Annotated in this window: 48 protein-coding genes, 1 pseudogene and 1 riboswitch (1 of these 50 cut by a window edge); of the genes and pseudogenes, 16 read left to right on the top strand and 33 right to left on the bottom strand. The window is 68.3% G+C overall.

The window, feature by feature from the left end; all coding sequences use genetic code 11:
* Window positions 1-87: 87 nt before the first annotated feature.
* From ligM to ABD134_RS06745, 3 genes are all read right to left on the bottom strand, one after another.
* Window positions 88-1,500 (bottom strand): vanillate/3-O-methylgallate O-demethylase, encoded by a 1,413-nt coding sequence (gene ligM, locus ABD134_RS06735; RefSeq protein ID WP_344227999.1) that lies wholly within the window; start codon window positions 1,498-1,500, stop codon window positions 88-90.
* A gap of 116 nt (window positions 1,501-1,616) precedes the next feature.
* Window positions 1,617-2,828 carry an acyl-CoA dehydrogenase family protein gene (locus tag ABD134_RS06740; protein ID WP_344228000.1) on the bottom strand — a complete coding sequence of 404 codons (1,212 nt, stop codon included), beginning with the start codon at window positions 2,826-2,828 and terminating at the stop codon, window positions 1,617-1,619.
* The gene (locus tag ABD134_RS06745; protein WP_344228001.1) at window positions 2,825-4,516 is read right to left on the bottom strand and encodes an AMP-binding protein; all 1,692 of its coding nucleotides are present in this window, start codon (window positions 4,514-4,516) and stop codon (window positions 2,825-2,827) included. The genes ABD134_RS06740 and ABD134_RS06745 overlap by 4 nt, the downstream gene beginning before the upstream one ends.
* A 111-nt stretch (window positions 4,517-4,627) precedes the next feature.
* Here ABD134_RS06745 and ABD134_RS06750 point away from each other — a divergent pair, with 111 nt between their 5' ends.
* Window positions 4,628-5,101, top strand: coding sequence for a MarR family winged helix-turn-helix transcriptional regulator (locus tag ABD134_RS06750; RefSeq protein WP_344228003.1), 474 nt, complete (start codon window positions 4,628-4,630; stop codon window positions 5,099-5,101).
* Between the two features lie 6 nt (window positions 5,102-5,107).
* On the opposite strand, the gene ABD134_RS06755 is transcribed toward ABD134_RS06750, so the two are convergent.
* From ABD134_RS06755 to glyA, 6 genes are all read right to left on the bottom strand, one after another.
* Window positions 5,108-6,508 (bottom strand): L-serine ammonia-lyase, encoded by a 1,401-nt coding sequence (locus ABD134_RS06755; protein ID WP_344228005.1) that lies wholly within the window; start codon window positions 6,506-6,508, stop codon window positions 5,108-5,110.
* Window positions 6,505-7,137 (bottom strand): sarcosine oxidase subunit gamma, encoded by a 633-nt coding sequence (locus ABD134_RS06760; protein WP_344228007.1) that lies wholly within the window; start codon window positions 7,135-7,137, stop codon window positions 6,505-6,507. The genes ABD134_RS06755 and ABD134_RS06760 overlap by 4 nt, the downstream gene beginning before the upstream one ends.
* On the bottom strand, window positions 7,130-10,060 hold the full coding sequence (locus ABD134_RS06765) for a 2Fe-2S iron-sulfur cluster-binding protein (protein WP_344230765.1): 2,931 nt from the start codon (window positions 10,058-10,060) through the stop codon (window positions 7,130-7,132). Before ABD134_RS06765 ends, ABD134_RS06760 begins: the two co-directional genes overlap by 8 nt.
* A gap of 86 nt (window positions 10,061-10,146) precedes the next feature.
* Window positions 10,147-10,524, bottom strand: coding sequence for a sarcosine oxidase subunit delta (locus tag ABD134_RS06770; RefSeq protein WP_344228008.1), 378 nt, complete (start codon window positions 10,522-10,524; stop codon window positions 10,147-10,149).
* Window positions 10,525-10,559: 35 nt separating this feature from the next.
* Window positions 10,560-11,777 carry a sarcosine oxidase subunit beta family protein gene (locus ABD134_RS06775; RefSeq protein ID WP_344228010.1) on the bottom strand — a complete coding sequence of 406 codons (1,218 nt, stop codon included), beginning with the start codon at window positions 11,775-11,777 and terminating at the stop codon, window positions 10,560-10,562.
* A 1-nt stretch (window position 11,778) separates the two neighbouring features.
* Window positions 11,779-13,161: a serine hydroxymethyltransferase gene (gene glyA / locus ABD134_RS06780; protein ID WP_344230767.1), complete on the bottom strand. Its 1,383-nt coding sequence runs from the start codon at window positions 13,159-13,161 to the stop codon at window positions 11,779-11,781.
* Window positions 13,162-13,292: 131 nt separating this feature from the next.
* On the opposite strand from glyA, the gene ABD134_RS06785 reads away from it, so the two are divergent.
* Complete coding sequence (locus ABD134_RS06785) at window positions 13,293-13,952, top strand: GntR family transcriptional regulator (protein ID WP_344228012.1); 660 nt, start codon at window positions 13,293-13,295, stop codon at window positions 13,950-13,952.
* An 83-nt stretch (window positions 13,953-14,035) separates the two neighbouring features.
* Here ABD134_RS06785 and ABD134_RS06790 read toward each other — a convergent pair whose 3' ends face one another.
* A complete protein-coding gene (locus ABD134_RS06790; RefSeq protein WP_344228014.1) occupies window positions 14,036-14,701 on the bottom strand; it encodes a GntR family transcriptional regulator in 666 nt (221 codons plus the stop codon).
* Between the two features lie 98 nt (window positions 14,702-14,799).
* Between ABD134_RS06790 and ABD134_RS06795 the strand changes: the two genes are divergently transcribed.
* The 4 genes from ABD134_RS06795 to ABD134_RS06810 all read left to right on the top strand — a co-directional run bounded on the left by ABD134_RS06795 (window position 14,800) and on the right by ABD134_RS06810 (window position 18,179).
* Window positions 14,800-15,945: a 4-oxalomesaconate tautomerase gene (locus tag ABD134_RS06795; RefSeq protein WP_344228016.1), complete on the top strand. Its 1,146-nt coding sequence runs from the start codon at window positions 14,800-14,802 to the stop codon at window positions 15,943-15,945.
* 67 nt (window positions 15,946-16,012) lie between these two features.
* The gene (locus ABD134_RS06800; RefSeq protein ID WP_344228017.1) at window positions 16,013-16,486 is read left to right on the top strand and encodes a hypothetical protein; all 474 of its coding nucleotides are present in this window, start codon (window positions 16,013-16,015) and stop codon (window positions 16,484-16,486) included.
* A gap of 26 nt (window positions 16,487-16,512) precedes the next feature.
* Complete coding sequence (gene thiD / locus ABD134_RS06805) at window positions 16,513-17,358, top strand: bifunctional hydroxymethylpyrimidine kinase/phosphomethylpyrimidine kinase (protein WP_344228019.1); 846 nt, start codon at window positions 16,513-16,515, stop codon at window positions 17,356-17,358.
* 80 nt (window positions 17,359-17,438) lie between these two features.
* The gene (locus tag ABD134_RS06810) at window positions 17,439-18,179 is read left to right on the top strand and encodes a DsbA family oxidoreductase (RefSeq protein WP_344228021.1); all 741 of its coding nucleotides are present in this window, start codon (window positions 17,439-17,441) and stop codon (window positions 18,177-18,179) included.
* A gap of 33 nt (window positions 18,180-18,212) precedes the next feature.
* On the opposite strand, the gene ABD134_RS06815 is transcribed toward ABD134_RS06810, so the two are convergent.
* From ABD134_RS06815 to ABD134_RS06825, 3 genes are all read right to left on the bottom strand, one after another.
* On the bottom strand, window positions 18,213-19,457 hold the full coding sequence (locus ABD134_RS06815; protein WP_344228023.1) for an MFS transporter: 1,245 nt from the start codon (window positions 19,455-19,457) through the stop codon (window positions 18,213-18,215).
* A gap of 280 nt (window positions 19,458-19,737) precedes the next feature.
* Entirely contained in the window at window positions 19,738-20,868 is a 1,131-nt protein-coding gene (locus tag ABD134_RS06820; RefSeq protein ID WP_344228024.1) for a sensor histidine kinase, read from the bottom strand.
* 90 nt (window positions 20,869-20,958) lie between these two features.
* A complete protein-coding gene (locus ABD134_RS06825) occupies window positions 20,959-21,177 on the bottom strand; it encodes a hypothetical protein (protein ID WP_344228027.1) in 219 nt (72 codons plus the stop codon).
* A gap of 157 nt (window positions 21,178-21,334) precedes the next feature.
* Between ABD134_RS06825 and ABD134_RS06830 the strand changes: the two genes are divergently transcribed.
* Window positions 21,335-22,033 (top strand): response regulator, encoded by a 699-nt coding sequence (locus tag ABD134_RS06830; RefSeq protein ID WP_344228029.1) that lies wholly within the window; start codon window positions 21,335-21,337, stop codon window positions 22,031-22,033.
* Between the two features lie 7 nt (window positions 22,034-22,040).
* Here ABD134_RS06830 and ABD134_RS06835 read toward each other — a convergent pair whose 3' ends face one another.
* The 6 genes from ABD134_RS06835 to ABD134_RS06860 form a co-directional block, all read right to left on the bottom strand.
* Window positions 22,041-23,348: a Y-family DNA polymerase gene (locus ABD134_RS06835; RefSeq protein ID WP_344228031.1), complete on the bottom strand. Its 1,308-nt coding sequence runs from the start codon at window positions 23,346-23,348 to the stop codon at window positions 22,041-22,043.
* 43 nt (window positions 23,349-23,391) lie between these two features.
* On the bottom strand, window positions 23,392-23,820 hold the full coding sequence (locus ABD134_RS06840) for a LexA family protein (RefSeq protein ID WP_344228033.1): 429 nt from the start codon (window positions 23,818-23,820) through the stop codon (window positions 23,392-23,394).
* Window positions 23,821-23,838: 18 nt separating this feature from the next.
* Window positions 23,839-25,005, bottom strand: a complete 1,167-nt coding sequence (locus ABD134_RS06845; protein WP_344228035.1) for a thermonuclease family protein — start codon at window positions 25,003-25,005, stop codon at window positions 23,839-23,841.
* A gap of 175 nt (window positions 25,006-25,180) precedes the next feature.
* Window positions 25,181-26,398, bottom strand: coding sequence for a glycine cleavage system aminomethyltransferase GcvT (gene gcvT, locus ABD134_RS06850; RefSeq protein ID WP_344228037.1), 1,218 nt, complete (start codon window positions 26,396-26,398; stop codon window positions 25,181-25,183).
* Window positions 26,399-26,409: 11 nt separating this feature from the next.
* A complete protein-coding gene (gene gcvP / locus ABD134_RS06855) occupies window positions 26,410-29,421 on the bottom strand; it encodes an aminomethyl-transferring glycine dehydrogenase (RefSeq protein ID WP_344228039.1) in 3,012 nt (1,003 codons plus the stop codon).
* Between the two features lie 144 nt (window positions 29,422-29,565).
* A riboswitch (glycine riboswitch) is annotated at window positions 29,566-29,697 on the bottom strand.
* A gap of 97 nt (window positions 29,698-29,794) precedes the next feature.
* Window positions 29,795-31,024, bottom strand: coding sequence for an MFS transporter (locus tag ABD134_RS06860; RefSeq protein WP_344228041.1), 1,230 nt, complete (start codon window positions 31,022-31,024; stop codon window positions 29,795-29,797).
* A 231-nt stretch (window positions 31,025-31,255) separates the two neighbouring features.
* Between ABD134_RS06860 and ABD134_RS06865 the strand changes: the two genes are divergently transcribed.
* Both ABD134_RS06865 and ABD134_RS06870 read left to right on the top strand, forming a co-directional pair.
* The gene (locus ABD134_RS06865; protein ID WP_344228043.1) at window positions 31,256-33,745 is read left to right on the top strand and encodes an S-layer homology domain-containing protein; all 2,490 of its coding nucleotides are present in this window, start codon (window positions 31,256-31,258) and stop codon (window positions 33,743-33,745) included.
* A gap of 127 nt (window positions 33,746-33,872) precedes the next feature.
* The gene (locus tag ABD134_RS06870) at window positions 33,873-35,441 is read left to right on the top strand and encodes a TIGR01777 family oxidoreductase (protein ID WP_344228045.1); all 1,569 of its coding nucleotides are present in this window, start codon (window positions 33,873-33,875) and stop codon (window positions 35,439-35,441) included.
* 8 nt (window positions 35,442-35,449) lie between these two features.
* Here ABD134_RS06870 and ABD134_RS06875 read toward each other — a convergent pair whose 3' ends face one another.
* Window positions 35,450-36,361, bottom strand: a complete 912-nt coding sequence (locus ABD134_RS06875; RefSeq protein ID WP_344228047.1) for an SDR family oxidoreductase — start codon at window positions 36,359-36,361, stop codon at window positions 35,450-35,452.
* Window positions 36,362-36,441: 80 nt separating this feature from the next.
* Here ABD134_RS06875 and ABD134_RS06880 point away from each other — a divergent pair, with 80 nt between their 5' ends.
* The gene (locus ABD134_RS06880) at window positions 36,442-37,200 is read left to right on the top strand and encodes a PIG-L deacetylase family protein (protein ID WP_344228048.1); all 759 of its coding nucleotides are present in this window, start codon (window positions 36,442-36,444) and stop codon (window positions 37,198-37,200) included.
* A gap of 121 nt (window positions 37,201-37,321) precedes the next feature.
* On the opposite strand, the gene ABD134_RS06885 is transcribed toward ABD134_RS06880, so the two are convergent.
* From ABD134_RS06885 to ABD134_RS06905, 5 genes are all read right to left on the bottom strand, one after another.
* Window positions 37,322-37,864 (bottom strand): CarD family transcriptional regulator, encoded by a 543-nt coding sequence (locus ABD134_RS06885; RefSeq protein WP_344228050.1) that lies wholly within the window; start codon window positions 37,862-37,864, stop codon window positions 37,322-37,324.
* 162 nt (window positions 37,865-38,026) lie between these two features.
* A complete protein-coding gene (locus tag ABD134_RS06890) occupies window positions 38,027-39,493 on the bottom strand; it encodes a helix-turn-helix domain-containing protein (RefSeq protein WP_344228052.1) in 1,467 nt (488 codons plus the stop codon).
* Window positions 39,494-39,885: 392 nt separating this feature from the next.
* Window positions 39,886-41,319: a dihydrolipoamide acetyltransferase family protein gene (locus ABD134_RS06895; RefSeq protein WP_344228054.1), complete on the bottom strand. Its 1,434-nt coding sequence runs from the start codon at window positions 41,317-41,319 to the stop codon at window positions 39,886-39,888.
* A gap of 1 nt (window position 41,320) precedes the next feature.
* Complete coding sequence (locus ABD134_RS06900) at window positions 41,321-42,481, bottom strand: alpha-ketoacid dehydrogenase subunit beta (protein WP_378108269.1); 1,161 nt, start codon at window positions 42,479-42,481, stop codon at window positions 41,321-41,323.
* Window positions 42,478-43,638: a thiamine pyrophosphate-dependent dehydrogenase E1 component subunit alpha gene (locus ABD134_RS06905; RefSeq protein ID WP_344228056.1), complete on the bottom strand. Its 1,161-nt coding sequence runs from the start codon at window positions 43,636-43,638 to the stop codon at window positions 42,478-42,480. Before ABD134_RS06905 ends, ABD134_RS06900 begins: the two co-directional genes overlap by 4 nt.
* A 189-nt stretch (window positions 43,639-43,827) precedes the next feature.
* Between ABD134_RS06905 and ABD134_RS06910 the strand changes: the two genes are divergently transcribed.
* Window positions 43,828-44,277 (top strand): Lrp/AsnC family transcriptional regulator, encoded by a 450-nt coding sequence (locus ABD134_RS06910; RefSeq protein WP_344228058.1) that lies wholly within the window; start codon window positions 43,828-43,830, stop codon window positions 44,275-44,277.
* Window positions 44,278-44,345: 68 nt separating this feature from the next.
* Here ABD134_RS06910 and ABD134_RS06915 read toward each other — a convergent pair whose 3' ends face one another.
* Genes ABD134_RS06915 through paaA form a run of 6 tightly spaced genes read right to left on the bottom strand, consistent with a single transcriptional unit; the run spans window position 44,346 to window position 49,151 of the window.
* Window positions 44,346-45,149, bottom strand: coding sequence for an enoyl-CoA hydratase/isomerase family protein (locus ABD134_RS06915; protein WP_344228060.1), 804 nt, complete (start codon window positions 45,147-45,149; stop codon window positions 44,346-44,348).
* A gap of 10 nt (window positions 45,150-45,159) precedes the next feature.
* Window positions 45,160-46,335 carry a 1,2-phenylacetyl-CoA epoxidase subunit PaaE gene (gene paaE / locus ABD134_RS06920; RefSeq protein WP_344228062.1) on the bottom strand — a complete coding sequence of 392 codons (1,176 nt, stop codon included), beginning with the start codon at window positions 46,333-46,335 and terminating at the stop codon, window positions 45,160-45,162.
* A complete protein-coding gene (gene paaD, locus ABD134_RS06925) occupies window positions 46,332-46,862 on the bottom strand; it encodes a 1,2-phenylacetyl-CoA epoxidase subunit PaaD (RefSeq protein WP_344228063.1) in 531 nt (176 codons plus the stop codon). The genes paaE and paaD overlap by 4 nt, the downstream gene beginning before the upstream one ends.
* Before the next feature lie 17 nt (window positions 46,863-46,879).
* A complete protein-coding gene (gene paaC, locus ABD134_RS06930) occupies window positions 46,880-47,731 on the bottom strand; it encodes a 1,2-phenylacetyl-CoA epoxidase subunit PaaC (RefSeq protein WP_344230770.1) in 852 nt (283 codons plus the stop codon).
* 44 nt (window positions 47,732-47,775) lie between these two features.
* Window positions 47,776-48,138 carry a 1,2-phenylacetyl-CoA epoxidase subunit PaaB gene (gene paaB, locus ABD134_RS06935; RefSeq protein ID WP_344228065.1) on the bottom strand — a complete coding sequence of 121 codons (363 nt, stop codon included), beginning with the start codon at window positions 48,136-48,138 and terminating at the stop codon, window positions 47,776-47,778.
* Window positions 48,139-48,140: 2 nt separating this feature from the next.
* Complete coding sequence (paaA, locus tag ABD134_RS06940; RefSeq protein WP_344228067.1) at window positions 48,141-49,151, bottom strand: 1,2-phenylacetyl-CoA epoxidase subunit PaaA; 1,011 nt, start codon at window positions 49,149-49,151, stop codon at window positions 48,141-48,143.
* Between the two features lie 229 nt (window positions 49,152-49,380).
* On the opposite strand from paaA, the gene paaI reads away from it, so the two are divergent.
* The 3 genes and pseudogenes from paaI (at window position 49,381) to ABD134_RS06955 (ending at window position 51,890) form a co-directional block, all read left to right on the top strand.
* Complete coding sequence (gene paaI, locus ABD134_RS06945; RefSeq protein ID WP_344228069.1) at window positions 49,381-49,836, top strand: hydroxyphenylacetyl-CoA thioesterase PaaI; 456 nt, start codon at window positions 49,381-49,383, stop codon at window positions 49,834-49,836.
* A gap of 46 nt (window positions 49,837-49,882) precedes the next feature.
* Window positions 49,883-51,226: pseudogene (locus ABD134_RS06950) on the top strand (AMP-binding protein); the annotation flags it as partial.
* A 49-nt stretch (window positions 51,227-51,275) separates the two neighbouring features.
* The gene (locus ABD134_RS06955; RefSeq protein WP_344228073.1) at window positions 51,276-51,890 is read left to right on the top strand and encodes a TetR/AcrR family transcriptional regulator; all 615 of its coding nucleotides are present in this window, start codon (window positions 51,276-51,278) and stop codon (window positions 51,888-51,890) included.
* Window positions 51,891-51,903: 13 nt separating this feature from the next.
* Here the strand turns inward: ABD134_RS06955 and paaZ are convergent, their stop codons facing one another.
* Entirely contained in the window at window positions 51,904-54,033 is a 2,130-nt protein-coding gene (gene paaZ / locus ABD134_RS06960) for a phenylacetic acid degradation bifunctional protein PaaZ (RefSeq protein ID WP_344228075.1), read from the bottom strand.
* 566 nt (window positions 54,034-54,599) lie between these two features.
* Between paaZ and ABD134_RS06965 the strand changes: the two genes are divergently transcribed.
* Both ABD134_RS06965 and ABD134_RS06970 read left to right on the top strand, forming a co-directional pair.
* Window positions 54,600-55,817 (top strand): M24 family metallopeptidase, encoded by a 1,218-nt coding sequence (locus ABD134_RS06965; protein ID WP_378108321.1) that lies wholly within the window; start codon window positions 54,600-54,602, stop codon window positions 55,815-55,817.
* 4 nt (window positions 55,818-55,821) lie between these two features.
* Window positions 55,822-57,042 carry a M20 family metallopeptidase gene (locus ABD134_RS06970; RefSeq protein WP_344228076.1) on the top strand — a complete coding sequence of 407 codons (1,221 nt, stop codon included), beginning with the start codon at window positions 55,822-55,824 and terminating at the stop codon, window positions 57,040-57,042.
* 116 nt (window positions 57,043-57,158) lie between these two features.
* On the opposite strand, the gene ABD134_RS06975 is transcribed toward ABD134_RS06970, so the two are convergent.
* On the bottom strand, window positions 57,159-57,195 hold the 3' end of the coding sequence (locus ABD134_RS06975) for a 3-hydroxyacyl-CoA dehydrogenase family protein (RefSeq protein ID WP_344228078.1). It continues 830 nt past the right edge of the window; 37 of the gene's 867 nt are visible here — the last part of the coding sequence; the start codon falls outside the window, past its right edge — the gene reads right to left on this strand; its stop codon occupies window positions 57,159-57,161.

Genomic DNA, 57,195 nt, shown 5'->3' on the forward strand with positions numbered 1-57,195 from the left:
GAGGCACGGCCTCGGTGCTGGTGGTGCACGCTGGGCACCTACGGGTCAGGCCCGCACCGGCCCGAACCTGCTCAGCGGCGATTCAGCTCAGACCTGGCCGGCCTTGCGCCAGGAGCCCTCGTAGTTGTCGCGCACCTCGGAGGAGTACGGCACCGGGGAGACGGTCACGTTCACCTCGATCTGGCGGTGACGCTCCACCGTGGTCTTGCCGGAGCCGCCGTCGGGCTCGCCCCAGACGACCTTCAGCCGGTCTCCCACCTGCACAGATGGGTCGACGACGGCCAGGGAGAGCGCGGTGCGCTCGTTCGCCGAGTATCCGGTGAACATGGACAGGCCCACGACAGTGCCGGACTCGTCCACCACGGAGTCGAAATTCGAGGAACCGTAGTTGGCGTTGGGCAGGTCGAAGAACTTGTATCCGATCTCTCCCTTGCCGTACATCGAGGCGTGGATGGTGGCCATGTCCTGGTCGTCCCAGGCGAGGGTGACCTTGTGGCGCTGGGTGGAGGCGTCGACCTTCTCGAGAGCCTCTCGGCCGATGAAGTCGTGATCGAACTTGATGAAGTTGCCGTATCCCAGCTCCCATGGGGTCGTGTAGTAGTCCTCGATGTTCTCCGAGACGAAGGAGCCGGCAATGGCATTGTTCGCCTCATAGGAATCCGCCCCGAGCCAGGCCCGGTAGTCGGCGAGCATGCCGTCACCGGAATAGATGGCCGGCAGCGGGGACGGGATCCAGCCGGATTCCAGGGTGTTCGAGGAGTAGGCACGGGCACCGACGGCGGCGAGGCCGAACTCGGCACCGGCCTCCATGATGGCCTCCCGGATCCTGTCGTAGTCCTTGTAGTCGCCCCACAGTTCCAGGCCCGGCGCGCCGGCCATGCCGTGGCGCAGGGTCCGCACCCGGGTGCCGGCCACATTCATGGTGTCCATATGGAAGAACTTCAGCTGCTCCACGGGACCGCCGTTAACCTTCTCGATGACGTCCCAGGCCTTGGGGCCCTGGATCTGCAGGCGCCAATACTCGCGGGACACCGCCTTGCCCATAGGCCGCGACGGCGAGCGCCGGTCCTCGACCAGCTCGACGTCGTAGCCACCGGTCTCGGCGTGGAACTTCAGCCAGTTGGTGGCGGGGGCGCGACCCACGTAGGTGAACTGATCCTGGTCCTCGTGAAACAGGATGCCGTCACCGATGACGTGGCCGGCCGGGGTGACGGGGACGTACTGCTTGGCGCGGTTGACGGGGAAATTCTCCAGCGAGTTGATCGCGGTGTAGGAGACGAGCTTCTTAGCATCCGGGCCCTTGATGATCAGGTTGTCCATGTGGTGCGTCTGGTCGAACATGACGGCGGACTCGCGCCAGGCGATGACCTCGTCCCGCCAGTTCGTGAACTCGGGGGCCACCACCGGGTAGACGTAGGCACCCACCTTCGAGTTCCGCATCATCTCCACGGGGTTGCCCGCAGCATCCATGGCCTGCTGCAGCGACTTCTGGTCTGACATGACTGATCTCCTGAACGAGGGGTGACAACTGTCGAATACCTATGAGCATAGGTATCAGACTGTGATCTAGGCAACACCTTGCGGCGATTTTTCTGGAGACTCTTCGGCGACAGCTCCTACAGGAAGGCGCTGTGGCCGGTGATGGCCCGGCCCACGATGAGGGTGTTGATCTGGTCGGTGCCCTCGAAGGTGTAGAGGGATTCCGCATCGGCATGGAACCGCGCGGCTTTGTGCTCCAGCAGGATGCCGTTGCCACCTAGCAGTTCCCGGCCCAGGGCCGCGCTCTGGCGCATGTGGCGGCAGACCCATGTCTTGGCCAGGGCAGCCTGCTCCCCGCTGACTCCGCCGGCGTCCGCGAGCTGGGACAGCCGGACTGCGAGGGCCAGGGACGCGTTCGCGTTGCCCAGCATGGTCACGAGGTGATCCTGGACGAGTTGGAAGGAGGCGATCGGCCGGCCGAATTGCTCCCGTTGCTTCGCGTAGGCCAGCACGGTCTCGTAGAGACCGATCTGGAGTCCGGTGGCGTTCCAGACCACGTCCGGCCGAAGGGTCTCGAAGGCGCGGTTCAGGTCCGCGAAGGAGTTGATCCGCTGCAGCCGGTGGGTCTCCGGAACGCGTACATCCCGCAGTCCGATGTCGGCGTTGTGCACCATGCGCAGGGAGGTCTTGCCCTCGATCTTGGCGATCTCCAGGCCCGGGTCGTCAGTGCGGGCCAGGAAGACCTTGACCTGCCCGTCGTCGGTGTCCTTGGCCGCCACCGCCACGTACTCGGAGAAGGCCGCGTTACCGATCCAGCGCTTGGCGCCGTTCAGCACCCAGCCTTCACCCGCGCGTCGGGCCTCGGTCTGGACCCCGCGCGCGATGTCCGAGCCGTGGTCCGGCTCGGTCAGGGCGAAGCAACCGGTCATCCTGAATCCGGCGATGGCGTCGTCCCATGCTTCCAGCTGTTCGTCGCTGCCCCCGGTCCGGACGATGGTGCGAAACATTCCGGCCTGGCCGCCGAACAGGATCGCCAACGACCCGTCAACGCGAGAGAATTCCAGGTTCCGGAAGCCGATGAACAGCGACCGGACCGCCTCCCCGGCGTCGCGCAGCTCCGCGGGCTCCACCAGGTCGAGACCGGTCAGTCCGTCGCGGAGGAACAACGGCGTCTCACCTCGCTCCCAATACCCGGCCAGGACCGGCTCGGCCTCTTCCGCCAGATAGTGGCGCAGGCGGGCCAGGACGTCCCGCTCGGCGCTCGTGAGTAGATCCGAGTAGCCGTAGAAGTCGGCACTGCCGATGAAGGGCGTGGGCCCACCGGAGTTCGTGTTCCCTGCGTCGCTCACTGAGACTCCTCCCGGATCGAGGCCTTCAGACGGTTCAGGTTCAGCTTTCCCGTGGGCCCGCGGTCGAGCGAGTCGCGCAGAACCAGGGCGCGGGGCTTCTTGTATCCGGCCACCCGCCCTGCCAGGTGCTCCAGCAGGTCCCGCTGCGTCACGTCCAGGCCGGGCTCCAGAGCCACGACGGCCGCCACTGCCTCGCCCCAGCGGGGGTCGGGGACACCGAACACCACGGCATCGGCCACGGCCGGATGCTCCAGCAGCGCCTCCTCGACCTCCCCGGGGAAGACTTTCTCTCCGCCGGTGTTCACCACGGAGCTTCCCCGTCCGAGGAGGTCGATGAACCCGCCCTCCCCCACCCGGACGTAGTCACCGGGAGAACAGTGACGAACACCGTTGATGATGGGGTAGGCCTTCGCGGAGGTGTCCGGGTCATGGAGGTAGCCCACGGGCAGCGCACCGCGGTAGGCCAGGACGCCGATCGCGCCGGGCTGGTCCTGGACCTCTTCGTGCGCATCGTCCAGGACCACGGCGTCCTCGCTCAGTTGGAAGCGCGCCGGCAGGTCCTCAGCCCGGGTGGTGGTGGCCACCGCATAGGGGCCACCCTCCGTCGAGGCGAGGATGTCCACGATCGCCACCCGGCCCAGGGCGTGGATGCGGCGCTTGGTGTCATCGCTGAACCGCATCCCCGAGCTGATCACCGAGGTCAGGCTGGACTCCCGGTCGCCGAGTTCCGCCTCCAACGCGTCGAGCAATGGCAGGGCCACCGCGTCACCGGCGACGATCAGCCTGGTCACTCCCCCTCCTACGATCAGCCTGGCCACGTCTCCGGCGCGAAAGCTGGGGTCCGGATTGATCACCACGGTGCCTCCGAGGGCGAGCGTGTTCATGGCGCTGAACAGTGCAGTCGCATGGATGAAGGGTGCCAGCGGCAGAGTGCGGACGGACGGCAGGTCGTCATCCACTGCGATCCCTACGGCAGCGTCAAGGTCGGCCGGGGCCTCCCGGCCGACAGGACCGTAGATGGAGGACTGCTGGATGTGCAGCAGGTCGCCGATCCTCCACACCACGGCCTTCGGCGTGCCGGTGGTGCCCCCCGTGAAGATGTACAACTCCGCATTACGGCCTGGCTCGAACCGCCGCGGGCGTGCAGCCCCCACCGGCCCCGGTCCTGTCAGCTCCTCGAAGCGGACGCGGACGACGCCGGCCCGCTCCCGACCGCCTGGCCCATCCGCTCCGGCGGATTCGCCGGGGCCCGACAGCCCTGGCCCTTCTGGTTTCCGGTCACCGCTGACCTCGATGAGCAGTTCCGGTCGGCCTGTAGTCCCAGCCAGTCGGTCCAAGGCATCCTTCACTGTTGCCCGTGTACCGCTGGCATGGACGAGGGCGACCGGCTCGGCGACCGCGAGGAGTCCGGCAAGCTCTACCCCGAGGTAGCGGTAATTGACCGAGACCGGGATCGCCTCCAACTTGAGGCAGGCATAGAACAACACCAGATACTCAGCGGTGTTATGCAAGAAGAACGCCACCCGGGAGCCGGAACCCACACCTCGCTCCGCCAGCCCCTCGGCCACCGCCGCCGCGGCGGCATCGAACTCACCGTAGGTATAGTTCCCGCCGGCGGACTGGACCGCCGGCCGGTCCGGGACACGCCGTGCGATCTCGCGCCACAGGACCGCATAGTTCTCGTACATGGACAGGCCTCCGTCTGATGTGGATCCTCAACAGTTTCAGGTAACCTGAAACGAACGTCAAGGGTCGCATCGACCTTCCATACCCGTTCCCGCACACCTCTGGGAGGCACCATGACGAGCCGGGACCCCGAGACCGCACCGGACCTCGTCATCGACGGCTGGTTCATCTACATGATCAAACTCCTCGACACCGGGCTCCGCCCTGAGGTCGAGAGGATCGCCGGCAGCCACGGCTTCACCGCAGCGCAGTACACAGCGCTCACGGTGCTGCTCTCCAGGCCGGGCATCACGTCCTCGGAACTCGCCCGACGCTCATTCGTCCGGGCACAGTCCATGGCGGGAACGGTCGGACCACTCATCCAACAGGGCCTGATCAGTCGCGCCCCGGACCCGGACAACGCGCGGCGGCTGTTGCTCCATGCCACGCCCCGGGGCCGCGCGGCAGTCACGGGCCTGCAATGTGAGGTGGCCGCCCTCCAGGACCGCCTGGTGACGGGTCTGGACGAACAGCAACTCGATGCCCTGTCAGCGACTCTGCGCATCTTGCGCCACAACGTCCAGGACCTCAGCAGTCCTCGGACATAGTGGCGATCAGCACTCCGGCAGGTTCACCGCTACATTCACGGCCAGGCCGCCGCGCGAGGTCTCCTTGTACTTGGACATCATGTCCCGGCCGGTGTCCCGCATGGTGGTGATGGCATCGTCCAGGCTCACCCGGTGGGTGCCGTCGCCGGCCAGGGACAGCCGGGCGGCGTTGATGGCCTTCACGGAGGCGATCGCGTTGCGCTCGATGCAGGGAATCTGCACGAGCCCGGCAATGGGATCACACGTCAATCCGAGGTTGTGCTCCAACCCGATCTCGGCGGCGTTCTCCACCTGTTCCGGGGTGCCACCCAGCACGGCGCACAAGGCCCCGGCGGCCATGGAGCAGGCCGAGCCCACCTCGCCCTGACAGCCCACCTCGGCACCGGAAATCGACGCGTTTCGCTTGAACAGGGTGCCGATCGCGCCAGCGGTGAGCAGGAACTCCTCCACCCTGTCGTCATTGCACTCACGGAACATGTCGAAGTAGTGCAGCACCGCGGGGATGATCCCGGCGGCACCGTTGGTCGGTGCAGTGACCACACGCCCGCCCGAGGCGTTCTCCTCGTTCACGGCCAGGGCGAAGAGGTTGACCCATTCCATGGCCCACAGCGTGTCCAGGGTGTCGCCCTTCGCCTGCTGCTCGCGCAACCGGCGGCGCAGCCCGGGGGCGCGCCGCTTGGCCAGCAGCACGCCGGGCAGCACTTCCTCGGTGCGGCTGCAGCCGTTCTCCACGCATTCCTGCATCACGGCCCAGACGTCCAGCAGGGCTGTGCGGATCTCCTCAGCCGAGTGCCGGGTCAGCTCGTTGGCGTGCATGACGCCGGCTATGGTCAGCCCGGATTCGCGGCAGCGCTGCAGCAGTTCGGCCCCACTGGCGAACGGGTAGGGCTCGGGCACCTCGGGCTCGTCCGTGCCGGTCCCGGCGTCGGCCAGGTCCGCGGCCGTGACCACGAATCCACCCCCCACGGAGTAGTACTCCTGAGCGGTGAGCTCGGAACCGTCCGCGGCATAGGCGGTGATGCGCATCCCGTTCGGGTGTGCAGGCAGAGATTCCCAGCCGTTGAGCACTACGTCCTCGTCCTTGCTGAACGCGACCTCGTGGGTGCCGTCCAGTGCGAGCCGCCCGCTCTGGACAGCCTCGGCCACCACGGCCGGTGCCTCGTCCGCCCCCACCGTCTCCGGATCACGGCCGGACAGTCCCAGGATCACGGCGTCGTCCGAGCCATGGCCGATACCGGTGGCACCGAGGGAGCCGAACAGCTCCGCCTTCACCCGCGCCACCTCTGGCAGGAGCTTGCCCTCGGCCAGGGTGCGGGTGAACGTCCGTGCGGCGCGCATCGGCCCCACGGTGTGGGACGACGACGGCCCCAGGCCGATCGAGAACAGGTCCAGCACGCTGAGAGTCACAGCACTTCCTCCTGCCTGAACTCCACCATGGAATCCACCAACCAGCGTACGAGGAAGTCGGCGAAGGATGCACGGGGATATAGCCGGAATTCGGTCTCGGCGGAACGGTGCAGGATGACCGGGACGGGACCGAGCTGCGTGACGATCGCGGTCCCGACGGCGAAGGCCCGGGGATGCAGGTCCGCCGGGCACCCCTTCTCCAGCACCCAGCGGGCCGAGGGGCCGGACAGTTCGAGGAGGGCGCGGTTCGCGGAGAGGTCCACCGCCTGGCCGGGCAGTCCGTCCAGGGCCTGGGCGAGAGCGTCTGCATCCCCGGGCACCTGTTGGCGGGAGACGTCCACGGCCAGGAACTCGTCCGGTGCCAGCCACAGCACGTGCTGTCCCTGCGCATCCCCGGTGCTCTGTCCGTGCCCGGTGGGCAGGGGCACTCCCATGATGGCCTCGAGTGCCGCGGCCGAGGCGGTGCCGGGCTCGGCCCGGAGACCGATCTGGACGGCGAAGGCGATCTCGCGCAGTGACACCCCGCGCTCGCCGTCCACGGTGACAGAAACGGTGGCGGCCTCCATGAGGTCGGTCAGGTGGGCAGCCGGCGTGGTTCTCAGTGTGCGGATCATCAGGTTCTCAGCCATCTCGGCGGTTCCCTTCGGGGTCATAGAGGACGGGGGAGGCGATCTCGACGTCGACGAACTGGCCGGCCGTGGCAGCCGAACCGATCAGCGGGGAGCGGACGATCTCACCGATCCGGTTGCGGCCGTTCTCCACGAGGGCGAGGCCGAAGGTTCGGCCGAGTGCGGCCGAACGGTAGGAGGAGGTGACGTGGCCGATCATGGGGACCGGGCCGGCGTCGGGCGTCAGCGGGGTGTCAGCCGTGATCAGCTGGGCGCCCTCGGCGAGCCGGGTGGTGCGGTCCACGGGCAGGACACCCACCAGGTGCTTGCGGTCCGGCCGAGAGGTGTCCGGGCGGGAGAAGGACCGGTTGCCCACGAAGTCCTTGTGCTTCGAGACGGCCCAGTCCATGCCGGCGTCCTGCGGGGTGACCGTCCCGTCCGTGTCCTGGCCGATGATGATGAAGCCCTTCTCGGCGCGGAGCACGTGCATGGTCTCGGTGCCGTAGGGGGTGATGCCGAACTCGGCACCTGCCTCCGCCACGGCCTCCCACGTGGAGAGCCCGAAGAAGGCCTCCACGTTGATCTCGAAGGCCAGTTCACCCGAGAAGGAGATCCGGCAGATCCGCGCCGGCGTCCCATTGGCCAGCGTGGTCTCACGGAAGGCCATGAAGGGGAATGCTTCCTGGGAGACATCCAGGTCCGGAGCCACCGCGGCGATGACCTCCCGGGACTTCGGCCCCACGACGGCGATCGTGTTCCACTGTTCGGTCACCGAGGTGCACACCACGTCCAGCTCCGGCCATTCGGTCTGATGCCACTCCTCCAGCCAGTCCAGGACCTTGGCGGCCCCGCCCGTGGTGGTGGTCATGAAGAACCGGTCCTCGGCCAGGCGCAGGGTCACGCCGTCGTCGAAGAGCATCCCGTCCGCCGAGCACATCAGCCCGTAGCGGCCCATCCCGACCTTCAACTTGAGGAAGCCGTTGGTGTAGACGCGGTTGAGGAACTCGGCGGCGTCAGTGCCGCGGATCTCAATCTTGCCGAGGGTGGAGCCGTCCATGAAGGCCACGGATTCCCGGGCCGCGGCGCATTCGCGCAGCACTGCGGCGTCCATGTCCTCCCCGGCCTGCGGGTAGTACCAGGGCCGCTTCCACTGGCCGACGTCCTCGAACAGTGCGCCGTGGGCCTCGTGCCAGGGGTGGATGGAGGTGACGCGGGCGGGGTCGAAGAGGTCCCCGCGCCGGCGACCGGCGACGGCGGCGAAGGCCACCGGGGCGAACGGTGCCCGGAAAGTGGTGGTCCCCACCTGTCCCAGGTCAGTTTCGTTCAGAGCCGCCGCGATCACGCCGATCGCATTGACCCCGCTGGTCTTGCCCTGGTCGTTGGCCGTGGAGATGGAGGTGTACCGCTTGATGTGCTCCACGGAGCGCATTCCCGCGCCGGTCGCCCGAATCACGTCCGCCACGGTCTGGTCCCGCTGCAGGTCCACGAAGTGGGTCCGCCAGTCCGCGGGCTCCCCCTCGAGGGCCGGCACCAGCCAGAGCGGGCGAATAGCGCCGGGAGCCCCGTTCGGAACAGGGGCGGAGGGGATGATCAGCGGCGCCGAGTAGCCGGCGGACCGAGCGGCACTGTGCCCGGCCCGGGCCCCCTGTTCCAGGACCTCGTGCAGGGTCTCCGTACCGGTGATGGATCCGGCGGTCTGCTGGTTCTTGACCGCGGCCGCTGGCACGAACGCGGCGATTCGCTCATTCCAGCGCAGACGGCCCTGCCGCTGGCTGTGCAGGTGGACCACCGGGGAGAATCCCCCGGAGACAGCGAGCAGGTCCGCGGCGATGACCTCCGGCGCGCCGGCGATCGCACCGGATTCATCCAGGGCTGCCACGGTGATGCCGCTGAGGCGGCCGCCAGGGCCGTCGCCGGCCGTGTCCACCACGGCGGCACCGAAGATTCCGCGCACTCCCGTGGCCTCGAGGACCTCCAGCGCAGTGGCCGAGGCCTCCGGCCGGGAGTCGACGACGGCGGCCACGGACACCCCGACTGCGTGCAGGTCCGCGACGAGCCGGTAGGAGGAGTCGTTGGTGGTCGCCACCGCGATCTGCTCCCCCGCGAGCGCGGCGTACCGGTTCAGGTAGGTGCGGACGGCTCCGGCGAGCATGATGCCGGGACGGTCGTTGTTGGCGAAGACGATCGGCCGCTCGTGCGCGCCGGTGGCCAGCACCACCTGGCCGGCGCGCACGTGCCAGATCCGCTGCCGCGAGACCCCGGGCCGCTCGCGGGCGGGCAGGTGGTCCGTGCGGTGCTCGACGGCGACCACGAAGTTCTCGTCATAGCTGCCGAAGGCCGTGGTGCGCGGCAGGTAGGTGAAGTCCTCGGCAGCGTGCAGCCGCTGCACGGTGGCCCGCGCCCAGTCGCGCGCGTCCATCTCATCGATCACTTCGTCTGTGCCGGCAGTACCGACAGAAGAATCACCGGCAGTGCTGCCGCGCCCGGAGAGTAGGGAACCGCCTGGCAGCGGCTGGTCGTCCATCAGGATGGTCCGGGCACCGGTCTTGGCGGCCTCTCGGGCGGCGGACAGTCCCGCCGGCCCCGCGCCGACGACGAGCACGTCCGCGTGAACGTACTTGTGGTCATAGACAGCCTCATCCTTGACCGGGTCCAGGACGCCGAGGCCGGAGAGGTAGGTGGCCTCGAGCTCCTCGGTCAGGCCGACGGTGGTGGCCGGCAGCATGGACTCGTCCGCGTGCCCGGGGAACCGTGCGGAGACGGTGACCAGGGCATTGGACTCCTCCACGCCCGCCGAGAGGATGCCGCGCGGCCGGCCCAGGTACAGGGACGGCCCGCAGACCACGCGGCCGGCGGCTACCAGAGCGCTGGCCAGGGTGTCCCCGGGGTGGCCCGTGTAGGCGGTGCCGTCCACGGTGAACGGGATCTCCCGGCCGCGGTCGATTCCGTGGCCGGGGGCTCGGCCGGCGTCGAGGCGAGCGGTGTTCCCGCGCCGTCCGGTGTTCCCGCGCTGTTCAGTGTTCTCGGTGCTCACGGGGTTCCTCCGTCAGTGCGTTCAGGGGTGGTGTCGGAGCCGGAGGCGCCGGAGTTCCCAGCGGCGCTGGAAGCCGCGCTGCGAGCGCCCGGCATGGGGCCGGCGTCGGGACGGGGCTGGCCGGCCGGATAGGTGGCGGCAAACTCGTAGGTGGCGGTGTCCCGCAGAGCGTTGAACCACTTGCGGCAGCCACCGCCGTGCTGCCAGCGCTCGGCGAACAGTCCCTTCGTGTTCTCCCGGTAGAAGAGGTACTCGGCCCAGGCCCGGTCGTCCAGGGCGTGGGGGTCGGCGGGATAGGCCACGTGGGCCTGGCCGCCGTAGTGGAACTCGGTCTCGTTGCGTGGCCCGCAGTGGGGGCAGTCGATCAGCAGCATGGTGGGTGCCTGGGTGCCTTTCTTCAGTGCGCCGGTCAGTGGGCCACGGCGGCGGCGCCGTGCTCGTCGATCAGATGACCGGTCTCGAAACGGTCCAGGGCGAACGGCGCGTTCAGCGGATGGGCCTGTCCGGTCGCGATGGTGTGGGCGAAGGTGTAGCCGGATGCCGGCGTGCCCTTGAAGCCGCCGGTGCCCCAACCGCAGTTGACGTAGAGCTCGTCCACCTCGGTCGGAGAGATGATGGGCGAGGCGTCCAGCGTGGTGTCCACAATTCCACCCCAGGTGCGCAGCAGGTGCGCCCGGGAGAAGATCGGGAACAACTCGCAGGCGGCGGCCAGTTGCTCCTCCACCACGTGGAAGGCGCCGCGCTGGCCGTAGCCGTTGTAGGAGTCGATCCCGGCCCCCATGACCAGCTCGCCCTTGTGGGCTTGTGAGACGTAGACGTGGACGTGGTTGGACATCACCACGGTGGGGTGGACCGGTTCGAACAGCTCCGAGACCAGCGCCTGCAGCGGGTGGGACTGGATGGGCAGTCGCACCCCGGCCAGCTCCGCCAGCACGGAGGAGTGCCCGGCGGCGGCCAGGGCGACCTTCCCGGCGTTGATGCGGCCGCGTGACGTCTCCACGCCGACCACCCGGTTGCCGTCCTTGACGAACCCGGTGACCTCGCAGTTCTGGATGATGTCCACGCCCATCTCATCGCACTTGCGGGCGAAGGCCCAGGCCACATGGTCGTGCTTGGCGATTCCGGCGCGCGGCTGGTACGTGGCCCCCATGACCGGATAGCGGATGTCGTCCCCGATGTTGATGATCGGGCACAGCTCCTTGACCTGCTGCGGGTCCAGCCACTCGGCGTCCACCCCGTTGAGGGCGTTGGCGTTGACTCGCCGCTGTGACTCACGCACGTCCTGCAGGGTGTGGGCGAGGTTCATGACGCCGCGCTGGGAGAACAGGAAGTCGTAGTCCAGCTCCTCGGGCAGCCCCTCCCACAGCTTGAGGGAATGCTCGTAGATCGCCGCGGACTCATCCCACAGGTAGTTCGAGCGGATGATCGTGGTGTTGCGGGCCATGTTTCCGCCCGCCAGCCAGCCGCGTTCCAGAATGGCGATGTTGGTCATGCCGTGCCTGGACGCCAGGTAGTAGGCGGTCGCCAGGCCGTGGCCGCCGCCTCCGACGATCACGGCGTCATAGCTGGGCTTGGGGTCGGGGTTGTGCCACAGGAAGTCCGGGTGCTCGGGAAGCTTCTCGGCCATGTCAGGCCCCCTTCGGAGCGAGGAGTTCGGTCATGTTCGGGTACAGGGGATGGGCGGCCGCCAGGGTGCGGACCCGCTCGCGCAGACCGGTCACCACCTCGTCGGCCACCCCGACGCCGGCCCCGGCATCCGCCGCGCCAGCGGTCCCGGCCGCGGCAGCGGCAGCGCCAGCCTTCAGGGTCTCGGCGATGACGTCCGCGACCTCGCGGAAGGCCTCCTCACCGAAGCCGCGAGTGGCCAGGGCGGGGGTGCCGATGCGCAGCCCGGAGGTCACCATCGGCGGACGCGGGTCGAAAGGCACGGAGTTGCGGTTGATGGTGATGTCCACGGCGGCCAGCAGGTCCTCGCCCTGCTGGCCGTCCAAGGACGAGTCCCGCAGGTCCACGAGGACCAGGTGCACGTCCGTGCCGCCGGTGAGGACGGTGATCCCGTGCTCGGCAACGTCCGGGCGGGTGAGCCGCTCGGCGAGGATGCGCGCGCCGGCCAGGGTCCGCTCCTGCCGGTCCCGGAAACCCTCGGAGGCGGCGATCTTGAACGCCACGGCCTTACCGGCGATCACATGCTCGAGCGGCCCGCCCTGCTGGCCCGGGAACACCGCGGAGTTGACCTTCTTGGCGATGTCCGCGTCATTGGTCAGGATGATGCCGCCGCGAGGACCGGCCAGGGTCTTGTGGGTGGTGGAGGTGACCACGTGGGCGTGCGGGACGGGCGAGGGGTGCAGGCCCGTGGCGACGAGCCCGGCGAAGTGGGCCATGTCCACCATCAGGTAGGCCCCGACCTCGTCCGCGATCTCGCGGAAGCGGGCGAAGTCCAGTTGGCGCGGGTAGGCGGACCAGCCGGCAACGATCAGCTTCGGGGAGCTCTCGCGGGCCAGGCGGGCCACCTCATCCATGTCCACCTCCAGGGTGGATTCGTCCACGCCGTACGCCACGATGTTGTAGAGGCGGCCGGAGAAGTTGATCTTCATCCCGTGGGTCAGGTGACCACCGTGGGCGAGGTTGAGCCCGAGCACCGTGTCCCCGGGCCGGATGAGTGCGTGCATCACGGAGGCGTTGGCCTGCGCGCCGGAGTGGGGCTGGACATTGGCGAACCCGGCTCCGAAGAGGGCCTTGACCCGCTCGAGGGCCAGGCTCTCCACCGCGTCCACATGCTCACACCCGCCGTAGTAGCGCTTGCCGGGGTACCCCTCGGCGTACTTGTTCGTGAGCACCGAGCCCTGGGCCTGCATGACGGCCGCGGCGGTGTGGTTCTCCGAGGCGATCATCTCCAGCCCTTCGCGCTGCCGCCCCAACTCGGCGTCGATGTGTGCCGCGATCTCGGGGTCGAGCTCGGCCAGGCCAGTAGTCAGTTCGGTGGGGACGGCCTCGGCCATCTCGCGGGTCATAGTCACGATGTTCTCCTGGTAAGCCTCTTGAAGACAACTGATATATCAAGCTGCGGTCTACAGTATGATGGGGATCACACCCCGTCAAGGGCTTGCAGAAACACGGGCCACCCGACGAGCAGAAGGACCTCATGACCACCGCAACGGACCTCGCCCCCACTGGCCTCTCGCTCGCCGAGCAGGCCTACCGTGTCCTCCGAGACCGGCTGATCATGCTGGACATCGCCCCCGGCGAGCCACTCCAGGAACTCCAGCTCGCCAGCGAGCTCGGATTCGGCCGCACGCCGCTGCGCGAGGCCTTGAAGCGGCTCGAGACCGACCACCTGGTGGTGTCCTATTCACGCCGGGGCACCTTCGCCACCCGAGTGGACATCACGGAGCTCGCCGCTGTCTCCGAGGTGCGGCGCCTCCTGGAGCCACTGGCCGCCCGCAAGGCCGCGGCCACCACAGATCCCACCATTCGAGCCGCCCTCGCAGAGGCGCGCGAGGGCATTGACCACCTCTCCGGAGCGACTCCCTGGCGCGAAGTCATGGCCCAGGATCTGGCGGTGCACCGATTGGTATACCGCGCCGCCGGCAACCACCATCTAGAGGAATCACTCATCCGGCTGGACAACCTGGCCACCCGGATCTGGTGCGTGGTGGTAGACCGACTCCCGGATGTGGCCGGTCACATCCGAGAGCATCTTGACCTCCTGGACGCGATCCTGGACGGGGACGCCGACCGGGCGGAGGAGTTGACCTCCGCGCACATCCGACACTTCGACGCTGCCATCCGCCAGGTCATCTGACGACGTCGGCCCTCACCAGGCCTTTCCGTCGGATTGACCTCCAGCTGAGCACCGGTAGGTCAATCAACGGACGTCCCCGTCCCTCAGGCTCCGGACCGCACCGACTCCTCGATGGCCGCACCCACGGACATCAGGTGCTCGCGCATGGCCCGGGCCGCCTCCTCCGGCTCCCGCGCACAGACGGCGTCAATGATGGCCAGATGTTCCGGCAGAGACTGCTGCGAGCGCCCGGGCTTGGCGAACAGGCGGTACTGGAAGCGCACGGCCTGGGCACGGAGCCGGTCGATGGTCGCAGCGGCCGTCTTCTGCCCGGACAGGCGGATCAGGGTGGAGTGCAGGTCCGTGTTGCCCTGGGCGTAGGCGGCCTGGTCCCCGGCCTCGACGGCGGATTCCATGCCCCGGCCGATCTGCCGGAGCTCCTCGGCCTCGGCATCGGAGATGCGCGTTGCCGCCCGTGCGGCACACAGTGCCTCCAGGGCAGAACGGACCTCCACGATCTCGATCGCCTCCTCCACGGGGACGGAGCGGACGCGGGCACCACGGTTCTGGATCCGTTCGACGAGGCCCTCGACCGTCAGCTCGGACAGGGCGGTGCGCACGTGGCCGCGGCTGGCCCCGTACATCTCGGCCAGGTCAGCTTCGACGAGCCGCTGGTTCGGCACGAGTTCGCCGGCGAAGATGGCTGCTCGAATCTGGTCGGCCACCTCGGTCGCGTTCACCGCAGCGTTGGCCCGCGTTGCTGTTGCCACTGGAATCTCCCCCGCTCGTCAGCCATGATGGAACTGATTGTAAACAATTTTGTCACAGATAATGCAGGCCGCAGCCGATTTTGGTGAAGGAATACACCGTGAGCCCAGACCCCGCCTCGTCCACCGCACCCTCTCATCACGGCCGTGAGGCCCTCCAGGGCACCGCCGCCGAAGTCCGGTGCATGGTCATGCGCGGCGGAACCTCCAAGGGACTGTACTTCCTGGCCGAGGACCTGCCCGCCGATCCGTCCGCCAGGGACGCCCTGCTGCTCCGGCTGATGGGGTCCCCGGACGCACGGCAGATCGATGGACTGGGTGGAGCGCACCCGCTGACCAGCAAGGTCGCGGTGGTCTCCCCGCGCTCAGAGGGCGGAGTCGACTACCTGTTCCTCCAGGTCTCCGTGGACGAGGCGACCGTCTCAGACCGGCAGAACTGCGGCAACATCCTCGCCGGCATCGGCCCCTTCGCGGTCGAACGCGGCCTCGTCCCTGCCCGGGACGGCACCACAGAGGTGGTCATCCACATGGTGAACACCGGGTCGGTGGCCCGCGCCCGGGTCACGACGCCGGCCGGTCGCGTTCAGTATGAGGGCGACGCGGAGATCGCGGGGGTGCCGGGAACCGCCGCCCCGGTGGTCCTGGACTATCAGGGCACCGCCGGGTCCAGCTGTGGGGCCCTGTTCCCCACGGGGAGCCGCATCGACACCTTCGCCGGGATCGAGGTGACGTGCGTGGACAACGGGATGCCCGTCGTCGTGATCGATGCGGCGGCTCTGGGCGTGGAGGGGACCGAGGAGCCCGCCGCATTGGAGGCCGATGCCGAGTTGTGTGCCGCGGTCGAGGCCGTGCGGCTCGAAGCCGGCGTCGCGATGGGACTGGGGGACGTCAGCGAGACCACGGTGCCCAAGGTCTGCCTGGTGTCCCCCGCCCGGAGCGGGGGGACATTCAACACGCGGTGTTTCATCCCGAAACGTGTTCATGAGGCCATCGGGGTGTTCGCCGGGGCCTCGGTGGCGGTGGCGTGGCAGGTGCCCGGAACGGTGGTGGCTGGCCTGAGCGGTGACCACAATGCGGTTGAGACCCGGGTGGAGCATCCCACGGGCCACACGGACCTGGTGGTCGAGGTCGATTCTGGGGACTCCGCGGAGGCGGGCCGGTCGTCAGCATCCGGCCAACCCACCGTCCTCGTCACGGGCAGCGTGCGCACGGCGCGCAAATTGATGGACGGCATCGCCTTCGCCTGAGCGACCGGACGCCCCCGCCGGTAGACTGGCACGGCCCCTCCGCCACCGCCACTACTGGAGCACGCCCATGACCACCCCCATTCCGGTCAAGCCGAGCCGCCGCAAGCGGCCCGCCACCGGGCCCCGCCCCCGCCTGAAGATGTCGCTCTACGGCTTCCTTGTGGCCTGGCTGGCGCCGAACCTGCTCATGGCCATCACCGTGCTGGTGCTGAACTTCATCCCGGCGCTGCAGGCCTACGGTTCCCTGACTCCACTGCTGGCCACCGTCGGCCTGGCCGGCCTGGTCATCGGCCTGCCCCTGTGCCTGCTGGTGAACTGGCTCTTCCGACACAAGACCAACCAGTGGATCCATGTGATCGGCTACGCGCTGGTCGGCATGCTCTACGGCCTGGCGGTGCTGTTCTCCGGCGTCGGCGGCCTTTTGCCCATGCTCATTCCCATCATTGGCTTCCCGGCCGCCATCCTGATGGCCCTGGGCCGCGCCGTGGCCCAGCCGCTGGTGAGCGTCGTCCGTCCCGAAGCAACCTCTGCCGCCGTCTGACCCGCCGCCGGTTGAAGGGGATTAACATGGGACGCATGCCTTCCACTGATCAGTACGACGTGCACACCCCCGCTCTTGCCTTGACCATCGCCGGTTCCGAAGCGACCGGCGGTGCCGGCGCCCAGGCCGATCTGAAGACCTTCCAGGAACTGGGCGCCTTCGGCATCGTGGCGTTGACCTGCATTGTCGCCTTCAACCCGAAGGACCATTGGAACCACCGATTCGTCCCGGTCCAGGCTGACGTGATCGCCAACCAGCTGGAGGCCATCCAGGCCGACTATGCCGGGCCCCTGAAGACCACCAAGCTCGGCATGATGGGCTCCCCGGAGACCATCTCCACCGTGGCCACCGCCCTGAAGAATCAGGAGTGGGACCACGTGGTCCTCGATCCCGTGCTGATCTGCAAGGGCCAGGAGCCCGGCCACGCACTGGACACGGACCGCGCCCTCAAGGCTGAGCTGTTGCCGTTGGCCACCTTCACCACCCCGAACCACTTCGAGACCGAGCAGCTGTCCGGGATCACCGTCACCACCCTGGAGGACCTGAAGGAAGCGGCGAAGCGCATCCACGAGGTCTCCGGCGCGGCCGTCCTCGCCAAGGGCGGCATGAAGCTCGACGGCCCGGACGCCCTGGACGTGTTCTACGACGGGCAGACCCTCGAGGTCCTCTCAGCGCCCAAGATCGGCGACCATGGGGTCTCCGGCGCCGGCTGCTCCCTGGCCGCCGCCGTCACCGCGGAACTCGCCAAGGGTGCCACGCCGTTGGAGGCGGCCCGCCGCGCCAAGGAGTTCGTCACCGAGGGCATCGGCCAGCGCGTCACCGGCAACACCCCGTTCGACGCCCTGTGGCAGGGCGGTCTGCGCCGCGCCTGAGGCGCCCGGCCGGCGTCGTCCCCGAATCCCGACGTCGGCCGTTCAGGAATACCCCCACCTCACCCCGGGTTGTGCCTGAGGTGAAGATCGAGATTTTTTCCGACGTCGGCTGTCCGTGGTGCTTCATCGGCAAACGCCGGTTCGAGAGGGCCCTGGAATCGTTCGAGCACCGTGATCGGGTCGAGGTGGAGTGGAAGAGCTTCCAGCTCGATCCGACGCTGCCTGAGCACGATCACCGCCGGGAACTCGACTACCTCGCCGAGGCCAAGGGCATGCCCCGCGAGCAGGTGACCGCGATGCTGGCGCACGTGACCGAGCAAGCCGCCGCCGAGGGGTTGGACTATGACTTCGACCGCCTCGTGGTCGCGAACTCGTGGAAGGCCCACCGGGTCATCCAACGCGCCAAAGCGAACTCACTGCAGACAGCCGAGCGCCTCGAGGAACAGCTGTTCCGCGCTCACTTCGAGGACGGCAGGAACATCGGCGACGAGGAGGTGCTGGTGGAACTCGGCACCTCCGCCGGACTCACCGCGGAGCAGGTCCACGAGGCACTGTCCGATGACCGCTGGGAGACCGCTGTCAAACAGGACCTCGCCACCGCTCAGGCCCTGGGCGTCACCGGGGTGCCGTTCTTCGTGCTTGGGCGCAAGTACGGCATCTCCGGCGCCCAGCCCACCGAGGTCTTCACCCAGGCCCTCGAACAGTCCTGGGCCGAGTTCCAGCCGCTACAGATGGTGCAGCCGGCGGCCGGAAGGCCGGAGGGTGCTGGTGGGTCGGATGGCCTCCACGGACAGGCCTGCGGCCCCCAAGGGTGCGACTGATACCTCGGCCGCCCCGGCCTCCCCGGTGCCGTGTCAGCCTCGATGCCGGAAATCGATGCCCAGTCGGCGCGCGGAGAGGAACCGCCAGGCCAAGAGGCCGCCCAGCAGAGTCGCCGAGACGGTCATGACCCAGGAGAAGTGCCAGCTTCCCGCCGCGGTGGCGATAGTGGCCAGGATGATGGGTCCGACGAAGTTGGCCCCGTTGTAGATTTGGACCATCAAGCCCATCGCCGCTGCGCCGGAGCCATTGGGCGGGGCGATGTCCACGGCGATCCGGTTCAGACTGGCGGGAACCAGGGCGCCGACACCGGAGAACACCGTGACGGCGAGGATCTGCACGGCCAGCCCACCCGGCACCCCAGACCAGTCCGGCGCGAAGGTGATGATTGAGGCGACACCCATGGTACCCAGGCCGATCAGCACCAACCGCCGCATGGGGATGCCCCGTTGGTGCAGCCGACCGGTGAGGATGTTACCGACCCCGTTCACCCCACCGACGATCGCAGTGATGATGCCCGGCCAGAGCCCGCCGACGCCGGCCTCGTCGAAGATCGTTGGCAGGAACCCGATGACCGAACCCCACTGCAGGGTGTAGCAAGCGAAGACGATGCCCGCCATCCATGGGGTCACTGTCTTCACGGTGGCGCCCACGCGCCGGGCCGCCAGCCTCACGTTGGAGTCGCGATCCGACGGCGGAGGGGGCACGAACACCACGATCAGCGGGATGGCTGTTGCGGTGACCACCGCCATCACGACCCACCACGCCTGCCAACTGACGCTTGTGAGCAGCAGGGTGGAGGCCAGGACCGCCACGAAGGTCGCCAGCCCCTGGAAGGATCCCCACCACCCCATGGCGATGTTCGTCCTGGCGGGCGGCGTGATCAGGCGGATCAGGGGCGGCGCCACCACGGTGGCCATCAGGAAGCCGACGCCCTCCACGGCACGAGTGGCCATCAGGAAGCCGGTGGTCTCCGCGAACGCTCCCGCCAGCGAGCCTACGGTCAACAAGGTCAGTCCGATGAGCAGCGTGCGCCGCAATCCGAGGACTTCCGAGAAGAGGGAGACCGCGAGACCGAGGGCCATCGATCCGACCTGGACGATGCCCAGCAGGACTCCGGACTCGATGAGGGTCATGCCGAGGTCATCCTGGACGAACGACAAAGCCTCAGGCAGTTTCCAGATATGCATGGCGGCAGCCACACCGGCAATGACGATGGGGATCCAGGAAAAGCGCGTGCGTGCTGGCTGTGCAGCGTCCACGCCAGACGGGGCGTTCATTCTTGACACCCTAATGCGGGGGCCAGATTGCACCGCGTGTGAGACGTGCCTCACGGAGAACGTGTCCCTTAAACACCTGAGAGGCGGTGGCTAGGCCACCGCCTCTCAGCGGATATTGGATTGGTGGGCCCGTATCCCCCCGGGCTTATTCCACCGTCCGATCCGTGTGCACCGTCTCATGGGGCCCTTTCAGGTTAACCCGTGTTGCGACCTGGTTGCTATTGGACCTTTGGCTAGTCTTGGGACCATATATGTGACGCAAATCACATCGATAGCCTAGCTAGGCGTTGGCGCCGTGCAGCGGGACCTCAGCGCGGACCCTCCACCACTGGCCATCTCGCGCCGAGGACATGGTCCCGCCAAAGGCGTCCACGCGGTCCCGCATCCCGATGAGGCCGCTGCCGGAGGAGTTCCAACCGACGCGCATGGCGGATCCGTTCGAGGGCATGGTGTTGTCCACGGCAAGTTCCAACTGGCCAGCGCGGGTATGCACATCGATGCGGCATTCGCCGCCCTCACCGGAGTGCTTGGCCACGTTCGTGACAGCTTCCTGGAGGACACGGTAGAGGGCGGTCTCCACACTCTGGGGGATATCCTGCTCCAGACCGCCGGTGTCAACAGTCGTGTAGATCCCCAGACTCTCCAGCATCCGTCCGAACTTTACGGCGCCGTACTCGAGATCCAGGGCGGAGGCGCCCTCGCCGAGCTCACGCTGGGCCGCTTCCTGGTCGCCGGCCACGATTCCCTCTGCTTGGAGGAGGGACAGCATGCGGCGCAGGTCGATGAGGGCCTCTCCAGCCGAACTGCCGATGACATCCACCGCCGTCTTGGCGGCTTCGTCCGTTCCGGCATACTTTGCAGCAAGGGCCTGCATCGAGATGATCGTCAGATTGTGCGCCACGATGTCATGCAGATCCCGCGCCAGAGAGCGCCGTTCCTCCTCGCCGGCGTGCGCCGCCCGACGGGTAGCCTCCGCGATCCGGAGCCGGTCTTGCTGGCGACGCTCAAGGTTGTAGCCCACGAACATTCCGGTGCCCCAAGCTAAGGAAATGAAAGGCACAATAATCCATGTCACACCGCCGAAATCTGCTGACGTGAAGGGGATCAACAATGCCCAGGCAACCGCGACTGCTAGAGCAAGATAGCTGAACAATCGATGCGCGGTGGCCGCGACGGCTCCCAGTACCAGCGGCATAGTCAGCCCCGTAAGCATGAAGAAATCCAGCAGGTGGCTGGCCACCATGGCCGGAATAAGCGCGGCAAAAGCGAAGGTCGTTCGCGTCCACAAGACATATACCGCCAGGCTCGTCAACAGAACGACCAGCGATTCCGCCGCATTCAAATTGCCGGTACCGGTCACCGCGATAACGAAGTCCGAGATCAGCGACAAGGTGACAAACAGTGAAGTCAAGACCAGCAGGGGCCTGTTCAATGGTCGGGCAGACCAGAAACCGGCCAACCCCGACGTGGAGCTGACCGGCCTACGGCGACTCATGAAGCCTTAACCGCAGAAACCGAACCAGCAGAAGAAGATCTTGGACCCGGAGCCCATGCCCATGGTGGACATGCCACCGGAGGAGTCCTTGGAGATGGGCTGGGTCTGGAGCGTAGGGGGAAGCACTGAACCGGAGGTAGGGGCTTCCGCGGCCGCAGCCGGGGAAACGAGGAGGGCAGATGAGACAAGGACAGCCGCAGCTGAGGCCATGAGGGTGCGTTTCATGACTTCATTATGACCCTGACGCGGCCCGTTCTCCAGATTAAGAGACGTTTTACAGCCTTTTCCTAGGTTCGGCAACGGCGTGGCTCCGTGGAAGCCGAAATACTGAACTCACGCACGTCAAGCTCTTTTGGCGCTTCCCACCGACTACCCTGGGTCCATGCCGGATTCCAATTCCTCCCCCCTGTCGGTGCTCATCGTGGATGACCAACCTCTCATGAGCGGCGCACTGAAGGTGCTGGTCGAGAATTCTGCCGACATGAACTGCGTGGGCATCGCCGCCAATGGCGCAGAAGCGTTGGAAACGTGCAGGGCCGTCCACCCGGACGTTGTGCTCATGGACATGCAGATGCCTGTCATGGGCGGCGTCGAGGCCACGGAGCGCATCACCGCGGATTTCCCGGACACCAGCGTCCTGGCCATCACCACCTTCACCTCGGAGCCCTACCTGGTGCCGGCGTTGAGGGCGGGCGCGGCCGGTTACCTCCTCAAGGACGCCGACCCGGAGACGATCATCAGCGCCATCTGGAGCGTGCATCGCGGAGAGTCCGTCCTCTCCCCCGCCGTGACCCGCAAGCTGCTCTCCTCCATCGAGGAGGACGACCGTCCCGGGGTCGGGGCGGCCGCAGTGGCCCCCGGCGACCCGGATGGCTCGGACCTGACGCCTCGCGAACTCGATGTCCTGCGCCTGCTGGCCCGGGGCCGGTCCAACCCAGAGATCGCCGAGGAACTGCACCTCTCGGAATCCACGGTCAAGGCGAACCTCTCCAAGATCATGGAAAAGCTCGAGGTCCGGGACCGCGTCCAGGTGATCATCCGCGCTGCGCAGCTGGGGCTCGTCACCCTCTCCCTGGGCTGACTCCGCCTCAGGCCCGGACCACGGGCAGCTCCGAGAACCTCGTGGTGTACTGCGGTGAAGCGAACTCACGGCGCATGGTCCACGTCCCCTGCTCGGTCAAGCCGCCAGGGCCTAGGCCGATCGAGGTTCCCCCGAACCGTCCGCGGACACGCTCCAGAACGTCCTCCAGGTGCCGGTCAGGGCCGTCACCGGCACCCTGTGCCCCCTCGAAGTCCTCGAATCCGGTCAGCATCTCCTGCCCGGTTGCCGCCGCTCCCAACCCAGACAGCATGACGCCGGCACGGGTATAGGGCACCCCCTCCCGCAGCACTGACCGCATCGCGCCCACGGCCGCCCGAGTGATGGCGATCGGGTCGGCGGTGGCACGCGGGAGGGCCACCGACCTGGAGACCGATCCATCGGGCCCGGAGAACCGGGAGGTCCCGGCCGTGACCAGGACGGTCCTGGCGTGCTGACCCTGCACAGCCAAGCGGGCTGCGGCGCGCTGCGCGTAGAGATTCATGACATCGTCCATGTCCGCACCGGTCGTCACCGGCCTGGAGAAGGAACGCGAGAAGATGACCTGGCCCGGGCCCGCCTGCTCGTCCACGTCCGGAACGCATGGCACTCCGCCCAGTTCCAGGACGGTCCGTTCCAGCACCACGGAGAACCGGGAGCGGATCCACGCCGGGTCCGCGGACCGCAGTTCGGCGATGCTCCGGATCCCCAGCCGTTCCAGTTTCTCCCCTGACTTGCGGCCCACGCCCCAGACCTCGGTGACCGGGAGCCGCTCCATCAACCCGTCCACGAAGGCGGGCCGGGCCGCATCCATGGAGAAGACGCCTCCGATCCTGGCGTCGTCCGGGTTGTTCTTGGCCACGTGGTTGGCGAACTTCGCCAGCGTCTTGGTCGAGGCGATCCCCACGCACACCGGGAGCCCGAGATGACGGGCCACCGCCGCCCGGACGTCTCGCCCGGACTGAAGGGCCTGCTGCGGGGTACCGGTCAACCCGATGAAGCACTCATCAATCGAGTACACCTGTTGCCAGGTGCCCCAGCGCCCCAGCAACTCCATCACACGGGCGGACATGTCCCCGTAGAGCTCGTAGTTGGAGGAACGCGCCACGAGCCCCCAGGTGGCTGCCTGCGGGGCGATCTTGAACCACGGCATCCCGGTGGTGATCCCCAGTGCCTTCGCCTCCGGTGATCGCGCCACCACGCAGCCGTCGTTGTTGGACAGCACCACCACCGGCCGGTTCTCCAGCCGGGGATCGAAGGCTCGCTCACAGGAGACGTAGAAGTTGTTGACGTCCACCAGGGCCAGGTGATCAGTCACCCCACGTCCCTCCCGGTTGGAAACCGTCGACTTCACCGTTCACTCACAGTCGGTGCAGGCAGTAGGTGGCCACGCCCCAGATCTCCAGGGCATCCGCATCCTCCACACTCAGGGGAGCTGCCCCGTCGTCGGTCTGCAGTGCTACGGTACGCCGGCCCCCTGCAGTCCCGAGTGCGAGCCGGCGCACCAGGAGCTCTCCGTTGACCACGGCCACCACCACCGAGCCGTCCTGCGGGGTGGCCGCCCGGTCCACCACTAGCTCGTCGCCGTCGTCGATGCCGGAACCAACCATGGCCTGTCCGGACACCCGCATCAGGAACGTCGAGGTACGGTCGCGGACAAGTTCACGATTCAGATCGATCCCACCGTCCAGGTAGTCCCGGGCAGGAGAGGGGAAGCCGTGGGCGCGCGGCACCGGCCCAGCGGCCGAGGTCGGCTCCGGACCGTCCCCGGGCGGCGGCGTGATGGTCATGCGGCCGACGCCCGGACCCTAGTCGTCTCCACCAGCGTCGGTTTCCGCGGAGGACGGAGAGGCCGAACTGGGAGAGGGTGTCGGCGACGGTGTCGGCGGCGGTGTCGACGATGGGGACGGGGACGCAGTAGCCGAGGCTGAGGCAGAAGCGGATGCTGCCTCTGCTTCTGCCTCGGCCTCGGCCTCGGCCTGGCGCTGTTCTGCCTGGGCCTGGCGTTCGGCCTCCGCACGCTGGGCCTTCTCGCGCTGGGCCTTCTCGCGCTGTGCCTCCGCCTGGCGTTCCGCCGCCTCGCGCTGGCGCTTCGCCTCAGCCTGCCGCTTCTCTTCGGCCTGACGTTCGAGTTCCTCCCGCTCACGGGTCTGCAGCACGTTGCGCGTGCTGTTCATAGCTTTCAGGTCCGCTTGCGCGGCGGACAGAGCGCCCGTCAGCTTCTCCTGCAGCCGGGGCACGTCCGCAGCCCAGGCGAGTGAGGCCAGGGAGGTCCCCTCGGGATCGATGGTGGCGAAGGCCTTCTCCGCGGCCACGCCCTGCTCGACGGCGGCCGAGATCGTCTCGATCTGGGTTTCGGCCTCCTCGGAGGTGGTGGGGTGCTCCTCCGGCAGGTCCTCCAAGGCGGCCAGCGCGGGAACGATCCGGCCGGCCAGGGTGCACGGCGCGGCCGAGGAGTACAGTCCGGACTCCTCAGTGCGCGCGGTCGATTGGGCCTCGCCCAGTTCGCTGCCGAAACCTTTCCTCGGCTGCTCGGGCAGCGGCACGGCGAACCCCGCTTCGGCCTGCTGGAGATTGACGACCTCTCCCCCGTGGTGGACCAGGGCCAGCCGGGTGCCCTCGGGGCCGTCCGACTCCTCCGGAAACTCCAGCTGGACCAATTCCCCGGGCTCGAGGAGTGTCGCCAGGTTGGCCATGGCCTCGTCCGCGAGGCAGTTCTCCACGGTGGGTTCCTCCCCCTCGGCTGCGGGTCGGGGAACCATCACACCGGCCAGCGTCACGGTCTCCTCGGTACCGTCCATGTTCACCACGAGGGTCTGGCCGTCCTCCACGCGCACCACATGGCCGCTGGATTCGGCCGTACGCACGCCCTTGATGGCGCTCAACACGGCCAGGGTCAGCAGGAGTGCCGCGAGGAGGACGAACGCGATGATGCCCAGTACGGGGACCCGTCGGGCGGTTCGCTGTTCTGTCATATTCTTCCTGCAGTGGGGTGATCGCGGTGGCACTGAAGCTCGGGCAAAAGAGGAGAGCCACGGTGGCGCGGAGGGCCCGCAAGCTCAGAGAAGTCTACCAAGCGGGCCCTCCCCTCCCGGAACCCGAAGGCTGGGCGACGCCGGCCCCTCGGCTGGCGCAGAGGCCCTGGCCTCACTATTGGGCGCGGCGGTAGAACGGCGGTTCCACCACGGTGAACGGCTCGGCTTTGCCGCGCAGGTCCACGGAGAGCTCCGTGCCGGCATCCTTGAACGCGACGTCGATCCGGGCCAGGGCGATCGGGTGGCCCAACGTGGGGCTGGGGACCCCGGAGGTGACCTCGCCGATCTGCTGGCCGCCGCCGTCGAGCACGGGATACCCGGCCCGTGCCGCCCGGCGGCCGGCGCCCTTCAACGCGACGATCGTCTGGCCGGTGGTGACGCCGGTGCCGGCTGCACGGGCGGCCAGTAGGGCGTCTCGACCGACGAAGTCGGTCTCCTTCGTCTTGAGCGGCACCGCGTTGCCGGCCCCCGACTCGCTCGGCAGATGGCCGAGGTCGAGCTCCTGGCCGTAGAGCGGCATGCCGGCCTCCAGGCGCAGGGAATCCCGGCTGGCCAGCCCGCACGGGAGCAGGTCGACGCCGAGTCCCTCCGCCGCCCCGAGGAGCGCGCGCCAGACTGCGGAGGCTGCGGTGGCCAACACCCCACGGTCAGCCACGGGGCCGATGATCAGCTCGAAGCCGTCCTCGCCGGTATACCCGGTGCGGGCGGCCAAGACGGGCACGTCGCCGGTCTCCCCACCGGTCCGGATAGTGGCCGGGCGGGCGGAGTAGTACCCCATTCCGCCTAGCTCGGCGGCTTCTTCCTCGGGAAGGACAGTGGCAAGGATCCGGGCGGCCTCCGGGCCCTGCACGGCGACCAGGGCCGTCTGCGAGGACTCGTTGCGGACCGTGGCGTCGAATCCGGCGGAGCGCTCGTTCAGCGCAGCCGCCACGGCCGCGGCATTGCCGGCATTGGGGACCACGAGGAACTCACGCGCGTCCGGTTCGGCCGCGTCCTCACCACCGCCGTCCACCCGGTAGACGATCAGATCGTCCAAGATGGTCCCGGAATCCGTGCAGATCAGCGAGTACTTGGCTCGGCCCGGGGCGACGGCGGACACCCGGGCCGTCAGTGCGTAGTCCAGCGCCTCGGCCGCCTGCGGGCCGCTGATCCGCACCTCGCCCATGTGGGACAGGTCGAACAGGCCGGCGGAGGTGCGGACGGCCTGATGCTCGGCCAGCTCGGAACCGTACTTCAGGGGCATCTGCCAGCCGCCGAAGTCGGTGAAGGAGGCCCCCGCCTCCACGTGGACGCCGTGCAGCGGCGTGGTGCTGTTGCTGGTGCTCTCGCTCATGGTGGGTCCTGTCAGTGGGAGACGGAGGATGAGGACTCGATGCTGTCTGCGACCGCGGTGGCCGACGCCGCGGCATCGGCGGGATCGGACTCCTCGAAGGACTCGATCGGCGGGCAGGAGCAGAACAGGTTGCGGTCCCCCCAGGCACCGTCGATGCGGCCCACCGGTGGGAAGTACTTGTCCCGGCGCAACGAGTCCACCGGGTAGGCGGCCTGCGAGCGCGGGTAGCTGCGGTCCCATTCGTCCGCGGTGAGCACCTCGGCCGGGTGCGGGGCGTTGCGCAGCACGGAGTCGGCCAGCGTCTGCGGGGTAGTCGCCTCCATCTCGGCGTGGATGGCCAGCATGGCGTCGATGAACCGGTCGATCTCGGCCAGGTCCTCGGACTCGGTCGGCTCCACCATGAGGGTGCCGGTCACCGGGAACGCCAGGGTGGGGGCGTGGAAGCCGTAGTCGATCAGGCGCTTGCAGACATCTTCGGCGGTGACGCCGGACTTCGCGGTGAGTTCCCGCAGGTCCAGGATGCACTCGTGCGCCACCAGCCCGGTCTCGCCGGTGTAGAGAATCGGGAAGGCATCCCCGAGCTTCTTCGCCACGTAGTTGGCGTTGAGCAGGGCATACCGGGTGGCCTCGGTGAGGCCCTCGCCGCCCATCAGGTACAGGTAGGCCCAGGAGATCGGCATGACACCGGCCGAACCGTACGGTGCGGCGGTGATCGGCTGCTCGGCGGTGGGCAGGTACGGCTTGAGGTGCTCGGCCACGGCCACCGGGCCGACTCCGGGGCCGCCGCCGCCGTGCGGAATGCAGAAGGTCTTGTGAAGATTCAGGTGGGAGACGTCCCCGCCGAACTGACCCGGCTGGGCGAGACCGACGAGCGCGTTGAGGTTCGCTCCATCGATGTAGACCTGCCCGCCGGCCTCGTGCACCTTGCGGCAGACCTCCCGGACATCGGCGTCATAGACGCCGTGCGTGGAGGGGTAGGTGATCATGATGGCTGCGATCCGGCCGGCGTTGGCCTCGATCTTGGCCTCCAGGTCGGCCGAGTCGATGGTGCCGTCCGGGGCGGTGGCGACCACCACCACCTTGAGTCCGGCGAGCACCGCCGAGGCCGCGTTGGTGCCGTGGGCGGAGGCGGGGATGAGGCAGATGTCCCGCTCGCCCTCACCGTTGTCCAGGTGGTAGCGGCGGATGGCCAGCAGGCCAGCGTACTCGCCCTGGGACCCGGCGTTGGGCTGGATGGACACCCCGGCGTATCCGGTGATCTCCGCCAGCTTGTCCTCCAGGTCCCCCAGCAGGAAGCGCCACCCCTCGGTCTGGTGGTCCGGGGCGAACGGGTGGATGGAGCAGAACTCCGGCCAAGAGATGGACTCCATCTCGGCCGTGGCGTTCAGTTTCATGGTGCAGGAGCCCAACGGGATCATGGTCCGGTCCAGGGCCAGGTCGTAGCCGGAGAGGCGCTTGAGGTAGCGCAGCATCTGGGTCTCGGACTTGTAGGTGTTGAACACCGGGTGGGTCATGAACCGACTGGTGCGCCGCTGGGCGGCGGGGATGCGCGCGGAAGCCAGGGAGCCGGCGTCGTGGGTGGAGCTGTTGGTAGTGCTGGCGGCGTTGCTGTCCTGCCGTGCCGGGAGGGACTCGCGCGGGGCGCCGAAGGCCGAGAGCACGGCGACGAGGTCCTCATCCGTGGTGGTCTCGTCACAGGAGATGCCGACCGTGCCGGCGTCCACGAGGCGCAGGTTGACCCCGGCGGCCTCGGCGGCGGTGACCACGGTGCGGGCCAGGCCAGGCACCGAGACCTGGATCGTGTCGAAGAAGGCGTCCTGGATGAGCTGGAAGCCCTCGGTCTCCAGGGCGGCGGCCAGGCGGGTGGCCTGGCGGTGGGCATGCTGGGCGATCGCGGTGACGCCCTCCGGGCCGTGGTAGACCGCGAACATGGAGGCCACGATGGCCAGCAGCGCCTGGGCGGTGCAGATGTTGGAGGTGGCCTTCTCTCGGCGGATGTGCTGCTCACGGGTCTGCAGGGCCAGGCGGTACGCGGGCCGGCCTGCGGCATCCTGGGAGACGCCGACGAGGCGGCCGGGCAGCTGGCGTTCGAGTCCCTTGGGGACGGCCATGTAGGCAGCGTGGGGGCCGCCGAAGAACAGCGGGACGCCGAAGCGCTGGGTGTTGCCGACGGCGATGTCCGCTCCCTGCTCTCCCGGAGGCGTGATCAGGGCCAGGGACAGCAGGTCGGCGGCGATCGCGACCATGGCGCCCCGGTCCTTGGCCTGGGAGATCGCGGCGGAGTGGTCATGGACCCGTCCGGAGTCGCCGGGCTGCTGGAGGACGATGCCGCACAGGCCCTTCTCGTCCAGGTCGGCACCGAGCTCGGAGGGCAGGCCGGCGGCGAGGTCGGCGGTGCGGACGTCCAGGCCGAGCGCCTGGGCGCGGCCCTCGATCACGGCCCGGGTCTGCGGGTAGAGATCGGCGTCCAGCAGGGTGATGCCGTCTTTGGCCTTCTTGTTGGCACGGTGCATCAGCAGGACGGCCTCGGCGGCGGCCGAGGACTCGTCCAGCATCGAGGCGTTGGCGATCTCGAGGCCGGTGAGGTCGGAGACCATGGTCTGGAAGTTCAGCAGGGCCTCGAGGCGTCCCTGGGAGATCTCCGGCTGATACGGCGTGTACGCGGTGTACCAGGCCGGGTTCTCGAGCACCTTGCGCAGCACCACAGGTGGGGTGACAGTGTCGAAGAAGCCGCGGCCGATCATCTGGGTCTTGACGATGTTGCGGTTCGCGATGGTGCGCAGGTCCTCCAGCACGGCTGCCTCGGTGAGGGCCGGCGGCAGGTTCAACGGCATCTGCTGGCGGATATCGGCGGGGACGGCCGCGTCCACGAGGTCGTCCAGGGAGTCGAATCCCAGTTCGGCCAGCATCTGCTCGGCATCTGAGGGCCGCGGGCCGATGTGGCGGCTGGTGAAGGGAGCTGAAGCGGTATCCCGTGGTTCGTGGCGTGACACGGGGATGTCGGTGGCGGTGGTGGTCTGCATGGTGGTCCTCCAGGGCGCTGTGGGCACGGAACGGTACCTCCCCGCTCTGTCATCAACCTGAGAGATTCCGCCCGTATCTGGAGGATACGTCCTTGCACCGTCGGTGTCCGAGGGCGCTGGGCCCCGGAGCTTTCCAGAGTCGCCATGCCCTGCGCGGTACCGGTGCCTGAGAGATTCTCGGGGAGAAATTGCTCCTTCGGCGGCTGCTCCCCCGGTGTCCTAGCGGTCCAGGGGACCTCCGGCGGTGGGGTTGCGGCGCTCTCCCGCGCTGGGTGCGTGACGTGCCGACCAGTCTTCCACAGACGGCTCGCCCGTGGCACAGTTCGAGGTTCCCGGTGACGGCTGGGGCGTCTGTGGCCGGCGGCAGTTCAGGTCAGCGGCCGGCGCTGCGACTGCGGCGCAGCCAGAGCGGGATCCCCGCGAGCAGGATCAGGCCGGCCACCCCGGCGAAGGTGGGCTCTGTTCCCAGGTAGGTGAAACCCACACCGCCGAACAACCCTGCCAGCCCCAGCCCGGTGTCGAAGCTCATGTTCCATCCCACACTGGCCCGGCCGTGGCTGGCGGCTCGGGCGAAGGCCATCACCAGACTGGCGGACTGCACGGTGCCGATCCCGACTCCCATCAGCACCAGGCAGGCGGCCAGGAGCCAGGGTGAGTGCACCAGGACCACGGCCACCAGACTTGCCGCGGTCATGACGATCCCGGCCGTGTACACCGCTGTGTGATCGAGCCGATCCGTCAACGATCCCGAGATCCAGCGTCCGGCCACGGAGGCGGCCTGCATGGTCGCGATGAACACCGCCGGATGCGCGGTGTCCCCGCCCGGTCCGAACGCGATCACCAGCCCGTAGGCGGCCATACTGACGAGAAACGGCAGCAGCACCGGCCCCAGCGCGGCCCACCACCGCCCGGCCGCCGGACCGGAACCCGTGCCCGATGCGCGGGCCGCACCGCCCTGGTGTGCCTCACCCTCCACTGTGGCCTCCAGGGGCTCCAGCGGCTCGACGGTGCCTGTTCCGGAGACCTCAGCGGCTCGGTCCGGGACCCCACGCAGGGCCACGAAGGCGAGCAGCACGCACGTGGCGGCCATGAGCCGGAAGACCTCCAGTGGCACCACCCCGCTGAACCATAGGCCCAGCGGGGCACCCACAGCGGCGGCGGCCGAGGTCGCCGCCCCGAACTGCCCCAGCGCACGCCCCGCCCGGTCCGGCCGGGAGACCGCCGGGACGGCCGCCGTCGCCACCACCACCAGCACACCGAAGCCACATCCGACGGCCACACCGGCCACCAGGAGTGCCGCCACAGGGTGGGGGATGACGAGGCTCGCGCCGTGGCCACCGGCCATCAGCAACAGGGATGACCCGATGGTCCGGCGTGGTCCCCACCTCTGGCGCAGGGCGGGGGCCGCCGGCTGCACGGCGATCACACTGAGCATCATGATGGTCAGCAGGGTGCCGCCGGTGACTGCGGTCAGCCCACGGTCGAGACTGATCGGCACCATGGTGGAGTAGCTGAGGAAGAAGCCGGAGAATCCCCACACGGCGATCCACATCAGGCCCCCCAGGGCCGAGGGCCCTCGAGCGGAGTGAGATGGCGTGGTCACCCCCTCACCATAGGTGGATCGACGGAACCGCAGGCGGTATCCGGCTGGCCGGGCGGCCGGAGGTGAGTCCTCCAACGTTCGTCCTCCCTCCGGTCGCCCTCCGGCAACCTGGCGGCCATGAACATGTCGTTTACGGTCGCAACACTGAGTGCACCCTCGTCCACTCGCACCGCGGGGCAGCCACCGGGGAACTCCCCGCGCCGCCGTCGTGGTCTCCACCCGGAGGACACCATGCGCCACCGACTCACTGTCTCCTCGTCCCATCCGGTGTGCCGGGCCGGCTTCGGCCTTCTGGCCGCCGCTGTTCTGATCGGCACCGTTGCCGCCACCCCGGCCGCCGCCGTCGGGACGGCAAACCCTCTCGCTACCGCCGCCCAGGCCGCCGTGTCTGCTCCGTCACCGGCCGGTGACGGATTTCGCGTCCTGCCCTACCTGATGGAGCCGTCCGCCGAGTCCGTCGATCTGGTCTGGTTCTCGGAGACCGATGAGCCGGGCAGTGTGGTGGTCGACTACCCGGGTGAGGGGGCCGGCCCGGTGAGTCTGGAGTCCATTCCAGAACACCAGCCGCTGCTGGGATACACCGACGCCGAGCTGTCCCAGGACATCAAGGGTCTGGAGAAGGGGTCGTGGCTGAAGGGCGCCGAGAACTACAAGCACCGGGTGACGGTCCCCGGGCTGACCCCCGGAGCCGAGATCCGGTACACCGTCACTCAGGGCGCCGAGACCCATGAGTCGACCTTCACCGCCGGACCCGGACCTGACTGGGACGAACTGCGCATCGTGGCGTTCTCGGACACGGAGACCGAGCCCTACGGTCGCATCGAGCACCGTGAATGGGAACAGTCCCCCGTCAACGGATACACGGATGAGTCCATGGACCGCCCCGGCGAGGGCTCCGCCTGGGCCGAGAAGTTCGGGCATACCACCCGCTACGGCTCCTTCACCCTGAACTATCCGCTGGACCAGGACACCGCCCTGAAGGAGAACCTCAAGCACGTCGAGGCCGCTGATCCGGACCTGATGCTGATCGCCGGCGACCTTGCACAGGGGTCCGGATACCAACCCGCATGGGACGAGTTCTTCGGCTACTTCGCCGGCGAGAACGGCGATCTCGCCTCCCGGGTCCCGGTGCTCACCGCCCTCGGCAACTGGGAGACGTACGCCGCCCTCAACGGCGGTTACGGCACGGCCGAGGATCAGTCCCCGGCCGTGATCTCGAGGAACAAGTACCACTCCTACTTCGAACGGACCGGCGACGGCACGGACCCGGACAACCAGCAGTACCGCGGCTCCTACTACCGCACCGATCATGGGCCGGTGACGATCCTGACCCTGGACTCGACCAACGGCATCCCCGACGAGGACACCCGCACCGGAGAGCTGTCCGGAGAGATCTTCTCCGGCGATGACTCGAACCTGACCGAGGAGAACCTCTCCACGGACACCCAGGGTGAGTTCACGGTCGAGAGCTACACCAAAGCATTCAAAGACGTCTTCCCCGGCACCACCGACGCGGACGTGGACCTTCCCAACTTCAACGAGGGCACGGCTCAGTGGGCCTGGGCCCAGGAACAGTTGAAGGACGCGCAGGAGAAGGACCAGATCGTCCTCGTGCAGTTCCACCACGCCGCCTACTCCAACGGCGTCCACGGGACCCCGCCGAACCATGAGCACGCCGACAACCAGTCCGGCGTGGCCATGCGCGCCTACACCCCGATGTTCGAGGAGTACGGCGTCTCCGCCGTGATCTCCGGGCATGACGAGATGTTCGAGCGCTCCTGGGTGGACTCCGACGGCGATGGGCAGGGCTTCCACTCCTTCGACGTGGGTGTGGCCGCCGACGGCCTGCGCGGAGAGCAGCTCGCCCTGAACGACGAAGGTGACTACGAGCCGATCCGCTTCAACACCTCCTCTGAGTGGATGGCCGCGGCAGACGCCCCGGAGACGTGGGCGGAACGTGACGGCGTGCTGCAGCTCGAGGACGGTGGACTGCACTACGGCCACCTGCAGATCGACCTGAAGCACGTCGGCGAGGGCACCGAAATCACCCTGTCCCCCGTCTACGTCTTCCCGCAGCTGGACAGCGAGTACAACCTGATCGGGACCGAACGCCGCGTGTATGACGACGTCACCACCTTCACCGTGGACCGTGATGGAACCGATGAGCCGGCCGCCCCTGAACAGCCGATGGACTTCACGGACAATGCCCCGGGCTCGCAGTACTACGCGCCGGTGCGCTGGCTGCAGCTGGAGGGTATCTCCACCGGCCACGCCGACGGCAGCTACCGCAAGTTCGACGACATCTCCCGTGGTGAGTCGGTGGCCTTCCTGTACCGCTACCTGGACGGCACCGCCGGTGCGGGCGAGGACTTCTCGGACGTGACGGATCAATCCTCCTTCTATGACGAGATCAGTTGGGCCACCGCCGAAGGCGTCACCACCGGCTACATCGACGGCACCTTCCGTGCCGCCGAGGACGTGACCCGTGGCGAGTTCGTGTCCTTCCTCTACCGGGCCTCCGGAGCGGAGACCACTGCTCCCGAGGAGCCGGCCTTCCCGGACGTGGACGTGAACAGCGCGCACGCCGAGGCCATCGCCTGGGCCGCCTCCCAGGGTGTCGTCAACGGCTACCAGGACGACATGTTCCGCCCACATGAGCCGATCCACCGCGCCGAGGTCGCCACCGTGTTGAGCCACTTCGACGCGGCCGCCACGGAGTAGCGCCGTCGCTCCACTGAAACGGGCCAGAGCGGAAGGATAAACGGGGGTGCCGACCACGACGGTCGGCACCCCCTTCTCGTGATCACGATCTGGCATCCGTGGAGCCTTCCTGTGGAAGAGTTGGCCCATGCCCGTCTTTGAACGCCGCTCCCTGGTCCCCCACGACCGGTCCACCGTGTTCGCCTGGTTCTCCCGGCGCGGTGCGCTCGTCCGCCTCACGCCGCCGTTCGCTGGTTCCGTGCGGCGTGAACCGGAGGGGCTCGACGTCGGCTCGGTCGCCCGGTTGGGCATCGGCGCGCCGGGGTCCTTGGGCCTGGGCCTGGAGTCGGCCACCGGCCTGGCCAGGACCGTCCTGCCCTTCCGGTTGCCGCAGTGGTTCGCCCCCGAGGCCCCCTGGACGGCTCGGCACACCGCACTGGAGCCGGACCGCATGTTTCGGGACGAGATGGCCTCGGGCCCGCTGAAGTCCTGGGTCCACACGCACACCTTCGAGGACGCGGCTCCCGGGGAAATGGATACCGCGGATGGCCGCCCCGGTTGCGTGGTCCTCGACCACATCGAGTATGAGCTCCCGGCCGGGGCCGTCCTGCGCCGCAAGGGCTCGGTGTGGTCCCGGGCCGGGCGATGGACGGAGGAGCGACTCGAGGCCGAGCTGGACCGGCAGTTCACCTACCGGACCGACCAGCTCCGCGAGGACCTGGCCTTCCACGCCGCCCACCCCGTGCTGTCCGCCGAGTCCGACGAATCCGGGAACCCACGCCGGCTGACCATCGCCGTGTCCGGGGCCAGCGGCCTGATCGGCACCCAATTGTGCGCCCTGTTGGCCGGCGGCGGGCACCGCGTCCTGCGCCTGGCCCGCAACGGCGACCGGACCCCTGCGACCGATGCGATCGAGTGGGATCCGGCCTCCGGGATACTGGACGCCGAGGCGCTCCGGAGCGCCGACGTCGTGGTGAACCTGTCCGGTGAGACCATCGGCGGGCGGCTCTCCGAGGCCCACCGCTCCGAGGTGCTGCAGTCCCGGCTGGCAGCCACCGGGTTGCTCGCCCGGACGCTCGCGGAGTTGGCCGACGACGGCCGGCCACGGGCGCTCGTGAACGCCTCCGCGGTCGGCTACTACGGAGCCGAGGCCGGCACCGGCCCCCGTGGCGAGGGTCTGCTGGAGACCGATCCGCCCGGAGACGACTTCCTGGCAGAGGTCTGCCAGCAGTGGGAGCGCGCCACCGCGCCGGCCGCCCGGGCGGGGGTCCGGACGGCGATGATCCGCACCGGCCTGGTGCTGACGCCGGCCGGGGGTGTCCTGCAGCAGCTGCTGCCGCTGTTCCTCCTCGGCGCGGGTGGTCCCCTGGGCACCGGCAAGGACCGGAACCCGTGGCAGAGCTGGATCTCGATCGACGACATCGTGGGGCTCTTCGCGCACGCCGCCCTCACGGACACCGTGGAGGGACCGGTCAACGGCACCGCGCCGGAGCCCGTCCAGGCCCGGGACTTCGCCGCCACCCTCGGACGGGTGCTCCGCCGCCCCTCGGCCGTACCCCTGCCGGCGGCCGCTCCCACAGCGTTACTGGGCTCTGAGGGCAACCGGCTGCTGGTCGAGGCGGACCAGCGGGCCGGGGCGGACCGGGCCCAAGACTCCGGCTACACCTACCGCCATCCGTACCTGGAATCGGCCCTGCGGCACGTGCTGGGACGCTGACCTTTAGCTCAGAACACCGGCAGTCCGCCGGTCACGCCCACCACGGACCCGGAGACGAAGCTGGCCTCCGCTGGGCTGGCCAGGAACACGTAGGCGCCGGCCAGTTCGGCCGGCTGACCGATCCGCCCCAACGGGGTGTCGGCGCCCATGTGGGAGACCGCCTCCGGTTCCTTGGTGGCCGGCTGAAGCGGCGTCCACACCGGCCCCGGAGCCACGGCATTCACGCGGATGCCCTGAGCACCCAACTCACCGGCGAGGTTCGCCGTGACGTTGTTCAGGGCCGCCTTCGTGGCGGCGTAGTCGATCATCGTCTCGGAGGGCTGGTAGGCCTGCACCGACGTCGTGATGATGATGCTGTCCCCCGCACCCAGGTGGGGCAGGCAGGCCCGGCTCAGCCAGAGCGTCCCGTAGAGGTTGGTCTTCACAGCGCGGTCCAGGTCCTGGGTGCGCAACCCGCCGAGCCCCGGTTCGCCGCGCGCCCAGTGGTAGCCCGCGTTGTTGACCAGGATGTTCAGCCCGCCGAGCCCGGCCACGGCCTCCTCGGCGATCCGCTGGCATTCCGCCTCGTCCCGCAGGTCCCCCGGGACGGCCACGGCGTTCCGGCCGGCCTTGTCGATCCAGCCGATGGTGTCCGAGGCGTCCTCGGCCTCCTCTGGGAGGTAATTGATGGCCACGTCCGCACCTTCCCGCGCGAACGCGATGGCCACGGCCCGGCCGATGCCGGAATCACCCCCGGTGATGAGCGCCTTCAGTCCCTCCAGCCGTCCGCGGCCGACCCAGCTGGACTCGCCGTGGTCCGGCACTGGTTCCATGGGCGCCGTCAGGCCGGGTGGTTCCTGCTGCTGAGGCGGCATGGTGCCGTCGGATCCCGCCATGGACCGCGCGTGCCGCCCGGCCTCCGTCAGGTCATCATCCTTCATGGTGTCCCCTTCATATGTTGGCCGGGCCTTCCCTATGCCACCCTAGGAGCACCACTGACACGGCCGGAAGGTCTGAGCACATGACTGACACCATCCCCAACTTGCTCCCCGTTCCCGACGACGGCTGGTCCCGGGTGCTGTGCATCGTCGCCCACCCGGATGACATGGAGTACGGCACGTCCGCAGCCGTGGCCGCGTGGACCGCACGGGGCATCGAGGTCACCTATCTGCTACTCACCGCGGGCGAGGCCGGCATGGCCGAGCCACCGGACATCGTTAGGCCCTTGCGGGCCGCGGAGCAACGAGGGGCCTGTTCCGAGGTGGGCGTGGAGGATCTTCAGATCCTGGACCATCCCGACGGGATGCTTGAGTACGGGCTGGCCCTGCGCCGGGACATCGCCCGCACTGTACGGACCGTGCGCCCGGACGCCGTGGTCACCGCCAACTTCGACTTCGAAGCCTACGGCGGACTGAACCAGGCCGACCACCGCGCTGCCGGACTGGCGGTGGTGGACGGTGTGCGGGATGCGGACAACCCCTGGGTCTTCCGCGATCTGGCCGAGGTCGAGGGCCTGAAGCCGTGGCACGTCTCCGCCCTCCTGGTGGCCGGCCACGAACGCCCCACCCACGCCGTGCCGGTGGAAGTCACGGCGGTGACGGCCGCCATCGCCTCCCTGAACCGCCACGAGGCCTACCTTGCGCACGTGACCGGCCACCCGAAGCCGGAGGAGTTCATCCCGGAGATCCTGCGGGCCGGGGGCGCGCGGTTCGGCTCGGACCACGCCGTGACGTTCCGCGTGTTCGATCTGGGCGGGCTCGGCGGCGGTTCCGCCGGCTGAGCATAGCTGTCCGAAGCTGACCAAAGTTGACCAAAAACGTGTGGTGGCATCTTTGGGGGGGTGATGGAGTTCCATCAGCCCCAAAGATGCCACCACACGGTGGTTCAGAGGGCGGCCGTTGTCAGGCCATGGCTGGTTCGGCGCCCGAGGCGTCAGCGGCGAAGCCCAGCTCGTCCAATGAGGCGCCGTTGGCCACGGCGTCGATGACCTCCACGGCCTCCTCCTCGGAGATCTCCAGAGCCAGGGCGACCTCGGCGGCCAGTGGTGCCTGGGCGGCGCGGAAGAGGTCCTTCTCGGCCATGGACAGGCCCTTGGTGTCGCGGCGGCGGCCCAGGTCTCGGACCACTTCGGCGATCTGCTCGAGCAGACCGGAGGCCACGCGTTCCTGATTAGCCTTCATCCGGCGGGACCACTGCTTCTCCTCGACACCGGTCGGCTCCTGCACGACCTCGAGGAGGGAGCGCAGGTGGGCTCGGCCATAGACCTCACGGACGCCGATCTCTTCCACCTTGGACTCCGGGATGGACACCACCAGGTTGTTGCTCCGAATGGTGAGCTCAATGTAGGTCACCTCCGTCCCCTTGACGGTGCGCTGCGTGCGGTTTGTGACCGCCGCGGGACCGTGGTGGGGGTGAACAACAAGCTTGCCGGGGCTCAACTGCATGTATATGTCACTTTCCTTCGGTGCGAAGGCCTCCCCCAGCACCTGGCCCGTCCACGGGCCGGGTGCTTTCCGTGAGTTTGGCTGACCACCATTTTCTCACAAATACGGGACAGGTGCCGCCCTATGCTCTAGGCTTCTCCCCCTTGACAGCACCGGCCCCGCTTACCTTTCCTGCGAGCGCAGGAATTCGAAGACCTCCACCTCGTCCACCCCGGGGAAGGCCCCGGAGGGCATGGCGGCGAGCAGATGGGCGTTGGCCCGGGCGGCCGGCCAGGCATGGCCTCCCCAGTCAGCCTCAAGATCCGGGGACGGTTGCCGGCAGCACGTCGGATCCGGGCACCGGGACACGGATCGCGAGGTGGTGTCCGCGCCGCGGAACCAGCGGGCATGGTCGAAGGGCACGCCGATGGACAGCGAATAGAAACCGGAGGAGTGCGCCTCCACCACGGCGGTGCACCAGTACGTACCGGCCGGGGTATCCGTGTACTGGTTGAAGGCACGGAACCGGTCGGCCACGCCGAACACCTCGCGGGAGGTCCAGTTCCGGCACACCTGCTGCCCCTCGATGGCACCGGTGTGGTCGGCGGGGAAGGAAACGCCGTCGTTCTCGTAGGCCTTGTGGATGATGCCGGACTCGTGGACCTTCTGGAAGTGGCACGTGATCCCGAGATGCTCCGTCGCCAAGTTGGTGAACCGGTGCGCGGCGGACTCGTAGGAGACCCCGAAGGCGTCCCGCACGTCCTCGATGGCCAGGTCCCGCTGGGCCTTGGCGTTCTTCAGGAACTTCACCGTCTCCTTCTGCGGCATCATCAGGGCGGCCGCAAAATAGTTGGTGTAGACGCGCTGGCGCAGGAAGTCCGAGTAGTCGGCGGGCTCCCCGTGCCCGAGCACGTAGGCGCCGATGGCCTGGAGCAGCACTGACCGGGGATCATGATCCGGGTTGCGTGCCCGGGAGAGGTAGAACCGCCGGTTCTTCAGGTCCGTCACCGAACGCGTGGAGTGAGGCAAGTTGGAGACGGAGTGCACCGAGAATCCCAGATGGTCGGCCAGGTCAGCGGCCGCGTGATGGCTGAGCGGCCCACCGGAGTGCCCGACGGCGTCCAGCAGGTCCTGCGCCTTCCGCTCCAGTTCCGGGTAGTAGTTGTGGTGCTCCTTCATCTCCTGGCGCAGTTCGGAGTTCGCCCGACGGGCCTCCTCCGGAGTGGCGGCCTGCTCCTCCATGCGGCGGTTCAGCTCCGCCTCCAGCCCGGCGATGACCTCGAGCACCTCGGTGGGGGTGCGCGGCGAGATCTTGATCTGCGGCAGCCCCAGGCTCGCGTAGTGGTCGGTGCGCTGGGCCTTCTCCACCAGGATCTCCAGGGCGGCCCGGCGGCTCGGGGCCTCGGACGCCAGCAGTTCCTCCACCGTGGCACCGTGGAGGCCGGCCAGCCTGGAGAGCAGGGACAGCCGGGGCTCCCGCTTGCCGTTCTCCACCAGGGACAGGTGGGATCCGGTGGCCCCGACGGCCTCGGCGGCCTGGTCCAGGGTCAGCCCGGCCTCCTTGCGCAGATGCCGCAGGCGCCGGCCGAGCACGACCGGGTCGAGAGTGGGTGCCGTTGCGGCATCACTGGATGCTGAAGTGAGGACCATCACTCCAGGATAGTCAAACACTGCAGGTCTTGTCAGCAAGTGCGAGAAATCGCATTGAGATACTGTCAATTCTGCACTTTTCTCCCAATCGGAACTCCCGCCCCTCGTTCTGGGAGCAACCGTCCAGGCCGGCACAGCAACTGCCGCGACCGCTGCCGCCGCACCCGGTGTCAGTCCAGTCCCGGGCGCCCCTCAGCTCTACGACCGGCAGTTCATGTCATTGCTGGATTCCACCCCGACCACGACGCCCACGCGGAGTCGCATGAGGGTCCTTCCGGAGGGGGTTCGGATATCCCTCATGGAAGTGGGCCAAGGTGACCACCAATTACGAGACTGGCAGACTCGTAACCCAACGCACGGTGAACAACCGGTGCGATTCGTGTGCTTCTCGACTACAGGTCCGCCAGCACCCCCACGGGATTCTCAAAGCAGTCCGCGACGAACCGCAGGAATCCCCCGGCTGTCCCGCCGTCACAGATCCGGTGGTCGAAGACCAGGGAGAGCTGCATGACCTTGCGCACGGCCAGCTCGCCGTCCACCACCCAGGCCCGGTCGATGATCCGTCCCATCCCGAGGATCGCGACCTCCGGATGGTTGATGATCGCCGCGGAGCCGTCGGTGCCGAACACCCCGTAATTGTTGATCGTGAAGGTTCCACCGGACAGGTCCCGCGGGGTCCCCTTGCCGGAGCGAGCCAGCTCGGTCAACCGGCGCAACTCGGCATTTAGCTCCCGGGCGGTCATGGCGTGAGCCCCGCGGATCGCCGGAACCACGAGGCCGCGCTCGGTCTGCACCGCGAAGCCGAGGTTGATGCCGTCAAAGGACACGATCCGGTGCCCGCCCCCGCCGTCCTCCTCGAAGCGCCGCGCCAGCTCGGGATACCGCCCCAGGCCCGCCAGTGCGAAGCGCGAGGCAAAGGCCAGCAGCCCCGGCACCTCCTGGTCTCCGCGCGCCTTCAGTGAGGTCCGCAGCTCCAGCAGCGGGGTGACGTCCACGTCCACCCAGATCGTGGCCTCGGGGATCTCGCGGCGTGAGCGGCTCATGGCCGCGGCGGTCACCTTGCGCACCCCGGAGACCTGCTCGACGCCGGCCACCCCCAGCCCCGTGCGCGGGTCCAGCTCCTCCGTGGGCTCCGGAGCCCACGATCCCCCACCGGCCGCAGCCGGCTCGGCACCGTGCGTCTCTGCTGACACCGAAGGGGCAGAGGAGACCGATTCCGCTCCGGCGCCGGCCAGCACATCGGCTCGCATGATCAGGCCACCCGGCCCGGTCCCCCGCACAGCGGCGAGGTCCACCCCGTGTTCACGGGCCAGCCGCCGCACGAGGGGGTTGACCACCCGCGGGGCTGGGCGATACGGCTCAGGCGCCTCGGTCGGCGACTCTGCGGCCGGTGACGCGGCGGTCGACGACCCGACCACCGGAGCATTCGCGGCTGCCTTGCGCCGCCGGGTACGGCCGGTCGCGGCACCACCGGGGGTGCCGTAGCCGATCAGGACGTTGCCAGAGCCGGCGTCGTCCTCCTCCTCCGGCTTCACCCCAGCGCGCTCCTCCTCACGGTAGGACTGGGCGCCCTCGCCAGACACCACACCGTCCTCGACGGACACCAGGGGCTTGCCCACCTCCAATGTCGTCCCGGCCTCGGCGTGCAGCGTCGCCACGGTGCCGCCGAAAGGACTGGGCACCTCGACGAGCGACTTGGCGGTCTCAACCTCGACGATCGGCTGGTCCACGGCCACGGTGTCTCCGGCGGCCACCAGCCACCGGATGATGTCAGCCTCGGTGAGGCCCTCTCCCAGGTCAGGGAGCAAGAAGGTGCGGATGGTCATGTCAGTCCTCCCACTGCAGCTCGTCCACGGCGTCCAGGATGCGGTCCACCGAGGGCAGGAAATGGTGCTCCAGCTTCGGCGCCGGATAGGGGATGTCGAAGCCGGTGACCCGTAGTACAGGCGCGGCCAGGGAATGGAAGCAGCGCTGCTGCACGCGGGCGGCGATCTCCGCGGCCACAGAGGCGAAGCCGGTCTCCTCGGTGATGACCACGGCCCGGCCGGTCTTGGCCACAGAGGCGGCCACGGTGGCGTCGTCGAAGGGGACGATCGTGCGTACGTCCACCACCTCGAGTGAGCGCCCCTCCTCCTGGGCGGCGGCTGCCGCGGCCATCGCGGTGGGCAGGGACGGCCCATAGGCGATCAGGGTCGCATCGGTCCCGGTCCGCGCGACGGCGGCCCCGCCGGATTCCAGCGCGGCCCGCGGTCCGTCGCCGGCCTCATACTGCTTCTTCAAGGCGTCCAGGTCGACCCGGTCCTTGGCGAAGTACAGCTTCTTGGGCTCCATGAAGACCACCGGATCGTCCGAGTCGATGGCCGCCCGCAACAGCAGGTACGCGTCCGTCACGGTGGACGGGGTGACGACCTTGAGGCCCGGGGTGTGCGCGTAATAGCCTTCCGAGGAATCGCAGTGGTGCTCCACGCCGCCGATGCCCCCGGCATACGGGATGCGGATGACGATGGGCATGGCCACGGCTCCCCGGGTGCGGTTGCGCATCTTCGCCACGTGCGAGGCGATCTGCTCGAAGGCCGGATAGGCGAAGGCGTCGAACTGCATCTCGATCACCGGCCGCATGCCGTTGATCGCCATGCCCACCGACATGCCCGCGATCCCGGACTCCGCCAGCGGGGTGTCGAAGCACCGCTCCGTCCCGAAGCGGGCAGCCAGCCCGTCCGTGATGCGGAAGACACCGCCGAGGGTGCCCACGTCCTCGCCGAACACCACGACGCCGGCATCGGCAGCGAGCGCATCGGCCAGGGCCGCATTGAGGGCCTTGGCCATCGTCACCGGCCCCGGAGGGACCGGGGTCACGGGGGACTCGGGGCGCGGGCCGGGGACGCCCGCTCCGCCGGCCCGGGTGGTGGACTCACGGGCCGCGTCCACGGCGGTTTCCACGGTATCGATTGAACCGGAGTCAGAGCCGGTGGTCTGGCGGGTGGTCATGATGCCTCCTCGCGGGCGAGTTCCTCGGACAGCTGGGCGGACTGCTCGGTCAGTTGCGGGGTGGGGACGGTGAAGACGTGCGCGAAGAGATCCTGGGGGTCCGGGGTCACGTCCTGGTTGAGACCGTCCCGCAGCTCCGCGGCGACCTCCTCGGCCTCCTGCTCGAAGCGCGCTTGGAGCTCGTCGGCCAGCAGGCCGCGATCGGTCAGGTAGGCACGCATCCGCTTCACCGGGTCCTTGGCCAGCCATTCCTGCACCTCGGCGTCCTCGCGGTACCGCGTGGCGTCGTCGGCGTTGGTGTGGGCCTGGATCCGGTAGGTCTGCGCCTCGACCAGCAGCGGGCCCGCACCGCCGCGCACGAGCCGTACTCCGCGCTCCAGGACGGCGAGGAGCGCGACGAGGTCATTGCCGTCCACGCGCTCCCCCGCCATCCCGTATCCAACAGCTTTGTGAGCCAGCGACGGCGCCACCGTCTGGCGGGCCAGTGGCACGGAGATGGCGTACTGGTTGTTCTGGACGAAGAAGATCACCGGCAGGTGGAAGACGGCCGCGAAGTTCAGCGCCTCATGGAAGTCGCCCTCACTGGTGGCCCCGTCCCCGCACAGGGCCACCACGACGGTGTCCTCGCCGCGCAGTCTCGCGGCATGCGCGGCCCCGACAGCATGCAGCAACTGGGTGGTCAACGGGGTGGACTGGATGCCGACCTTGTGCTCTCCCGGATCGTAGCCCCCGTGCCAGTCGCCGCGGAAGACCGTCATGGCCTCTACGGGCGGGACCCCGCGGGAGATCACGGCCACGGTGTCCCGGTAGGTGGGGAACAGCCAGTCGCCCTCCTCCAGGCACGCCGCGACGGCGACCTGGCAGGCCTCCTGGCCGTGGCTGGAGGGGTAGACCGCCATCCGGCCCTGACGCACCAACGCGGAGTTCTGGTCATTGATGCGACGGCCCACCACGAGGCGGCGGTACGCCTCCAGCAGGTCCTCGTCAGCCGGGACAGGGTAGTCGTGTCCCGGTTCCGGGCTCGGTCCGGTGCCCCGGAGCCTGCCCTCCGGGTCCACCATCTGGATCAGGTCACGGGCGGGCAGCATGTAGTCCTCCGGCGTGATGCCGAAACTGCGGGCTGCATCGGTGATGCCGGTGCGGGTGTCCTCGCTCATCGTTCCTCCTGGGCCGTTGAGTACCGGGCCGTGTTCCACGTCACTGCGGTAGTCACTTTGTACTCACCAGTGTGGATCCAGCCGAGAGTTCGTCGCCGCCATAGGCGGGGACTGTAGACGAATGGAGAGAATTGCCTATTCTGGTGGATGTTCTGCAACAGCACGCCGTTTCTATGAGGGAGGGATTCCATGGGCCCCACGCCCGCATCGATCGACCCAGTGGATGAGCAGATCCTGGCCGAGCTCACGAGGGACGGCCGGCAGTCGGTGACCGCCCTGGCCCAAAGGGTCCACATCTCTCGCGCACATGCCTACGCCAGGATTAACCGACTGCAGCAGGACGGCGTCATCACGCGTTACAGCGCGGTGGTGGATCCGGTCCGTGCAGGCCTGCGATCTTCGGCCTACGTCACGCTGAAGCTGCGCCAGCACGGCTGGCGGGAGGTCAGGGAGACCCTCGCGAAGATCCCCGAGGTCTACCACGTCAGCCTCGTGGGCGGGAACTTCGACGTCCTGCTGCTGGTCCGGGCGCGCGACAACCTGGACTTGCGCCGAGTGGTCTTCGATCACATCCAGCCGCTGCCTGCGGTCCTGGACACGCAGACCTTCGTGATCTTCGAGGACGCGGACACCCGGTAGAGCGCCGCCTCAGAACCCTGTCCCCTGGGTCACAGCACGACTCAAAGCGGTGGTGGCCTAGGGGGGGGTCAGCGGGGCGCGGGTGTGCTGGCGACTCCCTGGAAAACGGGCCGGCGCTTCTCCTGGAACGCGGCGAATCCCTCGGCGTAGTCGGCCATGCCGCACAGGTCGGCCTGGGCCTGGTTCTCCTGGGCCACCGATTCCCACAGGCCGAGACGCTGATCGCGTACCTGGGCCACCAACTCCTTGGAGGCCAGGAACGCCGCGGTCGCCCCGGAAGCAACCTTCGCGACGATGCCGCGCGTGTCCTCCAGCAGACTCTCGGCGGGCAGGGCCCGGGAGAACAGTCCGGAGGCTACGGCCTCGGTACCGCTAATCAGCTCCGCGGTGTAGATGAGGTCCAGCGTCCGATGGGCGCCTAGCCGCTCGGTGAACAGCCAGTGGCCGCCGGAGTCCAGCGTGGCCCCCAGGTTGGCGAACGGCGAGCCGATCTTGGCGTTCTCGGCCACGTAGACCACGTCGGTGGCGATCGCCAGCCCGAGCCCGACGCCGAGGCAGGCGCCCTGCACCGCAGCGAAGGTCGGTGCCGGGAAGGCGCTCATCTTCTGCAACAGCGGGGTCACCCTTCCTCCGAGGTAGCCCAGGACGTCGTCGTCGGCCGGGGTGACCCCGGAGATGTCCCGTCCCGCGCAGAAACCGCGGCCCTCGCCGCGCAGCAGCAGGGCGCGCACCTCACCGCGCGAGGCGGCGGCAGCGGCGTCGTCGTAGGCCTTCTCGAGGTCCGCGAGCGCCTCGGCGTTGAGGGCATTCATCTTCTCCGGGGCGTTGAGGACGACCTCGGCGATCCCATCGGCCAGGTTCAGTTCGATCATGCGGTTCCTCCTAGGCGTCGTAGTTGACGACGAGCGTGTCCGAGGTGGGGTGGGACTGGCAGGTCAGCACATAGCCCTTCTCCACCTCGTCCGGTTCGAGCGCGTAGTTCTCATCCATCTCCACGGTGCCCTCGACCACCTTGGCCCGGCACGTGCCGCACACGCCGCCAGCGCAGGCGAAGGGGACGTCCTGCCGGACCCGCAGAGCGGCATTGAGCACCGACTCGCGCTGGCCCTTGGGGGTCTTCACCTCGCCCTGCAGGCCGTCCAGGGTGAACGAGATCTGGATGTTCTCCCCGGCCTCGTCCACCTCCACGGGACGGCCGATGTTGCCCTCCGGGCGGCCCTGCTTCGGGTCCCCCGTGGTGAACAGCTCGTAGCGGACCTTACCCGCGTCCACGTCCAGGGCGGTCAGCTCGTCCCGGACCAGCTGCACCAGTTCGAACGGGCCGCAGAGGAACCATTCATCCACCGTCTCCGGACGCATCACGGTGGACAACAGCGTGGAGAGCTTCTCGTGGTCGATCCGGCCGGACAGCAGCGGTGAGATCCGCTGTTCCCGGGTCAGGATGTGGTGCAGGGCGAAACGGGAGGGGTAGCGGTCTTTGAGGTCGGCCAGCTCCTCAAGGAACATCACGTCCATGGCGGCCCGGTTGGAGTACACCAGGTCGAACCGGACCTGGTCGTTGGAGGCCAGCACGGTCCGGGCGATGGCAATGACCGGGGTGATGCCGGATCCGGCGGCCACCGCGACGAAGGAGTGCTCGGTGTCCGTGTCGATCGTCTCCGGATCGTTCAGCTCGGTCATCCGGTGCTGGGAGATGAACGCGCCGGCGGGGCTCATCACGTCAATGGTGTCCCCCACCACCAGGTGCTCATTGGCCCAGCTGGAGAAGAGCCCGCCGAGGTCCCGCTTGATGGCCACCCGGATCTCTCCGGGCCTCGGCTCGGCGCAGATCGAGTAACTGCGGCGCACCTCGTGCGGTGTGCCGTCCTCGCCCGGCAACTCCTTGCGCAGGGCCACGTACTGGCCGGCCGCGTAGTCGTAGTCGTCCACCAGTTCCTCGGGCACCGCGAACGTGACCTCGACGGCGTCGGCGGTGAGGCGGCGGACGCCGGCCACCTCGAGCGGGTGGAAGGTGGCGCGGCGGCGTGCGGGGACGGTTGCAGTGGCGGTAGCGGTCATGAGAGCACCTTGAAGTAGTCGAAGGGTTCCAGACAGTCCCGGCAGGAGTACAGGGCCTTGCAGGAGGTGGAACCGAAGCGGGCGAGTTCGCGGGTGTTCAGCGAATGGCAGTGCGGGCACTTCACCGCCAGGCCGAGGGTCACAGTGCCCCGGTGGCCGGTCCCGGTGGGCGGGGCGATGCCGTACTCCTCCAGCTTGGCCTTGCCCGCGTCCGTCATCCAGTCGGTGGACCAGGCCGGGGACAGCACCAGGTCCACGCGGACCGTCCCGTAGCCGGCCACGGCGAACTCGTGCTCAAGGTCCTGCCGAATGGCATCCATGGCCGGGCACCCCGAATAGGTCGGGGTGATGGTCACGACGACGGCGCCGTCACCGTCCTGCTGGACGTCCCGCAGGATGCCCAGGTCGGCGATGGTCAGCACGGGGATCTCCGGGTCCGTGACCCGGGCCGCGATGCGGTGGAGCCGGTCACCCTCCGCGGCGCGCTCAGTGGCCGTTTTGGTGGCTTCTGTGGTGGTGGGTGTCATGGTGGTCCTCCTGACGTCTACCAGGTGGCGCCGGGATGTTTGCGGGCGAGCACCTGCATCTCGGCGAGGATGTATCCCAGGTGCTCGGAGTGTTCACCACGGCGGCCCAGGCACAGGGCGGCGGGCACCTCCGGGACGGCCAATTCGGACCGGTCGAGGATATCCCGCAGCCGGTCCTTCCACTCCGCACGCAAGGCGGAGGGGCGCACGGCGATGCCTTCGAGCTCGTCGTGCAACGGTTCGTCTTGGAACAGTTCGTCGGTGTAGGGCCAGAGCTTCCCCAGGGCAGCACGCATCCGACGGGCCGACTCCTCGGTGCCCCGCCCCAGGCGCAGAGTCCACAGCTCGGCGTGCTCCAGGTGGTAGTCGACCTCCTTGAGCGCTTTGGCGGAGATGGCGGAGATGGTCTCGTCCGGCGAGTGCACCAGCCGGGCGTAAAGCTGGTGCTGGTAGAGCGCCATGAACAGACCGCGCACCATCGTCTCGGCGAAATCGCCGTTGGGCTGCTCGACCAGGTGCAGGGAGGTGAATTCCTCCTCCTCGCGAAAGTAGGCCAGGTCGTCCTCCGTCTGGCCCCAGGCCTTTCCGGCATAGCTGAGGAAGGAGCGAGCATGGCCCAGCTGATCGAGGGCGATGTTGCCCAGGGCCACATCCTCCTCCAGTTCGGGCCCACGCGAGATCCAGTGTGAGAGCCGCTGGGCGAGGATCAGCGCATCGTCGCCCAGGTGGAGCGCATACCGGGCGACGGCGTCATCGGAGGGTGCCGCCTGCTGCAGGGCGATGTCCTCCGGACGCAGTGCATTACCGGGCGTGACCCTCGTGGCCGATGCCGCTGCGTCGCCGAAGCTGTCGAGGCTGTGGTCCGGCAGCTGGTCGGCTGTCTGGCTGGTCGCCTGATGGGTGGACGTGCCGCTCACAGGTGCTTCACCCCTTCGCTCTCCTTGTAGTAGGTGGCGTGCCGGTAGTCCTTGCCTTGCGGCGATTCGAACATCATGTCCTTGGCATCCGGATCCGAGGTGGTGATGTCCGTGGAGCGGACCACCCAGAGGGAGACGCCCTCGTTGCGCCGGGTGTAGAGATCGCGCGCGTTGCGGACCGCCATCTCCGCATCCGGGGCATGGAGCGAACCGGCATGCACATGGGACAGGCCCCGAGACGAGCGCACGAAGACCTCCCAGAGCGGCCAGCCGGCCGACGTCGAGGGCTTCTGCCCCCCGGGGCCGGGCTGGGTGTTCTGGTTGTCCTGATTGTCCTGGCCGATCACAGTGCTGCTCATGGTCATGCCACCTCTGCCGTCTGGTCCTGCCGGTTCTGTTCATCCTGCTGCTTGCGGGCGAAGGCCGCTGCCGCCTCCCGGACCCAGGCCCCGTCCTCGTGTGCCTCCCGCCGGCGGGCCAGCCGCTGGGCGTTGCAGGGCCCACCGCCGGAGACCACACGCTTGAACTCGTCCCAGTCCAGCTCCTTGTGCAGCCACTGGCCCGATTCCTCGTCGTAGCGCAGGTCCGGATCCGGCAGGCTCAGGCCGAGGACCTTGACCTGCTCGACGATCATGCCGACGAACCGCTGACGCAGGTCGTCGTTGGAGAATCGCTTGATGTTCCACGCCATGGACTGCTGGGAGTTCGGCGAGTCCTGGTCCGAGGGGCCGAACATCATCAGTGCCGGTTCGTAGAACCGGTTGATGGCGTCCTGGGCCATCTTGCGCTGAGAATCGGTCCCTCGGGACAGTTCCAGCAAAATCTCGAATCCCTGGCGCTGATGGAACGACTCCTCCTTGCAGACGCGCACCATGGCCCGGCCGTAGGGGCCGTACGAGGCACGGCACAGCGGCACCTGGTTGGCGATGGCAGCGCCGTCGACGAGCCAGCCGATGGCGCCCATGTCCGCCCACGTGCGAGCGGGATAGTTGAAGATCGAGGAGTATTTGGCACGTCCGGTCAGCAGCTGATCGTTCAGGGTGTCCCGGTCGGTTCCAAGGGTCTCGGTGGCGGAGTACAGGTAGAGCCCATGGCCAGCCTCGTCCTGCACCTTGGCCATGAGGATGGCCTTGCGCTTGAGGCTGGGAGCACGGGTGATCCAGTTGGCCTCCGGTTGCATTCCGATGATCTCGGAATGGGCATGCTGAGACATCTGCCGGGTCAGCGACTTGCGGTAGGCCTCCGGCATCCAGTCCCGGGGCTCAATGCGGGAGTCGGCGGCGATGATCGCGTTGAACCGGCGCTCGCCCTCGATGTCTTCTGGTGTCCGGACGGCAGCCAGGTGCCCGCCGGAGTTCGTCTTGTCGGCCATGGTGACCACCTCGTTCTCGGATTCGCCGTGTGCGGTTCGGCGGATGTCGTCTCACGGTGCCGCAGGGGCACGGCCGGAGCCGCCGTATTTACCGACCGTTCGTTCAGTATATAGGCACCGAGTCGTCGTTCGTCAACACGCGGCCCTTGATGCCCGCGACCCGGAACTTGACCCAGGTCACAGATTGAGATTACCTAATGATCGTTCAGTAGAAAATGATTGGAGCGCCATGACCACCACGGAGAAGGCCTCGACAGCACCGTCACGACTCGGCGACTGGCACGCCATCCTCAGGAACGACCCGGCCAGCGAGTGGATGGGTATCGAGGTGGAGGCGATCGCTGATGGACACGCCGTCATCAGCATGACGCTGCGCCAGGAGATGCTGAACGGCTTCGGCATCGCCCACGGGGGCATGCTGTTCGCCCTGGCCGACTCAGCCTTCGCGCTGGCCTGCAACCCGGCCGAGGGGTCGGACGACACGGTCACCGTGGCCTCCGGCGTGGACATAAACTTCCTCAAGCCCGGCATCCCGGGGCGGCTCCTGACGGCGGTGGCGGACCGGCGCCAACAGAACGGCCGCAGCGGTCTCTACGACATCCAGGTCCGCCAGTCCCTGCCGGAAGGCGGCACCGAGGTCATCGCGGAGTTCCGCGGACGGTCCCGCACCATCCCCAAGCGCTGACCGGGGGCACGCCCGGGCCCCTCCCTCCAGCCTCCCCGTACACCTTCAGCACACATTAAGGCTTCCGACGATGACCGAGACCCTCTCCACGACCGACGCGACCCTCGGACTGGATCCCGAAGAGACGATGAGCCGCGACCAGATCGAGGCGCTGCAGCTGGAGCGCCTCCAGGACACGGTGTCCTACGCCTATGAGCGCGTCCCCCTCTACCGGGAGAAGTACGACGCGGCCGGGGTCCACCCCAGTGACCTGAAGGAACTCTCCGATCTGGCGAAGTTCCCCTTCACGGACAAGGAGGACCTGCGGCGGTCCTACCCCTTCGGCATGTTCGCCGTGCCGCAGGAGCAGGTGGCCCGCATCCATGCGTCCTCCGGCACCACCGGCCGCGCCACCGTGGTCGGCTACACGCAGCAGGACCTGGACGACTGGGCCAAGCTGGGGGCCCGCTGCCTCCGGGTCGCCGGAGTCACCCCGGGGATGAAGGTCCACAACGCCTACGGCTACGGGCTGTTCACCGGCGGCCTGGGCGCGCACGGGGCCGCTGAGCGCCTGGGCACCACCGTTATCCCGATGTCCGGCGGGCAGACGGAGAAGCAGATCACCCTGATCCAGGACTTCCAGCCGGACGCCATCCTGTGCACCCCCACCTACCTGCTGACGATCGGCGATGCCATGCAGCGCGCTGGTCTCGACCCACGGAAGACATCGCTGAAAGTCGGCGTGCTCGGTGCGGAACCGTGGACCGAAGAGATGCGGCACGAGTTGGAGGAGATGTTCGACATCGACGCCTGCGACATCTACGGCCTCTCCGAGGTCATGGGCCCCGGAGTGGCCGGGGAGTCGGGTCAGACGAAGGACGGCTGCCACATCTGGGAGGACCATTTCCGCCCGGAGATCGTGGATGCCTTCGACGACACCACGGTCCTCAGGGACGGCGAGCACGGCGAGATCGTGTTCACAGCCCTGACCAAACAGGCACTGCCCATCATCCGCTACCGCACCCACGACCTGACGCGGCTGCTGCCCGGCACCGCTCGCCCCGGTCACCGTCGGATGGGACGGATCACCGGACGCTCCGACGACATGATCATCCTGCGCGGGGTGAACCTCTTCCCCAGCCAGATTGAGGAGCTTGCCCTCACCGTGCCCGGCCTGTCCCCACATTTCCAGCTGGAGATCACCCGGCCGGGCCGCATGGACGAACTGGCAGTGAAGATCGAGCGCCGCGACGACTGCACCACGGACCGGGCTCTGGCCGCCGCCAGCGAGTTGAAGAAGCTCATCAAGATCCATGTGGGCTCGAGCTGCCGCATCGACGTGGTGGACCCGGAGTCCCTGCCCCGGTCCGTCGGTAAGCTTAAGCGGATCCACGACCTGCGCACGCCTTGAGTCAGCAGGACCGTAGGACCATCCATCCGCGCTGATCAGGAGACCTGACATGACGACCGCTTCCGCCGTGCCGAAGTCCCCCCGGCGGGGCCGGCCCGGCTATGACCAGGACTCGGTGCTGGAGATCGCCGTCCAGGTCTTCAACCGCCATGGCTATGACGCCACCTCCATGGGGATGCTGGCCGTGGAGCTTGGGGTCAGCAAGTCGGCGATCTACCACCATGTGCCCTCCAAGGGGGATCTGTTGCGGTTGGCCCTGGACGAGGCCCTGGTCCCCCTGGAGGCCATCGGCGAGGACGAGCGCGCGCAGAAGGGCGGCACCATCGAACGCCTCGAGTTCATCTTGCGCTCGACCATCCGCGTGCTCATCGAGCGCCAGCCCTACGTCACCCTGCTGCTGCGGCTGCGTGGCAACACCGAGATCGAGCGTGATGCCCTGCAGCGCCGCCGCACGGTGGACCACGCGATCGTGGACCTCGTGGCGGCGGCCCAAGCAGAGGGCAAGGTGCGCAGCGACGTGGAGCCGCGTACCACCACCCGGTTGATGTTCGGCATGATCAACTCCCTGGTGGAGTGGTACCGCCCGGAAGGCCCGGTCCCCCCTGAACAGGTCGAGGAGAACGCGATCGCCATGATCGTGGACGGGCTGCGCGCCCGCGCCTGACCCGGAAGGGGCCTCAGTCGGTCCAGTCCCGGTAGAGGGTGTCCTCCTTCTCGACCAGCGTGAGGACGGTATAGGTCGCCACGATCTCGTCGTCCTGGTTGTGGATCACGGCGTCCCAGGCGACCTCGCCGTACTCGTCCGTCACCCGTGGCGTGATCTTCTGGGCGGTCAGAGTGATGCGGATCGAGTCGCCGGCGGCCACCGGGGTGACGAACCGCAGGTTCTCCAGGCCGTAGTTGGCCAGCACCGGCCCGGGTGCCGGCTCCACGAAGAGCCCGGCACCCCAGGACACCAGCAGGTAGCCGTGCGCCACGGTGCCCGGGAAGAAGGGGTTGGCCGCGGCCGCCTCCGGGTTCGTATGGGCATAGAAGGTGTCCCCCGTGGTGTGGGCGAACGCCGTGATGTCCTCCTGGGTGACCTGGCGCAGATCCGAGGCCAGGGCGTCACCGATCCGCAGTTCAGTGAGCGACTTGCGGAACGGGTGCACCTGGCCGGCCTCGGCCCCGTACGCCGTCGAGCCAGCGATGCGGCGGTCAGCTCCGGTCTGCCACACGCCGGTGACGGCCGTGACCAGGTTGGGTGAGCCCTGGAGCGCGGTGCGCTGCATGTGGTGCATCACGGCGCGGATGCCGCCGAGCTCCTCACCGCCCCCGGCCCGCCCCGGGCCACCGTGGACCAGCTGGGGCATCGGCGAGCCGTGGCCGGTGCTGGACCGGGCGGTCTCCCGGTTGAGCAGGTGCACGCGTCCGTGGTGGCCGGCGATCCCGGTGGTCAGCTCGCGGGCGACCTCCGGATCATTGGTGCACACCGTGGCCACGAGCGAGCCAGAACCGCGGGCGGCCAGGCGGACGGCATCGGCCACGTCGGTGTAGCCCAACAGGGAGGTCACGGGCCCGAAGGCCTCACGGGAGTGCACGGCCTCGGCGTCCCCGTCCGCCCAGGAGAGCAGTACGGGAGACATGAAGGCTCCGTGCTCGACGACGGCCTCCTCACCTGAGGCGGTACGCACCGTGGGGGCGTCCAGGGTGCCATAGGCGAGTTCACCGCCGGCGGCGAGCAACTCCTCGACGGCACCACGCACATCCCGCAACTGATCCAAAGAGGCCAGGGCGCCCATGGTGACGCCCTCGGCCCGAGGATCACCGAGGACCACGCGGGAGTCCAACCGTGCGGAGACGGCCCGGGCCACGGCCTCCCGCTGAGCCTCGGGGACGATGGTGCGCCGGATGGCCGTGCACTTCTGACCGGCCTTGACCGTCATCTCAGTGACGACGGCCTTGACGAAGGCATCGAACTCCGGGGTGCCCTCAACGGCGTCAGGGCCGAGGATGGCAGCGTTGAGCGAGTCGGTCTCGGCGGTGAAGCGGACGCCCCCGGTTACCACGTTCGGGTGGGCCTTGAGCGACTGTGCCGTGGAGGCCGAGCCGGTGAAGGCCATCAGGTCCCGGTAGTCCATGACGTCCAGCAGCCCGCGGGCGGATCCGGAGATCAGCTGCAGCGAGCCGGGCGGCAGGATCCCGGATTCGACCATGATCCGCACCGCGGCCTCGGTGATGTAGCCGGTGGGCGTGGCCGGCTTGACGATGGTCGGCACGCCGGCGATGAAGGCCGGCGCGAACTTCTCCAGCATGCCCCAGACCGGGAAGTTGAAGGCGTTGACCTGCACGGCGGCACCCGGGATGCGCGTGTAGATGTGGGTGCCGATGAACGAGCCGTCCTTGGACAGCGGCTCCACTCCCCCGTCCTGGATGACGTTGCTATTGGGCAGCTCACGCCGCCCCTTGGACGAGTAGGTGAACAGCACGCCGATACCGCCGTCGATGTCCACCATGTTGTCCACCGCGGTGGCCCCCGTGCGGTGGGAGAGGGCGGACAGCTCCTCCCGCCGACTGTTGAGGAACAGCGCGAGTTCCTTGAGCTTCAGCGCCCGCTCATGCAGGGTCAGTGCTCCGAGCTCACGCTGGCCGACGGTGCGAGCGTGTGCCAGCACCTCGCCGAGGTCCAAGCCTTCGGCCCCGAACCGGAGCATGGCCTCACCCGTGTTCGCGTCGCGGACCTCCGCGGTGCGAGAGCCCTCGGCGGGAGTCCACCACTGGTCAAGGACGTAGCTGGGGACGGTGGCGGTGGTGGTGTGCGTGGTCATCCGACAGAGGCCTTTCTGAACGGTCGGTCAGTATTGTTGGAAAGCCTAACAGGATCCGTGGGGCACGGGCAGAACCAGTAGCCACTTCTATCGGCGCCGTCCTGGCGCCGCAGTCAGGTACGGGACATCGTGTTCACCTCGGCCGTATTGTCCCTGCCCGTCAGCCTCGTGGTGGCACTGATCCTCGGCTGAGGCGTGGTTGGTGGCCGGAGACCCAGGTGGCGACCGAGCGAGGGGTGACCGCATCTGGGTAGTCCGAGCGCCCGTCTGGCCGTCAGGACCGACCTAGGTGGCCATCTGAGAAGCCCACCGTTCCCGCCCCCTCGCGGACGGGTGGTAAACGAGTGTCGGTCCGTACCCCACAGACGTCGTTTTCCGTTGACAAACGGCCCGCCGGATCCCAAAAATGAGGCGTGCTCAATACAAGTTCGCACCGCGTTCTCCCCCCGATCTCCGGTGCCACCGTCTCCGCGCAGACCATCGCTGCCCCGGCTGCTTCTGTTCCGACCATCTCGGCCCCGGCTGCATCTGCGACTGCCGTCGCCACCGCCCCACCGGCTTCCGTGATGCTCTTGGCCGCGCCGCTCACGGACCCTGACATCCGCATGCCGATGTTCTCGGCTGCCGAGTATGACCATCGCTTGGCGTCGGTGCGGGAGAAGATGGACCGCCAGGGCCTCAGCGCGCTGATCGTGACGGATCCCGCGAACATCTTCTACCTCACCGGCTACGACGCCTGGTCGTTTTATACCCCGCAGATGCTGTACGTCCCGGCCCGGGGCGAGATGCTGATGTTCCTGCGGGACATGGACGCTCAAGGTGCCTTCCGCACATCCTGGCTGCCGGAGGAGCAGATCCTCGGCTACCCGGAGCAGTACGTGCACCAGCCCCATATCCACCCCTTCGACTGGGTGGCCACCGCCCTGCGCCGGCGAGGGCTGGTCGCGCCGGCGGCCAAGGGCTGTGTCGGCCTGGAAATGGATTCCCACTTCTTCGCCCCCAAGGCCTACCGGGCCCTGGTCAATGCGATTCCCGAGTGGACCCTCGTGGACAGCTTCGAACTAGTCAACTGGGTCAGGGTGGTGAAGTCTGACGCCGAGATCCAGTACATGCGCACCGCCGCGCGCGTCACGACCGCTTCCATGCATGCGGCCATCGAGGCGGTCGAGCCCGGGACCGCCCAGAACCGAGTCGCGTCCAGGATTGCGGCGGCGCAGGCCGAGGGCGATGGAGAAATCTGGGGGGATTTCCCCGCGATCGTCCCTATGCTGCCGACCGGCCGGTCGGCGGACACTCCGCACCTGACCTGGTCGGACCGCGTGCTGCGAGAGGGGGACGCCATGGTGGTGGAACTGGCCGGTGTGCACCGGCGTTACCACGTCCCCCTGGCCCGGACGGTGATGCTCGGCGCCCCTCCGAGCGACCTGCTCCTGCTGGAGGAGGCCGTCGCCGTCGGGCTGCAGGCGGTTCTCGATGTGACCGCCGCCGGTGTCCCCGTGCGGGAGATGTCCCGCGTGTGGAACCTGACCCTGGCCCGGTACGGGCTGGAGAAGCCCAGCCGACTGGGGTACTCCATAGGCATCGGCTACCCACCGGACTGGGGCGAGCGTACTGTCAGCATCCGGCCCGATGAAGAGAGCATGCTGTCCGAGAACATGACTCTGCACTTGATCTGCGGGATGTGGATGACCGGATATGGCTACGAGGTGTCCGAATCAATCCGCGTCACGGGCACGGGGGTGGAGACCTTCACCTCATTCCCCCGGCAGTTGGTGAGGAAGTAACCCCGTGACCATCGAACAGCTGACCTATACACCGACCCCCTTCGAGCAGGACGTCCTTAATCTCGTGGACGAGCAGGCCCTGATCGACCTGACCCGCACCCTGGTGGATGCCGGCGGGGAGAACCCCGGCGGCAACGAGAGCAAGACCGCCCGTGCCCTGCAAGCTGCCGGGCACGCCCGCGGCATGCACGCCTGCGTCGACATGGTCGTGCCGCACCGGCCGAACATGGAGATCGAACTGCCCTCCGGCGGCGTCGTCGGGAACGGCCCCGGGCTGCTGTTCCTGGGCCACTCCGATGTCGTGCCGGCCGGCCCGGGCTGGACGCGTTCACCGTTCGAATCCGTCGTCGAGAACGGCCGCATCTACGGCCGCGGCACCTCCGACATGAAGGGCGGCCTCGCTGCCGTCCTGACTGCAATGGACGCCCTGAAGCGTGCCCAGGTGCCGCTCAGCGGGCCGGTTCGGCTGGCCTGCACGGTCGACGAGGAGGGCCTGGGACTGGGCATCCGGCACCTGACCAAGCGGGGCCTCCGCCGGGAGTTCGCCGGCTGCATCGTCGCCGAGCCCACCGACCTGAAGACGGTCGTGGCCTGCCGGGGCGACGCCTTCCTTGAACTGGAGATCACCGGGGTGCCCGCCCACTCGGGCCGTCCGGCTGACGGGCGCAGCGCCATCGTGGCCGCCAGCCGCCTCATCGCCCTCGTCCAGGACGACCACGACCGCCAGTCCCTCCACCAGGATCCCCTCCTGGGCTCTGCCACCTGGAATGTCGGACGGATCGACGGCGGCCGGGCCACCTCCATGGTCGCACCGGAATGCAAGCTGTGGGTCGACCGCCGGCTGATGCCCGGCGAGAACCCCGACGTGATCCTCGCCGAACTGCTCTCCGCGGCGGATCTGGCCGGCATCACCGGCGACGGGATCACCCTTGAGGGCACGGTCACGATGTCCATGCCGGGATTCCGCACCCCCGTGGAGCACCCCCTCGTGTCAGCGGTCCACAGCGCCGTCCAGGACGCCGGCGGACCGGAAGGCATCGGAGGATGGTCCGCGGCATGTGACGGCGGATTCATCGCCCAGGGCCTCGGAGTACCCACTGTCGTCATGGGCCCCGGGGGCCTCAACGACCAGGCCCACCAGGTCGATGAGTCCGTGGGCGTCGGCGAGCTTGCCCTGGCGGCCAGGGCGTATGTGCTGGCCGCCCTCCGCCTGCTCTCACCCTGAGGGACCCGACGTCCGAACCACTGTGCAGCACGACGCCGCCCTGCAGGATGACGGCAAGGCCTTTCCACGCGGACGGCGCGGCACCACCCGGCACCGCGATTCTTGTCCCACTCGAGTTAGTTCCAGGTGAAGAAGCCCTGACCGGTCTTGCGG

It is taken from the genome of Citricoccus alkalitolerans (genome assembly GCF_039528175.1).
Lineage (GTDB): Bacteria > Actinomycetota > Actinomycetes > Actinomycetales > Micrococcaceae > Citricoccus > Citricoccus alkalitolerans.

Coding starts and splice junctions, on each gene's coding strand:
- ABD134_RS06840 (WP_344228033.1), bottom strand. CDS start 23,820: ATGACCATCACGCCGCCGCCCGGGGACGGTCCGGAGCCGACCTCGGCC.
- ABD134_RS06815 (WP_344228023.1), bottom strand. CDS start 19,457: ATGAACGCCCCGTCTGGCGTGGACGCTGCACAGCCAGCACGCACGCGC.
- gcvP (WP_344228039.1), bottom strand. CDS start 29,421: ATGCAGACCACCACCGCCACCGACATCCCCGTGTCACGCCACGAACCA.
- ABD134_RS06890 (WP_344228052.1), bottom strand. CDS start 39,493: ATGGTCCTCACTTCAGCATCCAGTGATGCCGCAACGGCACCCACTCTC.
- ABD134_RS06750 (WP_344228003.1), top strand. CDS start 4,628: ATGACGAGCCGGGACCCCGAGACCGCACCGGACCTCGTCATCGACGGC.
- ABD134_RS06785 (WP_344228012.1), top strand. CDS start 13,293: ATGACCACCGCAACGGACCTCGCCCCCACTGGCCTCTCGCTCGCCGAG.
- ABD134_RS06915 (WP_344228060.1), bottom strand. CDS start 45,149: ATGATCGAACTGAACCTGGCCGATGGGATCGCCGAGGTCGTCCTCAAC.
- paaE (WP_344228062.1), bottom strand. CDS start 46,335: ATGACCGCTACCGCCACTGCAACCGTCCCCGCACGCCGCCGCGCCACC.
- ABD134_RS06955 (WP_344228073.1), top strand. CDS start 51,276: ATGACGACCGCTTCCGCCGTGCCGAAGTCCCCCCGGCGGGGCCGGCCC.
- ABD134_RS06900 (WP_378108269.1), bottom strand. CDS start 42,481: ATGACCACCCGCCAGACCACCGGCTCTGACTCCGGTTCAATCGATACC.
- ABD134_RS06825 (WP_344228027.1), bottom strand. CDS start 21,177: ATGAAACGCACCCTCATGGCCTCAGCTGCGGCTGTCCTTGTCTCATCT.
- paaB (WP_344228065.1), bottom strand. CDS start 48,138: ATGAGCAGCACTGTGATCGGCCAGGACAATCAGGACAACCAGAACACC.
- ABD134_RS06875 (WP_344228047.1), bottom strand. CDS start 36,361: ATGAAGGATGATGACCTGACGGAGGCCGGGCGGCACGCGCGGTCCATG.
- ABD134_RS06895 (WP_344228054.1), bottom strand. CDS start 41,319: ATGACCATCCGCACCTTCTTGCTCCCTGACCTGGGAGAGGGCCTCACC.
- ABD134_RS06910 (WP_344228058.1), top strand. CDS start 43,828: ATGGGCCCCACGCCCGCATCGATCGACCCAGTGGATGAGCAGATCCTG.
- ABD134_RS06745 (WP_344228001.1), bottom strand. CDS start 4,516: ATGTACGAGAACTATGCGGTCCTGTGGCGCGAGATCGCACGGCGTGTC.
- thiD (WP_344228019.1), top strand. CDS start 16,513: ATGGGACGCATGCCTTCCACTGATCAGTACGACGTGCACACCCCCGCT.
- ABD134_RS06885 (WP_344228050.1), bottom strand. CDS start 37,864: ATGCAGTTGAGCCCCGGCAAGCTTGTTGTTCACCCCCACCACGGTCCC.
- ABD134_RS06865 (WP_344228043.1), top strand. CDS start 31,256: ATGCGCCACCGACTCACTGTCTCCTCGTCCCATCCGGTGTGCCGGGCC.
- ABD134_RS06870 (WP_344228045.1), top strand. CDS start 33,873: ATGCCCGTCTTTGAACGCCGCTCCCTGGTCCCCCACGACCGGTCCACC.
- paaZ (WP_344228075.1), bottom strand. CDS start 54,033: ATGACCACGCACACCACCACCGCCACCGTCCCCAGCTACGTCCTTGAC.
- ABD134_RS06760 (WP_344228007.1), bottom strand. CDS start 7,137: ATGGCTGAGAACCTGATGATCCGCACACTGAGAACCACGCCGGCTGCC.
- ABD134_RS06830 (WP_344228029.1), top strand. CDS start 21,335: ATGCCGGATTCCAATTCCTCCCCCCTGTCGGTGCTCATCGTGGATGAC.
- ABD134_RS06965 (WP_378108321.1), top strand. CDS start 54,600: ATGCTCTTGGCCGCGCCGCTCACGGACCCTGACATCCGCATGCCGATG.
- ABD134_RS06800 (WP_344228017.1), top strand. CDS start 16,013: ATGACCACCCCCATTCCGGTCAAGCCGAGCCGCCGCAAGCGGCCCGCC.
- ABD134_RS06845 (WP_344228035.1), bottom strand. CDS start 25,005: ATGACAGAACAGCGAACCGCCCGACGGGTCCCCGTACTGGGCATCATC.
- gcvT (WP_344228037.1), bottom strand. CDS start 26,398: ATGAGCGAGAGCACCAGCAACAGCACCACGCCGCTGCACGGCGTCCAC.
- paaD (WP_344228063.1), bottom strand. CDS start 46,862: ATGACACCCACCACCACAGAAGCCACCAAAACGGCCACTGAGCGCGCC.
- glyA (WP_344230767.1), bottom strand. CDS start 13,161: ATGACCCGCGAGATGGCCGAGGCCGTCCCCACCGAACTGACTACTGGC.
- paaI (WP_344228069.1), top strand. CDS start 49,381: ATGACCACCACGGAGAAGGCCTCGACAGCACCGTCACGACTCGGCGAC.
- ABD134_RS06770 (WP_344228008.1), bottom strand. CDS start 10,524: ATGCTGCTGATCGACTGCCCCCACTGCGGGCCACGCAACGAGACCGAG.
- ligM (WP_344227999.1), bottom strand. CDS start 1,500: ATGTCAGACCAGAAGTCGCTGCAGCAGGCCATGGATGCTGCGGGCAAC.
- ABD134_RS06905 (WP_344228056.1), bottom strand. CDS start 43,638: ATGAGCGAGGACACCCGCACCGGCATCACCGATGCAGCCCGCAGTTTC.
- paaA (WP_344228067.1), bottom strand. CDS start 49,151: ATGGCCGACAAGACGAACTCCGGCGGGCACCTGGCTGCCGTCCGGACA.
- ABD134_RS06880 (WP_344228048.1), top strand. CDS start 36,442: ATGACTGACACCATCCCCAACTTGCTCCCCGTTCCCGACGACGGCTGG.
- ABD134_RS06775 (WP_344228010.1), bottom strand. CDS start 11,777: ATGGCCGAGAAGCTTCCCGAGCACCCGGACTTCCTGTGGCACAACCCC.